Raw genomic sequence first — 57,671 nt, forward strand, 5'->3', positions numbered from 1 at the left:
TTCAACGCAGTTTGATCATCTAACCGAACGGTATTCGCTTTTTACCTTATTGCTGTTTGGCGAAGCAGTGATTGCCATCGCACAAACAGTCACTATTCATCATTTCAGACCGGAGAGCGTTTTCTATTTTGTGGTCATTGCGCTGCTTTTTACAGTCTATATCATTAACTATGAATTGGGCATTAACCGGAGAACCAAGACTGCCGGCTTGGTTTTAATTCATCTTCATTATTTTATTTTCTTAGGGATTAATTTAATGACCGCATTATTGGAACTGTTTATCCTGAAGGAACTGAATACCACTTTCTTTGTCATCATCTTTGACATCAGCGCAGTCCTTTTCATTTATTCTATGTTGGCCCTGCTGATCACTTATCCCAAGAAGAACACACACATTACCATAAAAGAATTCACAGTAATTTCCGCTTTGAGCTTAATCTGGATTGTATTAAGCGTTCTATTGAAAAATAGTGCGTTAACGTTTTTAGCTGCCTTAACACTTATTTTGATTATATTGGCTGCATACTGGTGGCGTGTCATTCTGCAGTCGGCGCACAAATGAAAAGTTCGCCCCCAAAGAATAATCAAATCAGAGATTGACAAAAGACTCTTATAGTGATTGAATAAAACCTAATCCCTTCTGAGAGGATAATCATTGATGAAACGATTGCACATGGCTCAATCATATTATTATAGCTTCTATTACTTTAGATAGCGTTCGTGTCCACTCCGGATACGAACGCAAGCTTGCGTTTAGTATCTAGAGTTGGGAAGCTATAATGATCTGACCAACTAGATGCGAAAGATTAAATCTAATTGGCTGCCATTACAAACGGGATATTGAATTTCACTCTACTAATAACTCGTAACCAGTTAGATTTAATGATCTGACTGGTTATTTTATTACACTTTTTTCGGAAAAGGAGCACGGAAAGCATGATGAAAGCGAACAGGGTCAGACTAAGTTTTGTTTTATATCTTAATTACTCAAGTTTCGGAGTTGAAAATCAGGGTTGAACCCTGATGCTATCTAGGAGGAAGGCGAATACGATCCTGAAAAAAAGAAGAAAACATCCTTCTTATCTGGTAAAATATAGGCACCACACCAACCAGAAAGGATGTTTTCTATGGCTTCTATTTTACCAGATCTTCAGGAGAAGAAACAGCTTCATTCACGCGTCTCACGATTCTTCCGTCAGGCGAAGATTGGTTCCTTCTTAAATCAGAGTCACATTTTGAAAGTGAAGGGTTTTTCACCGTTCTTTCTGATCCAGTTCTTTTTTCACTCGTGCTCCAAGGAAAAACGCTGAATACTTTGCTCCATTCCGACCGTTTACAGAACGCGCCCGCCAAAGATGCCTTTTACGATTTGCTGAAGGGGGCCACTTACAATTGGCGGTTGTTTCTGAGCCGTGTCAGTTCGTTTCTCATTGTCACTTGTTTCAAGCCATTGACTGGAGACCATCGGAATCGCGTGCTGATTTATGATGACTCCACGTATCGTCGCCATCGAAGCAAGCACGTTGAACTACTCTCACGCGTCCGCGATCATACAACGGGACACTACGTCAGGGGATTTCGTATGCCCACTCTGGGTTGGTCCGATGGCGTGACTTTCATACCGCTCGCGTTTTCACTGCTGAGTTCTCAAAAGAAAAAGAACCGATATCAAGAAATGGATGCCTCTGTTGACAAGAGAACCCTGGGCTACCGCCGTCGAAAAGAAGCCCTGATGAAAGGGACCGAGGTGCTGTTCTGTCTGCTGGATGCCATCAACCCTTTAGAGCTAGGCGCCCAAACACTGCTCTTTGACAGCTGGTTTGCTTTCCCGGGCGTCATTAAACGTGTGGTGAAAAACTATCCGCTTCAAGTGATCTGTATGCTTAAGCGGATGCCAAGAGTTTATTACACGTACGAAGGAAAACGCTATACCCTCACCCAACTTTACCATCAGATTCGGAAGAAACGCGGACGCGCTAAAATTCTTGCTTCCGCTTTTGTCGGACTGGGCGTGGATGAAGACGGCTCCGAACAGAGGGCCAAAATCGTTTTTGTTCGCGATCATCACCGATCGAAACAGTGGCTGGCCCTATTGACGACCTCTTTGGAACAGACCGATGAGGAAGTGGTTCGCGTCTATGGCAAACGCTGGGCCATCGAATGTTTTTTCAAAATGACTAAGTCTCATCTTCGTCTGGCTAAAGAATGTCAGTGCCGCAACTATGATGCCTTAATCGCGCATACGACGATTGTGTTTCTTCGCTATATCATGCTGGCGTGGAGTGCCCGGGAGGAACAGGATCCAAGAACGTTGGGCAATCTTTTTTCTCTCTGTTGTGATGAGATTGAGGATCTCCGTTTTGCGGAAGCACTCATGACCCTTCTCGAACTGCTGAGTTCTACGCTCATGCATTTTTCGCTTCATCATCCGCTTTTTCCAAGTTGCTTCTCGAACTGCTGAGTTCTACGCTCATCGAAGAAGATCTTCTGACAGATGAGCAGATTCAGCCTTTTCTAGACCAATTTTTCAACAAATTACCCGACTTTTTACGAAAACCCCTGCTGAATCAGCGTGTCGCAGTCTAATCAAAAAGGGACGAGACCACGTCTGTCAAAGGATACAGTCAACTTCTCATGTCCGAAACTTGAGTTTTTAATCTACTAAATTACACTTTTGTAATAAATTCAAGACATAAAGACATTTGCACTTGAATAATAAAGATGAAATTTGATGCCATCTTCTCCATTGTGAATAATGATGTCCTCGGACTGAATTCCAGATTGATAAGACCTGAACATGCTGATAAGAACGGAAGAAAATCCCCCTAAATATAAGCATCATGCCTTGCCTTAAAGTCAGGTTTAAGGAATATAATGAATCTAATTTATGGAAGGGGATGAATCACATCATGGCATCTTTAACCGATTATCAAACGATTTGCGGAAATTTTAACCGCAGTGTTTCTGCCAGCCTGGCATTGCCTGAAATAGCACCGGAAGGAACAAACGTATTAGTCGAAAGCGGGCCGATCAAAATTGAAATGACAGTTTCAGACGGAGAAGTTAAAAAGATCGTGATTTATTCTGCAAAAGCGCAAACGCCGGAATTTGATGAAACGTTTGAGGGCTTTGAAGGCGGGCTTCATATTTCAGATATCAAATTATTTTATGCCTATCAAGAATCTGTAAAAAATACAGCGACAACGGCGGCTGTCTCAAAGAATGTAAAAGTAACTTATATTACAAAAAGCACCGATGATCTGACCGCGATTTTTGAAGTTAAATAATCTTTGTTTTGCCAATGCAAGTTCGTATTGGCTTTTTCGTCCATTAATGGCAAAATATAATCATAGAAAAGCCGGAAAAGTCATTCAGTGGAGGTTGAAAATGTGACAGAAAAGTTACTTGGGAAGAAAGAAGTCAGCACTTTGGAATTATTTTACGATTTGATTTTTGCCTATGCCATCAGCCGGATGACCGAGGTGCTGCATCTGGTCATCAATCATACCCTGCCGCTGATTAATCTGGCCGAATATTTGATGATGATGCTTGTATTCTGGACGATCTGGACTTACCAGACGGTTTATGCCAATCGTTTCCTGAAAGGGGATCTCAGCAACTCTCTGTTTTTGATTTTCGACATGTTCTGGGTCGTGATCCTGTCACAGTCTCTGAATGAAAACTTTGCATCCACCCATTTCACATTTGCCGGATCAACGTCTGTTCTGTTATTAAGCATTGCATTTCAATACTATCTGCAATCAAGACGGGCGGATACTCCAGAACATAAAAAATTAGCGCTGCATTTCTCTGTGCTGCTTATGATCATCAGTTTGATCGGATTTGTGACCATTCTTCCTGTTCCGACACTTTATTTGCTTCGCTTTGCCGTATATACCGCCTCGATCATTGCTGTCGCTTTCTATCCACTTTTTATGAAGCAGACACTGACTGATTTCTCGACACAGTTTGATCATCTGAGCGAACGCTATTCGCTTTTTACCCTGTTACTGTTCGGCGAAGCCGTGATCGCCATAGCACAGACGATTAATATTCATCATTTAAAAATCGAGAGCGTACTCTATTTTGTAATCATTGCCTTACTTTTTACCCTCTATATGATCACTTATGAGCTGGGTATCAACCGAAGAGCCAGAACAGCGGGGCTGGTTATGATCCATCTGCATTATTTTATTTTTGTAGGTATTAATTTAATCACCGCCTTACTGGAATTGTTCATCCTTCATGAATTAAATACCACATTCTTTATCGTCATCTTTGACATCAGTGCGGTCCTTTTCATTTATTCCATGCTGGCTCTTTTGAGCACTTATCCGAAAAAGAACACACATGTGACCAGCAAAGAATTCGCGACAATTTCCCTCTTAAATTTAGTCTGGATTATTTTAAGCCTTTTGTTGAAAAGTAATCCGTTAATGTTTTTAGGTGGATTAACGCTTATTCTGATTATTCTAGCCGTATACTGGTGGCGTGTTATTCTGCAGTCAGCGCATAAGATAAAACATGAAACGATAGGGTAATTCCACTGGCTCGGAACCAAATCGCACAGTTATCAGTTAATGTCTAAACCCATCGTGATACTGTCATAAAACTTGCCGTTTACCAGCAGATCCCGTTTGATCATGCCCTCTTCAACAAAGCCGGCTGACTGGTAAAGACGTTTCGCACGGACGTTATCCATTCGAACCCGCAAATTTATTCTTCTGATGATATGGGTTCGATGTGCCCAGCTAATCAGCGTTTTCAGTAGCACTTTACCGATATGTTGCCCCCAGTATGCTTGCAGCACGCTGATCCCAAATTCGCCCGTGTGAGCCGTTCTTGATCTTGTGCCGCCGGAAAAATTCAAGCATCCTATTATATTGTCATCGACTTCCGCAACAAGAAATAAAGCGTTATCCCTGATTGAAAAGCTGTCAAGCGTGTCTTTTTCCTGTGCTATATCAAGATGAAGTTCTCTAGGTCCGAACGTTAGAAAATCAGACTCAGCCGAAATTTTTTCGAGATAGTCTAATAATTTTTCGGCATCATCCGCGACGGCTTCCCTTATCATTACGCTGTCTTCTTCCATTCGAAGCCCTTCCCTTCTCTATTGAAGAGGTACATTTCTGCTCATTATCTCTTGATTTTCTTCTTGGCGCTTATCGAATATAATAAAAGCCCTCTCAAAATGGAAACATATAATCAGGCAGCGCTCCATTCTCCTGTAGATACCGATACATTCTACGTAACGCTTCTCTCAGTTTCACACCTTTTTTCAAGGCACTATTAAATTCCCGCGACCAATGATCTTTTAACTCATATTCACGCAAAGGTTTGAGCAGGGCGTACAAGGACACCTCATCGTTCCGCTCGCTGATATTGTCGTTAAAATAATGAATCACCTCATCATAGTCATGCAATGATATATGCAGCCTGAAAATCATTTCAACCAGGTTATTCGATTTTTCCTTACGCCCATAGTCGGAGTTGTCTGAAGTCCATACTTTTTTTGGATGGCGCTGACTTTTTTTCCACGATTTCTGCCTTGAGCATCTCGCACGCCTCAATAGCCATTTCTTTAGCGTCTGCAGATTTGAGATTCTTAACCAATATTTTTATCAGAAATGAAGGTAATGTTTCTCTGTCTACCTGAGTATTAATAACCAATGTGATCGCCGATTTTATAGAATCCTGGTTAATTCCACGATCCAGTCCTGACCGCTCTTTTTTTGTGATCGAACGATTGGGTGCGTAATAATACGATTTATAGGCATTCTGAACAAATTGATCAATCTCATTTTTCAAATCAACTATACCTATTTTTTGCTCCTGATTTTTTCTGATTCTACCCGCATTGCTTACGCTATGCGGGTCTTGCAGCAGAAGATCAATCCCATTCTCCTCTCGCAGCCCCTTGGGCATAGACTTATACATTTCAGCAATGATAAGTCTTAAATCATCGTCACTATATTTTTTCAAATGCTGTCTCAGTTCTGATACCAACGTGGTGCAGTCCTCCCTTGGTTTCATTTACACTCCGTCTATTACAGCGGGATTTTCTGCTCCCTTGTCAAATTGTTTCGTGATCGGGTTATAGTAGAGGGTTTGCCGTTTCCGTTCGGATCGGAACGAAATATCGATGTCATAGTGCAGGATGGGCACAAAATAGATGATGCCGTGATCAAGTGTGATCTCAGTATGGCCGTATGATTTTTTCTTGATTTCTTCAAGCTGCTTGTCCATTTCCATGACAATCGCTTCGGATTTTGTAGCGATTTCTTTGACTTTATCTTCACTTAATCCCTTGCGCGCAGTTCTTCGATCATTCTCTTTCAACAGATCCTTGTAATAAGTCTCAATCCGATCAATATCTTTTTGCAGATGTTGATCCTGCCGCCGCTGTTTTTGTTCCATTTCCGCATCGCTTTTTACCTTATTGTAGGCGATCACAAATGCTTCATCCATATTCAGATCTGTCGGGATCGGATAGTGATACAATGGGGCAGACTGGTAAACGATGCGATTCTGCTGCTGTTTCATGAATTCCGACTTTTCGTTTGTGATCAGGTTCATCCAGATCTGGTTCGAACTCTCTTCTTTTTCATCCGAAATAAAAGTGATGTGAAATTGGAAGAGGGCCCATACGCCCATGACATGTTTTTCATCGAGGATACTGATTTTCCCTTTTTCGTCGTGCAAAAACCCCGTAATCTTCTTAAGCGGGTTGACTTTTTCCAAATTGGGATCTTCTCAGTGTTTCAGTTCTACCTTTTCCAGATTCAGCTCTACTGCCGGACTTGGGTGCAAAAAAATATCCATCAGGCATCCAATACTAGGTAAACTAGGACGATATTCCTGTTATCCGCGCACTTTGTACCATTTTGGGATGACACTCTGAAATTGGTCATAAGCGTCTAAAACTTTTTTCGACTGATCCAGCATCACATTGACTTCCGACTGTCCGAATTGAATCGCCCAGGGTATCGAGCTCAGCTGATTGACTGCAATATACAGTGCCATCAGTCTGAAAAATGAATCAGGAACACTGTCACAAAAATAGCCGTCAATCTGCCCCGTGGCGAAAATCGGGCTGATGTCCGCACTCCATGTGATTCGGTTGAATTCCTCCCATGGATCACCATAGTCGAGCCGGTCAAAGTCAACAATACTCATTTTATGATCCTCGTTGATGACCATATTGCCGCAATGGTAGTCGCCATGCTGGGCGGTTTGCGTTCTTTGATCCAGAAGATATCGGTTCACATTGATATAATCGATGATTTTATCGGCATTCCCTATCTTAATGCCGCAGTTTTTATAGGCTTTTATTTTCTGGTCCGTTTTCTGGTTGAATATTTCAGACCATGATGGGCGTTCATTTGGCACCGGATTTTGATGAATAAGCTTCAGCGTCCGCCCGGCAAAGTACCCAAGTTTATACCGTTCTTCCCTGGAAAACTTCGGCAAAACCCTTCCGGCCTCATCACCTTCAAGCCAGGTCAACAGGGTGTATACATTTCTTTCTTTATTACAAATCCCGAAATCAATCGGCTCAGGCATCGCTATGTTACTGCTGTACCATTCTTTCAAAGCCTCGTACTCACTCTGTCTTCTATCGAAATTCGAGATATCTGAGATCCGCAACAGAAACTTCCTTCGATCCAACATTTCGACATAAAACTTTTGATCATTAGACCAGCCTTTAGTGACCGGAATTACTTTTTTCCAATCATCTGAGCCGGGGATACCGGAAAAAAGACCGTTCATTCGTCTCACCTCTTCTGAGCAGCGTATATGTACTGTATCTACTTTTAAAACACGCGGCAAAGCCTCTCACCCATTTTCTCATCAGGATATCACTGTATCAAAACAGCGCCATTGAAGCTTAATTCAATGGCGCTGTTTCATGTACAAATTGGTTCGTTATTCAATCGTTAAAATTGTTGTTTTCGACATCCTTAATGAAAGTCGCCAGGTGATCGAAGTAGACCGGAGCGTTATCGATCATATGATGATGCCCGCCGTTAGGTGTAGTCGCCAGCCGGGCGTGCGGAATGGCCTGAGCCATCCGTTTGGCGGCGGCAATGGGCATGGTTTCGTGTTCGCCAAACGTAACGAGCGTGGGCACGGTGATATTTTTAAGCTGATCGCGGACGTCCCATTCCTTTAATTTTCCAGTGACGACAAATTCATTGTCGCCCTGGAAATCATTATAAACAGGAGCCGCCATAGTGCTGATCAGATGGGAAATAGCCGGCGGCTGCCTGCGGTCAACATAGCCCTCGTTGAGGATATCAACGTAGCCCTGGTAACGCGCATTATCATAGTCATTCTTTGCTTCGCATTCCTTCATAAACACAACGGCATCAGCGGGCAGTGCTTCCTCCCGAATTTTATTAATGTTAGTGACATATTCATCGATGTTGTCCGTCATGGATGAAATGATCGCACCTTTAAGATGCCGGCCATATTTCAGAGCGTACATCTGGACAAGCAAACCGCCCCAGCTTTGGCCGATCAGATAAAAGTGATCAAGGCCCAGTTTTTGGCGAACTTCCTCAACTTCACCGAGAAAATAATCATAAGTTAAATACTTCCGGGCTGTTTCGGGATCGGAGTAGTCCGGCTGGTCGGAATAAAAAGAACCTAATTGATCATACATGTGAACCTGAATGTTCAATCCCTGTTCGGCCAGCATCTGAGCGAAATTTTCATAATATTCATGTGTGCCGCCGGGTCCGCCGTGAAGGCAGAGCAAATGAATACCTCCGGTTCCCTGGGTATTGGTCCATAGGTGGTAGCCGTTATCAAGAGTTAAAATTGTTGTTCCTTGCTTCATCAATAATCACCTGATTTTTAAATGGATAGTCTTATCATATCACTAATGGGATTAAGATCTGAAAAAATTCAGGACAACGCGCATAGTTGAGGAGTCCAATTTTCATCTGAATTCTTCCTTTACCGGAGCCACATTCTTTTCAAATCGAGCACCTCCCGGATCAAAACCAATACAACCGATTCGGGCGCTATACTTCACTCATTTTTTAGTATTGAATTTAGAAAAGTTTCGATCACGTACTCCCGCTGATGATCATCACGGACATCTTTGCCTGAGTATTTTAAGAAGTCATCAGCTTTGACCATCAATACTTGTAAAAATGATATAACCTCAAAGGCAGTTAGCTTTATTTCAAATTCATTTCTTTGTCCTCCGAAGTGTTGTTCGAGAAGTGGAATAATGTAAAAGGGTAAATGAATATCTGCTTTTGTCAACTCATAAATGGTCGTTGATTTTGTCAATGAATAATACTGCATCGTTAACTGGCTCAGATGTAAGAGCATTTGCAGCAGTTTCTCATAAGGAGATTGAGCGCGATTTTCAATGTTTATCCAGTCATCAGCAGCACTTTTTATGAGTCGATTGACAGCAATATTAATCAACTCATCCTTAGAGCTGAAATAGTAATTAATCATTGCCAAATTTGTTTTTGCTTTTTCGGTGATTTGTCTCGAAGTCACTTCTTCCGACCTTCCACTTTCCCGCAACAAATCGACAGTGGTTTGAATGAGTTTCTCTTTGACATCTGTCTTTGACATAGATCCTCCAATGTTTGCTCTTATTCATTCTCAAATAGTCGTCCGATTGTCCCTCCCATGATGGAACATGCACCAAGCACTACAATAAATATAATATAACCGTATCCCATATTTAAGGTAAAGAGACCCATACATGAACCAGCAGCAATTCCGAACGATTGCGAAGCATGCGTTAATGCTAACTCATGCCGTCGCTTGCTCATAACCATCCAACCGATACCAGTAAATGCGGTAATAAATAAGAGCAGCAACGTTCCGAGTGTCACCCAACGGACATCCGCAGGCGTTTGGTAGACCCAGTTTTTATCCTGCAAATGAAAAAGAAGAAAAAGAACGCCATCAATGACCAAACCAATAAAACAGCCTAAACCGCTAAAAATTTGTATTGTTCTGGGATTTTCTGTTTTCATCGCCTTAACCACCAATCTGTTAAAATCAAACACGTATTAAACATGTTTAATTTATAACAAAGGAAAGCCTGTGTCAACAGGTTTCTATTTACAAAAAATCCTTTATGCCTTCATTACAGCCATACCCGCAGCATTTCTTTTACTTTTTCTTTGCCTGCACTGCCGTTTTTTAGAAAAACGTTTGGGAATCCCGCTCCTGAGGCGCGGACATTTTCTTCACCGAAAATATCCGCTACGCGGCGGCAGATCCCGGCAAGACTTGAATCACTCCGTGCATTCAAATAATCTCTCAGTTCCGGGCCGCACATCCACCCGTCCGGCGCCGCCGGGTCGACACCGATCACTGAACACTTAACTTTGTCATTTTCCATTCTCCGGCGTGCGGAGAGTATGCTGCGATAAACGAAGTCATCTTCCGGAAGGGAGTAACCGGCAAAAATGATATGGCGGGCGTTTTCAATGGCCACTTTCATATCACTCTGAATTTCTTGAATAAACGAAGGCTTGCGCCCTTTGAAATTCGTTTGCATGGTGATCGGCGTGTGGTGGGTTTCCGTTATCGTCCCGCAATGGGCGCATTGCACCGCGTCATATACACCTTCATCCATTGCCTTTTTTTCCTCGAATGAGCGTGGCCTTCTCGGGGAAAGTGACGGCAGAATCTGGGGCGGAAACAGACTGGTTGAACGGACATCCCATGTATCACCGAGATAGAAGGTCAGTTTCCCACACTTCGGGCACTGCCGAAAACCAAAACAGCCGTGTGGAAAATAAAATTTTCCAATTCGGACACGGCGACTGGTTACGCCATCCTGGCCATTCAAGTGTTGAACAGCCGTCTCGTTCATCGGAAACCAGGCAGCCGGTGTCTGTCCGTCCACTTTCCTGATCGCCATGAAATGCACCAAGTCATTGAACAGTTTTACGGACTGCGGCGAATGAACGGCCTTCTGGTTGACTGCCTGATGCGCGTTCAAAATGAGCCAGAGAAGGAGCGGATCCCAATTCATTGAAATGATAGCGTAGCTGAACAGGTAATAGCGCCGGTCATTCAGATTACAGGGACTTCGCAGCATCCGCCCCTGCCCCTCCTCGTTCATCAGATCCGCCAATATTTTCGCGAACTGATTATACTGATCATACGTTTCGAGCAGGTCTTGGTTATGTAAAAGTTCATGAAACCCAACGGCATGAACGAGCTGTGTCATCATATCGACGGTTCGCCTCGCCGCAATCAGCCGATCAAGTGTGATAAACTGGCGTTCCACCTCGATGCCGTTCTGTGATTTGATATGCATGTCCAGCAAATTGTATAGATCCTTAAGGCTAAATTGCTGATCGTGGTTCCGCGGGCAGCGTTCAATGACCTTCTGAACGGCCTCCCAGTCATACAATCTTTGCAGATGCTCTGCACGTCTCTCCTGAAAGCCCAGGACACGCATGGCTTCCCCTCTCTGGCTCCGATATCTTGAATCGATCAGTACAATGAGTGCTTTAAACTCTTTTTTTATTTGATCCGTCGCCTTTGGGATGGCCTCTTTAATTGCGGATTCGAGTCTCTGATCATCCGTCTGCGCCGCTCCATGATCAAACGCTTCAGCTAAAATCTGAAAAGTTCGGCCCAGTTCATGAGTTAATTTCATTTTAAGTGGCTGCGTCGCTCCCGCTCCCCAGAAAATCACGGTTTCAGGCCAATAGGGCTGGTAACGTTTCAGTTCATTCATTTTTCCACCTGTCCCCAATCGATTTTGATTTTTAAATGCTGGATTTTGCGGTACTATTCATCCTATTAAAGGCACTCGTTTTTTTAGTGTTCCATTTCAGCCATTAATTAAAAGAAAAACTGTCTGCTGAAGACAGTGTTGTGATAACCCGTGTGAGCGGTTTACTCTGCAGCCTTTCTGCTGCGAAATATTTTGGAAAAGAAATGACCTTTTGAAATGTTCTTACCGTAAACAAAAGGTACCGCAGCCGCAAACCCCGCGATACCTCGAAAAAAATTTTTAATTATCGTTCATCAATACCCATTTCTATTCAAACTTTCTCAAGGATTCGACCGGATCAAGGTTAGCGGCCTTGGAAGAAGGAGCGAGCCCGGCAATCACACTAATACCAATACTGGCGATCAGGCCGAAGAGCACGAATCCGGGGGTGATATTTAAGAGCGACACATGCATATGCGGACGGGCAAAGTAATTACCAATCGCTGCAGCAATAAAAGCGATCAAAATGCCGATGGCACCGCTGAACAGCCCGAGCAGGCTCGCTTCCGAGAAGAACAAGTGGCGAATATCCTTACGCCTGGCACCAAGAGCCCTGAGAATGCCGATTTCTTTTGTCCGTTCCGTCACACTGATATAAAGGACGACAATAATCATGATTGCTGAAACAAGTAATGAGATACCGGCTATCGCCGCCAGGACATAGGAGGCAATAGCGATATATAAGTTCAATGAATCCAGAAAAGCTCCGGCTCCGTTCGGGGTATAGCCATGTTTTTTAAAATAGTCCTGAACGCTTTTTACATTTTCAATTTTATCGATTTTAATCGTTGCCATGTTGGGCTTCAGGGTGATCTTTTGCTTGTCGTACATTTCTTGTATGGTCGCATAGTCTGCCGTAAGCAGGCCCATTTGCGCGCTGCCGTTGAAAATGGCGGATACTTTTAAATTTTTCTGCATAACGATTGGGCGCTGATTTTTATCGGTCATATTGACATAAAAAGTTAAGGTTTTGCCGATCAGGCTACTCGGCTTTTTCGTCAGCTGCATGGCAACGTCTTTGCTTAACCCGATTTCGTTTGTTCCAGGCAAATGGCTGCCACTAGCCAAATCTTTTTTCGGAATGGCGCCGTCTACGGTCTGAAAGTATTGTGGGATCGCAATCTTGCTGCCAAGCATAACCCGCGTTGAAGAAAGCCAGAGCACTTTTTCAGCTGAATTCACATGTTTGACCTTTTTCATTTTCTCAAGATCACTGTTTGAAATGACTGCCGATTTCTTGATTTGACTGCTCTCTCCATCTTGCTGAGACAGGCCTTTTTTCGTTAGCTGCACCACGGTCGGATTGACGTTATTCATAATTTCATCGTGGATATACGTTTGCACGCCACTTCCAAGTGAGAGCATAATAATCACACTAAAAATGCCGATTGCGCCGCCAAGCGTGACAAGAATGTTTCGCTTCAGATTGTGACTGATGTTATCGAGCGCCATTTTGAAGGTAGCACCTAGGCCCAGGTTTTTCGTTTTTGATCCTTCTTCATGTTCCGGTATCGGGTAACCATCCTTCAGACGGATGTCATCGGCGATGCGCCCGTCATCAATTTTAATAATACGTGTGCCGTAGTCGGCAACTTTCTGCGAATGCGTTACCGTCACGACAAGCTTGCCTTGTTTGGCGATTTGATCAAGGAGCTCCATAATCTGCTCGCTATTCTTCTTATCGAGCGCTCCAGTCGGTTCGTCAGCAAGAATGATGTCGGGATTATTCGCCAATGCCCTGGCAATCGCCACTCGCTGTTTCTGCCCACCGGACAGCTGATTCGGCCGCTTATGCAAGTGATCCGCAAGCCCGACGGTTGTCAGCAGTTCTTTGGCATGCGCCACTCGCTCTTTTTCCGACATCGTTGTCATCTTCAGTGTGACGAGCACATTATCTAAAACAGTCATGTGGTTGATCAGATTAAAGCTTTGAAAAATGAAGCCGACATTCGTCTTCCGGTAATCATCCAACTCTTTTTCTTTCATGTCATGCAGCGCCTTGCCGTTAATCAAAACATCGCCTGTGTAATCCTTATCCATGCCGCCGATGATATTCATCAGTGTTGATTTTCCGCCACCGGATTCTCCGAGTATGGAAACAAATTCACCACGCTCCAGTTTGAGATCAATGCCATGCAATACCGGAAATTTTTGTTTTCCGGAAAGCTTGTACGACTTATGGATGTCTTTTAATTCGATATAACTCACGCGATATCCCCCAGTTACCGGAATCTGTACCAAAAAGGTGGCTTGATTCCCGAATTTGTTTTTACTGTTATATTTTAACAATAAAACAGGCAAATTTAACCCGCTCCGGGAATTAAATTTCACTAAGTCTTTAGCCTTACCTTTTTGCATATTTAGATCTTACTTGGTGTCACTTCTCACTTTTTATAGGCTTTGTTAGACTAATCCTTTGATTTTCGCTCCATGTGCTCGCTTTCCGCTGGCGATCCGCGAGCCTCCTCGCTCAATACTTCACTGCGGGGGTCTCGCCGGGCTCGCTGTTCCCGCAGGAGTCTCGCACCTTCCCTCTAATCGACAGAGTGGTGAAACCGACAATGAATTTTTTTAAAAACATAGATTTGCCAGAGAAATAATAACCATAGCATAAGCAATGACCACAGGATCAGATAATTTTATTGCTGTTAATTACTTCAATCAAAAGTAAAACGCTTTAATTTTATTGTTTTTCGTTTTATCATTGATCTCGGAAGGGTTTCCAAATATCGATTAAGGACATACTGGAGGGATTATTTTGAAGCAAATTGCGATTGGACCTGAGAAAAAGCAGGCATCGGCGGTTGTTCAGGGCTGCATGCGTATCTCGGAGATGTCTGAAGACACGGTGGAAAAGCTGATCGAGACGGATCTGGAGAATGGAATCACTTTTTTCGATCACGCCGACTGTTACAGCCAGGGCGCCTGCGAAGCATTATTCGGCCGTGTACTGGCTAAACGTCCGGATCTGCGGGACAAAATCACGCTGCAGACGAAGTGTGGTATTGTCCACGGTGCGGAATATACTTTGTATGACTTTTCGAAAGAGCATTTGCTTGAAACGGTAAACGCCAGTCTGAAGCGGCTGCAGACCGATCACATCGACTACTTGCTGCTGCACCGTCCGGACGCGCTGATGGAGCCGGAAGAAGTGGCGGGTACGTTTGATGAACTGCATTCTGCCGGTAAGGTGCTCCATTTTGGCGTCAGCAACCAGAATCCATATCAGATGGAGCTACTGAAGAAGAGCGTTAAACAGCCGCTTGAAGTCAACCAGCTTCAGTTCAGTATTAAAGCGACCGGTCTGGTGGACGCTGGCATTAATGTGAACATGACGGTTGACGCCTCGAACGTCCGCGACGGCGGTATTCTCGATTACTGCCGCCTGAACAATGTCACGGTTCAGGCATGGTCCCCGTTCCAGTACGGCTTCTTTGAGGGTGTCTTTCTGGACAATCCAAAATTCCCGGAGCTCAACAAAAAAATCGATGAAATCGCAGCGAAATATGGGGTCAGCAACAATGCGATTGCCGTCGCCTGGATTCTGCGCCATCCGGCGGAGATGCAAGTGATTCTCGGCACGACAAACGTGAAGCGTGTCGCTGAGTCGGCCAAGGGCGCCGATATTACGCTGACGCGCCCTGAGTGGTACGAAATTTATCTGGCTGCAGGAAACAAGCTGCCTTAATCTAAAAAAAACGAGAGGGGTCGAAATTGTTCGGTCCCTCCTTTTTTTTGCAGCAAGAAAACAGATCAGAACTCAGTAAAATATATCGGAACCCAAGCGATTTTATCGGAACTCAGTAAAATATATCAGAACTCAAACGATTTTATCGGAACTCAGCAAATTATATCAGAACTCAAACGATTTTATCGGAACTTAGAAATTTCTAGTTAGCCTTTCGTAAGATCTTCCGCTTGCCGCTTAGCTATGGCTTGATCCTCTTAAAAGTGCAACAAATCGGTTAATCCACAGGTCGATTTTTTATTATTTCCCAGACAATAAAAAAAGACACCCAAATGTGTCGTTTCCGTAAAAATGGGTTCTTTCAAGCAAGGGGTAATGTGCTTGCCCCTTATAATATTATTTTAAACGACCGCTCATTATAAGTCTATATTTTTCAAAAATTTTATTGTAGTCTGAGAGCAACCGGCCGGGATATTTATGATGAAAGGATAACAATCATTCCGCAGCTGCATGACTTGTTGCCTTCCTTTTCAATAAGGAGTTGCTTTTAACATGCGAACATGGGATTTGAATCTGAAAGTCCGCCTGATTGGCGAGACGCTTTTTAACTTGCTCTTTTGGATGTATTATCCATTTCTCACCATCTATTTCAGTGACAGTTTTGGGCAAAGTGTTGCGGGTCTCCTGATGTCTGTCCCGCCTCTCGTCGGAATCATTGCGAACCTTCTCGGCGGCTACCTTTCGGATACGCTTGGACGCCGCCAGACGATGCTGCTCGGTTCATTGGTGCAGGTCGTCATATTTGCCTTGTTTGCTTTATCTTTGTCGGACTGGATAAATTATATCGCCTATATATTAATCAGCTTCGGCCGGACGATCTACTATCCGGCAAGCTCCGCTATGGTCGCGGATCTGACTCCTGAGAAAGACCGTCGCGAGGTCTTCGCAGTTTTTCTGACGGCATTTAATATTGGTGCCGTATTGGGTCCCATGCTTGGTTCAATTTTCTTCTTTCACTACAGGAGCGAGCTGCTTTGGTCATGCACGGCCGCGGCCTTTCTTTATTTGTATGCGATATTCTTCCTGATCCGCGAGACTATGCCCGAAGCTGAATCAGGAAAAAGATTAAGTGGATCGCTGTTATCTGTTTTAAAAGCACAGATTCGGAGCTATAAAGTGATTTTTTACGATAAGGTCTTTGCACTCTTTATTCTGGCTGGCATTGTCGTGATGACTGTCATCAGGCAGGAGAATACTTATCTGCCGATTTACATCAGTGCGCATGTCCCGGAACAGGTCCTTTTTTCATGGAATGGCTGGTCACCGAATCTCGGTGGTGTCGGCGTATTTGGTTGGATGATGGGGTTGAGCGGCATCATCTTTGTTCTGTTTTCAGTTCCTGTCGCACGAATGTTTGAAAAAATCAATGACCGGACTCTGCTGATCCTCTCCATTTGTGTCGTCGGCGCCAGCCTGTTCTTGATGGGCTGCACCACGAACGTCTGGATGCTGCTCCTTCTGATGGCAACGATGTCATTCGGAGAACTGATGCAGTCGCCCGTTTCAGACAGTTTTGTCAGCAAGTACGCACCGGCCGAAAAACGCGGCCAATATATGGGCGCCGCCACGCTGCAGAACACCATCGGCAACTTTTTTGCACCAGTCGCGATGATCCTGTCAGGATGGGTACCCTCCAATGGTGTTTTCGGATTCATCCTGATCTGCGCATTAATCGGCGCCTTGCTCTATGGGCTGTTATTTCGTATTTTGTATGGAAAAGAAGAGAACATCAATTAATGTTGAACAGTAATATTAAGGTTTATTGATAATGACTTCAAGTTCGTTATAGGTGGTTAAATGTGCAAAAAACGCTCAGTTTAGCGTGTAAAAGATATTCCAAATGAAGTTGTGGGCAGCAAACATGGACTATGATGTTCTGATTTAGCGAAAAGATACAGTATTTTTGATGATGGCTGGTAAACACAAAGGCGGAATATTTCTTGATCGGCACAAGTTTCAAACTCCCGGTTCCACTAAATCTTGATTTACCAAGATTTTGGAGCAAGATTCATGCGCTTTGGCGCTCGCTAATCCCGCAGGAGTCTTGCTCCTTTGCGTCTGCTTTCTTATAAAGAAAACTTGGCAAAGTCNGCAGGAGTCGAGTCCCTTTGCGTCTGCTTTCTTATAAAGAAAACTTGGCAAAGTCAAGCCTCTGGCGCAGGCTGAGCCTTAGTTGCGCTTATACTATAATCCGCTAAAATTTTATACTTTCTTATAGTATAAAAAAAGCGGAGTGCCTGTGGCACTCCGCTTTTTATCATTCCTTCTTAGTCAGCGTTTGTCTGAGGGACTTGATCTTTACCAAGAAATGAGCTGAAGAACCACAGCTCTTTATCCAACTTGCTCTTCGTTGCAATCAACATGTCGTTCGTGACATCGTCACCCTCTTCATCCGTCAGTTTGATCCCTTCAACGAGTTCGTCTCTCAGAGTGACAAGATCATCGATCACCGTCTGTACCATTTCGTCTTCGGTCATTGCCTTTGTGTACGGTCTTTCCTTCAATGTCGCATGTTCAAAAAATTCCTGCAGCGTTGAATAAGGCTGACCGTTATTTTGAAGGAGACGTTCGGCGATATCGTCAAGAATAAGCGTGACTTGGTCGTATAACTCTTCAAATTTTTCATGAAGCGTGAAGAAGTTATGTCCTTTTACATACCAATGAAATTGATGGAGTTTCGTATAAAACAGTCCATAATTTGCTACCTGTTGATTCAGAAATGTTTTCGTTGTTTTGCTTTGTGTCATGATCAAAAGTTCCACTCCTCATTGATTTGAATTATAATTATTACTTAACAATAATTTGATCTAGTCTCTTTGTCTACCTGAAAGCCTTATTCAAATCGATTTTGAACACTGACTCTGTCCAATGAATTACTCTGAATAAGGCGTGCCTCAACGGGACCTTTTTAATCGATGAATGAACCCTGCCCCAATCTTCACTTCGGTGATCATTGTGATACTGCTCAGGATGATCACGAGCCCGATGAAGGTTCCAAACGACAGCCGTTCACCAAGAAACAGTGCACCCCACAGAACGCCATACATGGAAACAAGAAGCGTCACACTCAGCGTTTTTGTCGGACCGACATTTTTAATCAGATAGAAAAAAAGCAGGTAGGCAAAGGACGTGCACAGGATTGCCAGGCTCAGAACAGCCGTCAAAATCCCGGTACCCATGAATGGAATGCGTCCGGAGTAAGGCAGGCTGAACGGAATAAGAACAAGCCCCGCGGCCAGCTGCTGGCCGATTGTCAGAGTCAGCGAAGGTTCACCGGTAAAGCGCCTTTTGATATAAACACCGGCAACGCCGTAGCTGAGTGAGGCGAGGAGCGAAAAGAGAACTGAGAGCAGCACCATGACCGACTGGCCCATGTGTCCCCAGCCGACGAGGATGCCAACGCCTGCAATGCCAAGCAGGATCCCGGCAACTTTTTTCAAAGACAGTCCCTCACCCAGAAAGATCCTCGCCATAATCAGGGCAAACAGCGGTGTCGTCGCGTTAAGAATGGAGGATACGGAAGCCGTGAGATAAAGCTCCGATGCGGCAATCAACGTGAAAGGGATCGCCGCGTTGATCACCCCAAGGACAATGTATTGCTTCCATTTTTTTCGGTAATCCTGAAGCTGGTGGATCGCCCATGCATAGAGTAGAAGGACAAGACCGGCAATGAGAACCCTCAGATCGATGAGAAGGAAGGGACCCAGCACCGGGGACGCGACGCGCATAAATAAAAAGGAGCAGCCCCACAAAGCAGCAAGTAAATTCAGTATCAGAAAATCTTTTATACTCATGAACAGCACCCTTTAATATGATCTCTTCTCAATCTAAACGACAATGTATGATGCGTCAATCCTTTTTACCTTCCGCAAGTCGTTTGATGGATACCAGGCGGCCCCATTGCCTGGACAAATCCTTCATTCACGCGGCAGTGACAGCCAGTTGCTCCGGAAGAACGTTATAGCGCACTTCCCGCCCGATGTGCCTTCCCGTGACCTTTCAACACATCCAGATGTTTGACCACTACCTGACGGGAGATCATGACCCGATCCGCCAGGGTCGTTGCCGTCACCTGACCTTTCACCGCTATTTCGTTTAAACTCCCGCGGTGCGCCGGATTGGCCAGCGCCACCAGAACTTTATCAACGTTACCATTCTCTCTGTCCATAGCGGAACCTACTTCGCCTGATGATTGATGAAGTCCAGCATCTGCGCCCAGCCTTGATTATTGTCGTTATAGAATTTCTGACGTTCTTTCTCGGATGCTTCAAGATGTGCAAAGCCAGTCTCAACAACGCGCAGCCGCGTCCCGCCTTTTTCCGGTGCCAAGCTGAATTCTACCAAAGTGGAGTTGCCTTCTTTTGGTTCCTCTCCCGGATAAGAGCTGGCCCAGCGGCAGGTAAGATAGGTCGGAGCATCGACTTTCTCTGTCAGCACCGGGAAATCCCCGTACTTGCATGTGGCGACCACTCGATTTCCATCAATCTCAACGTGATCCGGCCCTTCTTCGCCGACCCACCACGCCGGCCTGCTGACTAAGTCCCACACTTTCTGCAGTGGTGCTTCAATGAATAGATCCCTCTCAATCCGATTTTCAGACATTCCGATTCCTCCCTCTCCTTTATATATGCAACTAAAAGGTAGCATATATAAAATTAATGTGCGACTTGTTGGGTGCACTTTATTGGATAGTCCAATTAATTAATAGAAATATCTGAATTTATTGTTTTCTTTCAGAAAAATATGTGATATATTGGTTTCATGGTGAACAACATGATAAAAAAAATTGATCGTCAGTCTTTAAGTGAAAAAATCTATATTGAACTCAAGAAAGCGATTGTGGAAATGGTTTTTAAACCCGGCGAACGAATCAGCGATATGGAACTGGCTCAAAACTTCGGCGTCAGCCGAGCACCAGTAAGGGAAGCGATTAAACAGCTGGAGGATGATGGCCTGATTGAATCGATTCCCGGCTCACTGACACGTGTCACCCATATCAGCAGCGAAGAAGCCAAAAATGCCTTTACTGTCGTCGCCGTGCTGCACGATTGGGCATGAAGGAAGCTGAAATGGATACGATCGCCGATCTCATTGTCTCTGTCCTGAAAGATCAGCAAACAACTGACGAAATTAAGAAAAAGGTTATCGATCTGCGTACGTCCTATCAGAAGATTCATTATTGCTTTGATTAAAAAGATGAGTGAATTTAAATGAGCTGTTCACAAACAGAAGTGATTCGATTGAACTGATAGATGGCCATCCGTTCAACGATGTGAGAGTGCTTTACCATTCGATTTTGATCAGCGGCAATAAGCTGATTGTGGACAAGTCCATTAAGAGCAAGCAAGAAAACTCTGTTCCTGCGCTCGCGATCGAAATCGGAATCCATTTGAATACGGAGGAATTTGTTTGATGACATTGAGAAAAAACTCCTCTGAGGAAATAAAAGCACGATCTGCTCTCCTCTCAAAGCAGATCGTGTTTTTATAAGTTATGCCTGATTCGCCTCAATGCGCTATGATAGAAGTAATCATTTTCCGGAGGCGGTCTCCGTGAAATCATTGAATATTAATCTTGGCGATAAAAGATTAAAGTGGATGCGATTGTTATACCACCGTGAATTCGATGCTGCTTAGTTCACTGATACAGACTGTGATGTTTGGCTGTTTGGCTGTCTTATTAGAATTGGACCAACTTCATTGCCTATATTTTAATTAGCTTCAGACGTCCCACTGCGTGCAGATTGTCCGATTTGGTTAAATTCATGTCGCAGTACATCGGTATCATAATAGGAAACGCACAATAAGAAAAGCAACTCACTTCATTATTTTAACTGATGAGTTGCTCTTTTAGTAACCTCAATATCAATTTGGTTTTCTTTTAAATGATGCTTCTGTCTTTAAAAACTTCTTTTGCTACGGCCACTGCGTTTAACACCCTGGGAAAACCTACGTATGGAATACACTGGATAAACACCTCAGCGACCTCTTTCGGAGCCACACCCACATTCAATGCTCCATTAATATGCACACGCAGTTGATTTTCCGTTCCGCCTAATGAAACCAGACTGCTAAGTGTGATGCATTCACGCTGTTTTAGATCTAAAACCGGTCGGGTATAAATATCGCCAAAGGCAAATTCGATAATAAATTTCCCCAGATCCGGTGCAATATCTTTCAATGACTGTACAACCTTGTTCCCTTGTTCACCATCTACTTCCGACAATTTTTCAAAACCTGTTTCGTAACGACTTTTTCCCAAATCTTTCATCTCCCTTTTTTGGTACAATGAAAGTGTAGATGCTAGAGTGTACTCGATGTCAAATAAACGCCGGGAGTTGTTTTCATGTCGTATTCTATCGGGGACTTTTCTAATATAACTGGGTTGAGTATTTACACGCTTCGATACTATGAAGAAGAAAAGTTAATCTTTCCAGCGAGAGATGAAAATAACAGACGGAGGTATACAGACAAAGACAAGATCTGGATTGACTTTATTTTAAGGCTTAAAGAAACAGCCATGCCCATTCGGGAAATAAAGAAATATGCAAAGTTGAGGTATGCAGGCGATTCGACTTTGCGGGAAAGGTTGAAAATGCTTCAATCTCATCGCTTGTTGATGCTTGAAGAAAAAAAGAAGCTTGAAGATAATGTGGAGCATTTGGATGAAAAGATTAAAACGTATGAAAAAGCAATTTTTGTTTATGAAAAAGAAGAATGATTTTAATTGAGAAAACCTAACCTCCTTGTCGGACGCGCTGCCATCATAATTGCCATTCATCTGAATTATAGTTAAGTTTGTAGAGAAGAAATAAATGTAAGGTTAAAAACATTGAATCCAGCCGCTTCCTTTGAGGCAGGAATTAACTGATCTCCGGTTTTATTTTGATCTGAAGGCCATTATTGCCTGCTAGCCAAATCAAACATGATCTGTCTGGCTGCTTTATAATTGATATAACGATTTTACCGGAGGCGTGGTTCATGAAATCATTCGATATTATCCTCGGTGACATTACAACAGTTAAAGCAGACGCGATCGTCAATGCCGCAAATACGACGCTGCTCGGCGGAGGTGGTGTCGACGGAGCCATTCACCGCGCGGCAGGGCCGGAACTTCTGACAGAATGCTGGACATTGCACGGGTGCGCGACCGGAGAGGCGAAAATCACCAAGGGCTACCGCCTGCCCGCCAAGTATGTCATCCATACCCCCGGCCCGATCTGGCAGGGCGGCGGTCATCATGAGGCTGATTTGTTGAGAAACAGCTACGTGAATAGTCTGAAGCTGGCAGAGGAACATGGCTGCCGGACTGTCGCGTTTCCTTCAATCAGCACAGGTGTTTACCATTTTCCTTTAGACAAGGCATCTGTAATTGCCGTTCAGGCGATTCATGATTTTTTGGCACACTCTGCTCATGTCGAACAGGTACAGATGATCTGTTTTGATGAAGTGACCAAGGCGGCTTATGAAGAAGCATAAGAAAAATGATATAGAGTTTATGGATGTGCCTCTTAGATTTCATCAGCTATAATCCATAGATGAGAAAGAAGGGCGGACTTTCATTGTATATAGAAGTAGTCGATCATAGTGATGAGTGGGAGCAGCAATATATTAATGAATCGAATCAGATCATGGTGATTTTAAGAAATGAGTTAATCAATATTTTTCACATCGGGAGCACTTCTGTACCCGGTTTAAAGGCTAAACCGATTATTGATATGATGCCTGTCTTTTAAATAACTGGGGCAGGATAACAAAATTTTTCAACGATCCAATGTGCGGCATCCAACAGGGTGTTGGTCGGCCTGGCGGGCCCGCCGTATTGCTTCATTAGCTGTATTCAGAGAGAATTTACCTTGTTCGATCAAATTTTTACGCTCTCGGTTCAATTCTAACTCGATTTGGTTCAAATTCTTCTTAATTCGGTTCAGTTTTCGTTCATCTCAAACGCAGCTTCAAAATTGAAAAGCCATTACAGGGTTGTGAATATGTTAAGTGTTTAGAGCTCAAGACTTAGATGCTGTAATCTTTTCCATGTAGCTCCGCTTCCTCTCAATCAACCGAATGATTGCCTGTCTTTCTGATATGGATAACCGTTCGACTAAACGCGCCGCGGCTACCGGCGCTTCCCATTGTTGAATGTCTGTTATGGAACAGTCTGTTAATTGGATATAGCGTTTCATGTAGGCATGCCGTATCTGGCTTCGCATAAATTTCATCAATACCTTTAAAATGGCTGGGATGTCCGCTGGTAATTCAGCTAAATTCAAAAGCAATGCTGTCCTGGCAACATCGGCGCAGGAGCTTCCTTTGGTAGCAGTCATCCAGTCAATAATGAATACTTTGTCTTTCGATAGAATGATATTATCAGGATGAAAATCTCCATGACACAGGACCGATTCACTTGGAAGCTCACGGAGAAAGTCAAGCAATAGACCCTTAATGTCATCATCCAGCAAATCTGTGTGCAGAATGCGCTGACTTAAATCGTCTTTAATCAGTGGCAAATCACAATCCGTTTTTCTATGTATCTGCAGATGAAGCTCCGCCATCATCCGGCCGATTCTGCGTACCTTCCAAGGATTTCGAACGACTCTTTGCAGAAGAGGTTCCCCCACAATTCTTTCATAAATAATACCTTTACGCCCTTCATGCTCCATCAAATCATAAACTTTTGCAACGGGAAAACCTTCTTGACAAAGCGTTCTGTTAATCTGCCATTCATGTTCTGCCCACTGCAGAGGGATGGTTTTATAAAATAATTTCACAACTCTGTTGTCACCGATATCAAAGATTTCCGCTGTCTTTCCCTGCCCGATTTTATTATCTAATAACATGGTTTGCACGGCTGTATCCCCTTTTTAACTTGATATCGGCACAGCTTATTCTTTCTAAATCTATAGATTTCGTTTGCCGCTTGTAAGTGCACGCATTATGCCGGACATCAAATTTGTTTGCAGTATACCTCTATGTCATTTCCTTCACTGTCTTTAAATTCTAAGACCAGACTGTTTCCGATTTTGGTCAGCGGGAAAACGATTGGCGCTCCCAGTTCATGAATTCGTTTAACAAGCAAGTCCATATCATTCACTTGAAAACTTGGCAAACAGTTATTTCCCCAAACGTGTTTTTCATGAACCCCTGTATTATAAAAGAGACATAGCCTATTATGTTCAAAATTGAATGTGCTGAAAATCTTGTCTTTTTCACTGACTTCCTGATCTAGAAACTTTTCGTAAAAATGTATGGCTCTGTCCATGTCTTTTACACATATGTACATTGAATTTAAATTTAACTCTAGTGCCACAGAGATCCGGCCTCCTTGTGCCATTGTTCAATTTCTTCCAGTAGGATGTTACCTTGCTTCAAACAAACCTGTCGCTTTGGTGATGTGAATCCACCCACCCTGCTTCTCTTTTTCTTCCTCAAGGTATTGAATAAAATCTTCGAGCTTCGCGCCGGTCATGATTTTCTTTATTTCCGTACCTGAGGACAAAATATAATCGGCAATCGCATGCATATCATCAATTCGCAGTCCTCCGGGGAATGCTTTTAACTGTACATAACGAAAATAAGGTGCCAGCTGTTCTGCACCATTTTCGAGGCCGAACGCCGCTGCCTGAACATTCGTCAGGACATCACCAAGAGCCGGATCAAAACCTTTCAACAATATATTGAGTTCCATCATATGTTTTTCTCCAATGGTTGACGCGTAAAAAACACCTTGCGGTTTCAATACCCTGCGGACTTCCTGGATAGCCCGCTGCCTGTCCGGAACATGATAAAGCATATGATTGACGATGACAACGTCAAACTGATTATCTTCATAGGGTATATTCTGAATATCAATTTTTCTGTAACTGATGTTTGGCGCCTCGCCCATAGTCTGCTGCGTATCCGCCAGCATGCCTGAAGAAAAGTCCGATAATGTGATCATCCAGCTATCAGGTACACAGTCCCTGTTTTTTTTCCAAAACGTACCGTCCCCGCATCCCAGTTCAAGAATTCTGCTGCCCATTTCGATTTGGTACTGCTCAAAAAGCCATTCATGCCAGTCTCTTTTATTCGTGCTGTACTGTTGATGCATTCTGATCCGAATATTCAGGTTCGATGCATCCTGATATTGCTTCTTAACATCTTCCATGATATGACATCCTCTCAACTTTTATAAAAATATGACGGATGATTTAAACCTGTTGGTTCGTAAAACACATCATGTGAATAGGTAAAACCTAACTTCTGCAATACATTTCTGGAAGCTGTGTTGTCCGGATGATGGCCCGCAAACAGATTATCCGCTTCCAGTGTATCAAAAGCATAACGAATCACTGCACCGGCAGCTTCCGTTGCATAGCCTTTGCCCCAGTACCTGCTTTTCAGATGGTAGCCAATTTCATAAATTTTACTTTCAGAGTCATAGGGATGCAGGCCGCAGCACCCGATATGTTCTCCTGAATGGAGTTCGAACACCGGCCAGTATTGCACGCGATACTGTTCATCCGTAGTAATCTCCTGGATCAAACGATTTTTAATCTGTTCTTTGGAAAACCGGCCGTTTGCAGAAATAAATTTTGTCACAGTTGGTTCTCCCCAAAGAGAACCTGCCAGATCCGTGTCCTGATTCTGCCAATGCGAAAATCCGAGACGCTCAGTTTTTAAAAAATAATTTCTCATTTTAGCCAACTTCTTTCTCGCCAAGTACCTTCCGTGTCCGGTATTAGGAACCATCTATGCCGTCACAACATGTTTTCAGAATACCATAAAAAACCGGGAAAAACGCTGAAATGCAAAAAAGCAATAGTCTGACCCTGCATGCATTCGGGGACACGCCGGTCTTCGAGTCCGATTTAAAGATTGCCCAGATCTTCGCCAGCTGGTTTTTCGTATCCGTATTAATCAATAGCGGTCTGAAACAAGTCACATGCGTAATCCAAAAGGAAGATGGAAAACAGCCTGTTAAAAGCAAAAAACGGGATCCCGCCATCTCATAGTAAAGCGGATTCCCGTTTTTTGCTCTGTGGAAACGCGATTAGTTACGCGCACTGCTTTTCAAACTCTTTTTCACATCGTCAATAAGCTCGTTTACTTTTTCTTCCTTTGTTGCCCACGAAGTGACCAAGCGAATGGAAGAGTGGTCCTCATCCGCCTTCGCCCAAATAAAAAATGCGTATTTTTGTTGAAGTTCAGCGATTAGTGAATTGGGCAGGATCGGAAAAATCTGATTGGAGGTTGAGTGGGTTAGAAAACCGAATCCAGCTTCGCCGATGCCTTCTCTCAGCTTGTCCGCCATCCGATTGGCATGTGAGGCAAGGTCAAAATACAGATTATCCCGGAACAGTTCGAGAAACTGGATGCCGAGCAGTCTTCCTTTGGCAAGCATGGCGCCTTTTTGCTTCATGGCATAGCGAAAATCTTCTTTCAGCGACTGCCGGCTGATAACAAGTGCTTCACCGATCAGTGCGCCATTTTTTGTGCCACCGATATAAAACGCGTCTGTCAGCTGCGGAAGGTCCTCCAGTTTCAGATCATTTCCTTTAGCAGTAAGCGCCGAACCGAGCCGGGCTCCATCCAGATACAGGATCAGGTGATGTTCGCCGCAGAATGTTTTCAGATCTTCCAGTTCTTTTTTTGTATAATTGGCACCGACTTCCGTCGTGTCAGATATGTAGACAAGCTTGGGTTTGACCATGTGCTCGTCCTCATGGATGTCAAGTACCTTCTGAATCGCTTCCGGAGTCAGCTTTCCATCCTGGTCGGATTCAGCGACAACCACTTTGTGGCCGGTAGCTTCGATGGCGCCGGTTTCGTGCACATTGATGTGACCGGTTTTCGCTGCGACCGCGGCTTCATGCGGCCTTAGAAACGTAGCGATAGCTGTCATATTAACCTGCGTCCCGCCAGACAGAAAATGAACGTCAACATCAGTCCGCCCAATCTTTTTTTTCAGCAAATCCGCGGCTTTTAATGAATATTGGTCTTCCCCATATCCTTCTTCCTGCTCCAGGTTTGTCTCCATCAACGCCTCCAGAATTCTCGGATGCGTGCCTTCACTGTAATCATTCTTAAAGCTGTACATTCTCTTCCCCCATCTCAGCTGTTTTACCCTACCCCTTCATTTTAAAACAAAAGATTAAAAGATGTTCGGAAATTCCGGAAAAGTTGTGCCAGGCAGCGTGCAAGTACTGCGCGATTCAGATCGTTTTATCATCCTGGCCAAGTGTCGCTCCGGCCCGGTTTGTGCCAGTCCGCGCATTTTTTCAGGCGAGTTCGAAGTTCATTCCGTTCGGTTCCCGCAGCGAGGAGCGATCAATCAGCCGCCATAATAAAATCCGGTTTCTTTCATAGTCAGCGGGTCGCCTTCACGATGCACGCCGGCGTTGATCACTTCGCCGATGTAGATGAAGTGGTCGCCTTTTTCCACTTTTTCAACGACTTTGCATTCAAAAAAACTGATGGCATCCTCAAAAACAGGACAGCCGGTTTCCCCGTTTTCAAATGCGTACCCGGCAAGCGTATTTCCCTCCGGTTCCAGCGCACGGAAAAACGCGGTAACCATGTCCTTCTGGCCGGATTCAAGAACATTGACGCTGAACACGCCGCTGGCAGCGATCTGCTGCTGGGAACGCGTGCCTGCCTTAGCCGCGAGTGCAACCATCGGCGGTTCAAATGACGTTTGGGTGAGCCAGTTCCCGGCAAAGGCGTTCACGCCACTATCATCCTTGGTTCCAACGAGATACAAGCCATACGTAATGCCGCGCAGAGCTATCTTTTTTTCTTTAGCATCCATTTCTGATTCCTCTTTCCCATAATTAGTCGTTCACATATTTGCCACAAAATTATTATAGAGCATTTTTTCAGAGGAAATCCAGTCTGGAACGTCTGCACATTCATTCCGGCATTTCATCTGCCAGAAGAACGAGCTTGGTCAGCGTTTTCCAGTTGCGTACCGTTGAAGGAGCTCCAAGCTTCTGGATATTGGCCGAGAGCCTGGCATTCCGGATACTGTGATGAAATAAGAGATAGACATCGCGGCCAACAATCTGATATTGATCATCTCCCATGTCCAAAGCTTTGAGAGCATCCGCTTTCTCCGCCGATGGCTTGTCCGACATCACGGAAACATAAAGGCTCTCGCCTATAGAAGTCGTTTCTGCCGCCTCAACTTCGTCTTTTGAAAACGGACAGTTGCGGCTTATAGCCTTAAGTTCATCGGCCGTCCTCAGAATAACCGGGACAGGAAATCCAAAATCTTTTTCAATCTTCTTCTCGATAAGATCATTCAGCTTGGGTTCTGTTTCTGATGACTGAAAGAGAACATTTCCGCTCTGAATATAGGTCCGTACATGTTCAAGGCCTGATTCAGTCAGCGATTCCCTTAAATCAGCCATTTTGATTTTGTTCTTCCCGCCCACGTTGATTCCCCGCAGCAGAGCGATGTAAATGTTCATCCGTAATCCCCTTCTCTCATTCATCTATTAAAAATATACTCGTTTATAGACTGACTTCCACTATCTTTTCCAATTTCTTCATGAGTTCACCATTAAACGCTGAGTGATCAATCTTGCATTTGCTGATGCTGACAACTTTCATAGCCCTGATTTTCAAACCGGCTTCCGGCCTTCTGATAAACTTTCAGGGCTCCTCTTTCTTCAATAGATCACGAACCATTCGAACTGCAGCGGATTTTTCTGATTTCAGATTTACTTTTCTTGGTTTCAGCGGTCATAGCTGTCTGAATGCGTATACTTCTGATAGACATCCACCCGGGTTTGAGAAACTCCTCCCTTTTCTACAAGCGGACACCGTCTAAAGACGGTGGATCTAAATCCCGCTTTTGGAAATTGAACACCCTCTTTAAGGAAACATCCCGGATATTTTTATCCGAGATGTTTATTAAGATGCCTTCCATTTTTTAATCATTCTTTAAGAATTGTCCCCTAAAATAAAATTCAGTGAACCCAGGTGGGCTTGAAAGGAGAAACAAAAGTCATGCAACGTATCAATCGGATCAATTTTTGGTTAGGCGTCATTGTATCAATCGGCTTACTCATTGAATCGGCAACAGGTATTTATATGTATGTTCAGGCAGGCCAGCAGCAAAGGTCTCTCGCACAGAATATGCCAAACGGCTTTTCAGGCGTTAACAATACTTCAGGGGGCAGCAGCCAATCCCAGTTTGGCGGCAACGGCAATTTTCAAGGCGGCGGACAGCGCTTCAGGCAGTTTGGAAGTATGAGAAGAACCCGAAACTTTCAAACCACCATATACGGCCTGATCGCTAACATCGTAGCCCTGATTCTGGCCGTTGCCGGGCTAATAGCGGCTGCCATTGCCGGCAGGACAAATGCAGAAAGGAAAAAAGAGCTGGCCACACAGGAGTAATCAGGCAGTTTATCATCACGTTCTTTAACTTAACCGTAAAAAAAACGATTGTTTTTGTTTTGTATGAGAAGCTATACTATTTTTTTTAATAGTAAAGGAGCCGGAGTAAAAATATTTTCACTCCGGCTCCTTTAAGTTCGTTTTTATTCGACACAGTTGGAATAAAAAATTTGGGGTGATATTGCCCATCGAATACGGATATCTAAGTCGTTATTTTTTTAATTCCCAGTAGCAACGCTTTGGAGAAACTATCTTTTCCTCTTTTTTCAGCTTGGTCATGATTTTATTAACTTCTTTTTTATCGATGCCCGTTGCTTCCGCCACTTTGCCTGCATTAGCCGGTTCATCAGCCTTGGTGAAAAAATCAAGAACTGCGTCATAGCTTGCCATGTGTATCCTCTCCCTCTTTAATTTTCACGGTACTTTTTTCTCACATTTATTATACAAAATCACTGTCCACTTTCAAGCCGTCATATGTTAGCACTTGTACTGAATATCATGTAAGATGGCTTTGAGTCCTTTGTTCGATTGATCGGCAAACACTTGAATGATCGTTATAGCAAAGCGCTTGTTAATGAGTGGTGGACAGGTGGCGGAATAAATGAACGTAAAAATGCTGGAAAAAGAAAAAATCAAAGATTTTGTGAACTATTGTATGAAGCACCGTAGCGACGTGGACAACTCGTATCTATACGATGAAGATCTTGAAAAATTTGTGCCGGGTGACGAGAACCCGACCTGCATTCTCACGGATGGGGCGGGAAATATCAGAGGAGCGGCCTCATTGATCATGGATGACTATCACCGGGCGGGAAAGAAAATCCGTTTCAGAATATTCCATACTGAAACCAGTGACGCAGCAGATTACCGGGCCCTGCTGCAGATCGCTGCGAAACACGCTCAGGGCATGGACAATCTTTTTGTCTTTGTCCCATTGGTGAATCAAGAGATGCTGAGTATTGTGGAAAAACTGGATTTGAAAATCTGGCGTTATTCCTTCTTACTCGTCAAAGAGAATATATCAGAATATCCACTGAGTCTTCCCGAGGGTTACACGATCCGGCCGATGATCCCGGGGAAAGATGAATCCATCTGGTGCGCGGTGCGCAACGAAGCTTTTGCACATTTGCCGGGCAGTGAGACACCGATGACGGAGGAAATGATCCATGAAAGAACGCTTGCTTCCGACTATCTGGAAAACGGAGCCTTAATCCTTTATGACGGAGATCAACCGGTTGGCATCGTGCAGGGGCTGGATGACGAGTATGACAACGTGCCGATCATGTGCATTGGGCCACTGGCTATTATCCCTGAGTATCAGGGACGCGGGCTCGGCCGCATGATGCTCAGAGCTTCGATCAACTACGCGAAACAGCACGGCTATACCCGGACTGTTCTCTGCGTCAACGGTGAAAATGAACGGGCAAAAATGCTCTATAAACATGAAGGTTTTAAGGAAGTTGAGGAAGTCGCCGCGTATACGTATGATCTGAAATAGCGATTCGGGCAAAGGGGACTGGCGGGTAAAAACTGTGGCAGAAATTTTCAGAAGCTGCCGAATAGAGCGAAAAACTCTTTCCATCAAGAGAAACATGATAGCGATATCAGGTAATCATTCTTGAACCGGACAACGCATTTGAACAAGAATGGTATGAAGACCATGAATCTTTCGGCAGCCAAAACTGATGATTAAAGAAATGATTCGGAAGTCAGCGTTGCTTTTTGGTTTTAAGTGATTGATCATCACCTGATCGGTCGTTGTAACAAATAATGTTCACTTCCGAAACAACCTATGATGAACGTAAATATTACAAATTTCTGCTTTTTCTTCGATTTTGTAGTATTTTATAAGAGGCCGGAAATTAATGAATAGAAGGATGTTCATCATGAAAGAAGCGGCTGATTTCTGTCCGCCTGCAAATTTACACTTAGGATGATTTATGATGAAGCGTAAAACAGAGTTTGTCCTGTCGTTAATCGGGAATATTTTAGCGTCAATAATATGGTTCGTTATGCTCCTGCTCATGATCGTCGTGTGCCTCATTCCGGCACCGGATACCTATGGAAGTCATTTGATTCCAGTATTCCTGATCACTGTAAATATGATCACTGCTGCCGCTCTCGTTTTCACCTGGATCGGAGCATTCATGCTAAGCGGCAACCAGCTGTGGTGGGCAATCTATACAATTATGATTGGTGGCGTATTTATCTTTTCCCCCTATGTTGTACCGGGCATTCTTTTCATTATCGGAGGCTCGATTTCCGTTGCCCACTATCAGCCCGGGGATGGACGCCCTTCTTGATCAGGGGATTTTCGTTAAATCAGCCTCGTAGATTCAAGAGAGGCGTCCGTTACTTTTGTAGATCGTTCTTAGTGTTCATCAATTCTTTGATCCGTATTTTCCCATATTCTCCTCCGCCCTGAATTTCACGATTTTACTGATTAAATCCAAAGGAACAGGCTCTTCAAAAGGAAATCTCACGGTCCCTTTAGACGTTTCATAAGCGGACAGTTCTTTTTCAAAAGCTGCAATCCCGCTCGCGCCCGGATAAAATCCGATGTGCTTTTTAAACGCAGCAAAATGCACCAGATTTCTGCCATTCAAAGTGAAGGTAGGCATCTGATAACTTACCTTTTCTTTCGCACCAGGTACGATCTGTTGAATGAAGGCTCGCAAACTTTTCAATTTCTCCTGCACGTCTGCCGGGAAAGCAGCGATGTACGCGTCGATTGTGTCAGGATTTTTCTTTTTTTCCATAAAACTCACCTCCGCGGGTATGTGTTCATTCTAGTAAGACTGATTCAAATAATGTGTACGTAGACAGACAAAATAAGTCAGGATTGAGCTAATGGCTGTATGTTAATGTTATTTACGAAACGATCTACTAGTGCTTCATTAATGCGACTGTGTAAGGAAATAATTCCGCTGTCATGATTCCCTCCGCAACAGCCGGATTGGTCCGCATCAGTTCCAGCGCTTCTTTATCTGAATCAGCCTCCAGAATGACGATGCCAAAGGTTTTTTCATCAATCCCCAAGGTTTTGCCGGCTAAAATGAGCTTCCCCTCATCCTGCAGCTTCTGCAAACGTGCGAAATGCCTGTCTGCTATATCTTCTTCCCTTTTTGTCCAGTTTGACTCATCCAGTAACAATGGAATTAATCGCAAAACGTAGATAAACTGTTTCTTGTCGCCGGTCATTTGGTTTACCTCTGGAGTCTATAGTTTAATCGATCAAAAAAACGGTCTCTTATATATGGTTAAAGAACCCTATGTATGCCAAAACAATTAATCGCTCAGAAAGATGCTGCGCCGGTTTTCATTCACTGAATCACTCATCAAATGGATTAGTCCCTCCTCAATTGCGGACAGAAGGGCGATCAGACCGACAAACCAGAAAAAGGAGATACTTTTTGAAATTATAAAAACAATGGGTGCCAGGAAGATCAGGATTCCAGTGAGCTTGTTACCCCATGTATGCAGACTGACAAAGGTATGGAATTTGGCTGCCGCGATGAGGATGCTGATAATCCTCACCCCGGCAATGATAGCAATCAGGGGAATACCTGGTGCAAGCAAATCTCCCACCCAATAAAAGATCAGCATGACGATGATCCCGTACATTAACAGATCAGCAAAGGAATCGAGTCTCGCTCCAAAAGGGGTTTGGGCATGTGTCCTGCGGGCAATCAAACCGTCAAGCACGTCACTCAGCACCGCAGCCGTATACAGCACCGCAAAAATCCACGGATTTTTATAAAAGAAAAGCATCGAGATCACAAATATCATTCTGCTGATTGTGAGCATATTGGGAATGTGCTTCATGGTTTCCTCTTTTTACGATGATATGAGACCAGCTAATTCTGTTTCTTGTTTTTCTTTGATAGAGAATTTTTCTCTTTTTTTAACTTAGGAGGAAGGCTTTTTACATATGAATAGGAAATGTCCAGCCATTTATGGGTAAATGTGTAACCGGCCAGTTTACTTTCCGGGACCTCAACGTATTCTTTCATAAATCGGCCCGGCGCAGGCTCAAAGGACCTGATTTCATCACTTTCGGCCTGAATCGCGGTGCAGTCTTTTTCCGATAATCTAAGGAAGACGATCTTGCCTTTCACACCAGTCCACATGTTGCCATTCACAAAAAAGACGGCAGCCCCAAACATCATCTTCTTTTTACATGCGTAGCCCGCAACGAGCGTCTCCAAGTATTCGCCTAAATTCTGATCCGCTTTCTCCCAGTCCATATGCATGATCTCCTTTCCAAAAAACGTCAGCCTTTTATAGCGCCTATTTAAGCTGTCTGTTCACACGCTCAATGTCAAAATCACTATACCCTTGCATGCTGCCCCATTTGATCATACCTCATGCTCCGGATGTTGGGAATCAGAAATTGCTGTTAAAAATTCATCATAACCGTATCGGCCGCCGAAATCGTAGATGTATTTAATTCTCGAATATTACTTGCTCTCACTTTCCAGATTTCCAAACAAAATCCTCATACCATCACGTTTTCCATAAAAAATGTGCAAGATATAAAGCCTGTTCTGTCCATACCGATAAAAACAAACAAATAACAGCAATATGTGTGCCCACAATCCTTATCTTCCCACACTTCTTTAGATCACAGCAATTGCCCCCAATTCCGCTTGCCGTACAAAATCCTGACTACAATAACTGTTAACTCCTCTTCGTCAATAAGACAAAACACGACGTAACGGCCAGCCGGTGACTGACAAATTCCCCGGGAGAAAGGTATTGATCCGCCACGAACGCGTAACGCTCCGGCATCTCAGATAACTCCATCACGGTTTCTTTGATTTTACCAACCAGCTTCCGAGCAGTCTTCGGTTCCCTCAATTCTTTTGCGATATACTCTGAAATCTCATGTAAATCATTCACCGCAAGCTTAGTCATCAACAATTTGTATGAACTCATTCAGTCAATTCATCTTGCAGCTGCAGATGAGATGCGCCGGTCAAAACTGTTTCCCCTTTTTATGACACTATTGTGCATCTTTTTCCGTATACTGATGTGTTCACTATTCTCAGTTGTATTAACGGAAACAAATTAAATATATACTACGAGTAAAAACCGGGGGTGTCCTTGCTTTTTTTATCTATAAATGTTATAAACAAAAACTGAATGTTTTATTTGGGAGTGAAAGTTTTGGCGTTGCAGATACCGAATAATGTAAATTTATTTGATGAAATGGTGAAACAGGCTAAGTTGCATCCTAAAAAAGTGATTATTGAGGATGTAAATAGCTCGTTAACCTATAATCGGTTTTTAATTGCTGTCAATATCATGAGTAAAAAGATTCATGAAGCCGTCAAAAACGAGGAAAAGGTGGGTCTTTTTTTACCGAATGTGGTGGCGCATGTCATCGCACTGTTCTCGCTGTTTAAGAATGAACAGCAGCCGTGCATTTTAAATTTTACGATGGGAACGCAGAACATTATCGACTGTATCGAGACGGCTTCCTTGAAAACGGTGATTACATCGAGAGAATTCGTGAAGGTAGCCGATCTCGGTTATACCATCGAAGAGATGGAGAAGCAGGTTAAAATCGTTTATCTTGAGGATTTGCGGGACGGAATATCTGCCCTTCACAAAATATCCGGATTGATCGAATCGCGGGTATCGCGTTTTAAAAAAAGAGATTCATCAGAAGTGATCTTGTTCACATCCGGAACAGAATCCAAACCAAAGGGCGTTATTCTAACCCATCGGAACATTTACGCCGATATTCAGCAAGTATTTGCCCATATCGAAATCTGGGATACTGATCGGATTTTCAATCCGCTGCCACTCTTTCATTCGTTCGGTATGACGGTGGGTGCCATACTTCCGCTTGTCGGAAATGTGAAAGTATTCTTGTATCCTTCTCCGCTTCATTATAAAGAAATTCCAAAAGTGATTGAAAAAGATAAGAGCACACTTTTTGTTGCGACAAACACTTTCTTTGAGAATTACGCTAAATTTGCCACGAAAGAACAGCTCCAAACGTTAAGAATTGTCGTGGCTGGCGGAGAAAAGCTGCAGAAAGACGTTATGGAACTCTACCGGGATAAGTTTGGAATTACGATTCTTCAAGGTTACGGGGCAACGGAGACGTCGCCGATCATCTCGCTCAATACGCACGAGCATTATAAAGAGGGAACGGTGGGCAGACTGATCCCATTAATGGAAGCAAAGATTGCCAGGGTGGAAGGCGTTCAGGAAGGCGGAAATCTTCTGCTCAAAGGGCCGAACGTCATGAAGGGTTACTTAATTCACGGAAAAGGGTTTGTGCCCTGCGGGGAATGGTACAATACCGGCGATATCGCGGAAATCGATAAGGACGGATATATCCGGATCATTGGCCGTCTCAAACGGTTTGCGAAAATTGCCGGCGAAATGATCTCACTGAATAAAGTTGAGGAATTAGCACTCGAGTGCTTTGGCGAGTCCGTTTTTTACGTTGTGAGTATACCAGATACGCGAAAAGGCGAACAGATCATCATGTTTACAACAAAGTCCAAGGTTTCATCGAGAGACTTCAAAAAGTTTATCAAGAGCAAGAAAATGTCATTACTCTATATGCCCTCGGACATTAAATACGTGGAAGAAGTCCCGCTGTTAGGCAGCGGGAAACCGAATTACTGGGCATTGGAAAACCTGGCAAAGAACAACTGAATTTTTATGATTGTCCATCTGCTCATCCGTGAAAGTCCTGAACTTTCGGCGGATGGGCATTTTGTTATTCTTTTGAGTAAACGAATCAACTTATTTTATTTAATAGACGTTGTTCAAAAAGTCATCGAATGATCAGCGGCGAATCTCCCTACCCGCTTGTTTCTCAGGTCCTCGGAACTTCGTCGCCTTTTTGAACAGACTTTAATAGGGTTCATTTTTAGTAATATGATCCAGTTGTTTTTGTATGCGTTCTAAATTCAACCGATCTTCACTCTGGTGTGCGCCCATCTGTTTTCGCATGTCGAACAGTAATTCGATCAGGCTTTTGTGATAGGGTATAAATACTTGACTGTCAATCATCGAGAAAATGTCGCTTTTTGAGGTCCATCTGACTTGCTGTACTTCTTTGTATTGCAGCTTCAATCCGCTGGTATCCATATCGCCTTCCACAAGATAAAAGTCATCAAAGCCGTTTTCAAAGTTCACGGTCAGCGACGGGCGGATATTGGCCAGATCAATCTTATATCCGAGCTCTTCAAAAGCTTCCCGTTCAGCCGCGGAACAGCTCGTCTCACCGGATACGGCGCTCCCTCCGACAGTAACATCCCACATGCCCGACCATCCGCTTTTAAACGGCTGTCTCTGCTGAATCAGCAGGTCGCCGGCCGCATTAAAAATACATATGTGAACGACCAAATGATATGCCCCGTGCTCGAACGCGTCGCCCCGACGCATTGTTTTGTGGACTAAAGCTCTGTCTCGATCATAAATGTCCCAAATTTCCATCATTGGTAACCTCCCGAAATGATCATCGCCCGTCTCCTTTTTTTCAGCAAAGCAGAGCGCTGCTTCTTTAATGCCTCTAAAATTTACTTCTTTTAAAATTCAGTCAAAATTGAATATCAATGACAAATCATTTATAGTGTAAAATGGATGGGATTCAAATCACTTATGTGATGTCAGCCGTCATTTTTCGTATGTCCTGTATGGATCAACGGTTCGTGCCATATAAGCTGCCACAGGGTTTACATCGAAACAGATAAGACAATTGAGCCAGTGTGACCATTTCTCCGAAATAATACCTGCCCTGTTCCTGCTTAAGCAATTGTATGAACTTAATTGATGAACTTGGCATCCGAGCCCACTTCCACGATCTGCACTGTTCTATGGTCACTCTTGTCATTCATGAATCCACTGTCTCTGTTGTATAGGTACAGTTGTACGAAATGCATTGAATTTTATATCGTCCCGTGGCTCATTTGTTGCCCTTCATTTTTTTATTTTGAAAAAGAAAAGAGTGACAGGCATTTTGAAACTCATTGCATTGATTAATAACTTATTTGTTTTTTTGATCATCTCTATTATAAACACGATGATATCGATAAAGCTTCCCATATCCATATTCCATTATGACAGTTGGCTTTTCAGAGTGAGGAGTTGGGAAAAAAACGGACAAATTTATCAGTGGTATTTTGGTGTGAAAAAGTGGAAGAATCAATTACCGGAGCTCAGCAATTTTTTATCCTTCCTTTTTTCAAAAAAACAAATGATGCAATACAGCCCGGATTATTTAGTCAGATTTGCTTTGGAAACCTGCCGCGCTGAACTTGTCCACTGGTGCATTATTTTCAGCTCGCTGATTTTTTCAGTATGGAGCAGTATTGGCATGTCGATTCTCATGATTTTCATAGCTGCAGTATTAAATCTCCCATACATTGTGATACAGCGCTATAACCGGCCACGAATTTTGAACCTACTTGCCAATAAAAAGACAAATATAGAAAGAAAAGTCATCAATGATTTGGAAACACTCCATAGGGATATATAAAGGAGATTTTTTGCTGTGAATCGAATCCTGTTTCTTTCATCGGAACATACAGGCAGTGGGCATAAGAGCATTACAGAAGCGCTGGGCAAACAGCTCTTATTACTTTCTCCGGATATACAGTTTTCCGTTATTGATGGTTTTGATCTTGGCAGCTGGCTTCTCCGGTCTTCCAGCCGCAGTTATGACTCTTTTGCTGTAAAATTTCCTGCACTATGGGGATTCGTCTATCGACTTAGCAACCTTTTTAAGGGGCTTGTCAATTGGATTGTAGCACAAAACATCAGGAAATCTTTATTAAAACAAATCGATGCCTTTCGTCCGGATTTGATCGTATCCGTCCATAATCTTTTCGTCGGCTCTATTATAAACGTATTAGACCGTGCAGATCTGGACATCCCGGTCATCTCATTGATTGCGGATCTGGACAATGTCACTGACCTCTGGGCAGATAAGCGGGCAAAGTATATCGTTTGTCCGTCAGCCGAGACAAAACAAATCATGTTGCATGCGGGCGTTACAAACGATAAATTGTTTTTGACCGGTTTCCCAGTGCGGCGTGAATTCTGTGATTTAAATCTTCCTGAGCCTCTCCATTGGCGTGATGAAAACAAAAAATATACCTCCATCCTTTTGATGAGCGGAAGCCAGGGATCAACTCAGATTCTGAAGATAGCGCAAACACTATTAAACGATGAAATGATCCGCATAACGATTATTGCCGGTCATAACACGTCTTTAAAAAAATTTTTGGAGAAGTCTTTATCACCTTATGTCGGAAAAAAGGTCTCAATTTACGGATTCATCAGGGAAGTGGAAAAACGTATGATGGACGCAGATCTTTTGATCACGAGGGCGAGTCCCAATGTATTGATGGAGGCGATTAACCTGTGCAAACCTGTCATCATTACCGGCGCATTGAGAGGACAGGAAGCAAAGAACCCTCAGTTTGTATTAAAACACAAGTTGGGCCTTTATTGCAGAGACATCAGCAGCCTTCCGGACATAATTTCGACTTTATTAGTTAATAATGGTGAAAAATTAATACAAATCTCTAAAAGTCAATATATGTTCAGAAAGCCGGAGTCTGCACGTGTGATCGCTCAATTGCTCATTCAAACGGCTAAAGAAACACATATATCTCAAGACGAGCCCATAGTGTGAAAATTCCGCTTCCCTGTTTTACTGGTCCTGCTCTGCAATTAAAAAATAATGATAATAATCCGGAAGCCATAAAAGAGACTTTTTCTCACCTGATCCTTCCTCATCATACGTCTTCGTTTATGTATCATGTTTAATAAACAGCTAAAAGGGTTCAGCAAGGAGCAGTTGAATGTCAACAAAAATTAAAATCAAGCTACTATTAGGGATTATCATCACAATTATCGTTGTCTATTATTCATTCAAGACACTCAGAGGCTTGAATCTGGACACGCTGCTAAATTCGAATATTAACTGGTTTCTTGTCATCGTTTCGGTCATCATCAATATATATGCAAATTATGTTCGGAGTCTGGGATACACCTTGGGCATTGACCCAAATATTAACCGCATGAATGCCTTACAAATCGTTGTCATCGGGCACGCTGCAAACATGATCTTGCCTCTTCATATTGGTGACGGACTACGCTTCGCTTTTTTCCCAAGTGATTATCACGCGCTACGCCGAACCAAATTGGTTATGATACCGGCATTTGCCGATTTTATTGCAATGATAATGATCTCGCTGTTTGCTGTCCCCTTTTCGGGATTTAAAGACCACAGACTAGTTAGTGCGTTATGGATTCTTTTCTTTCTATGTATTGCACTTATCATATTGCTCCTAGCCATTCTTTATTTTGTGCCACGGTTCCGCAGTTATTTTAATGAATTTCTAAATATCCACTTGCTTAAAATGATGCTCTGGGTGACTTTTTCGTACGTGCTTTTGCTTCTTGCGACATGGGTGGGCCTTGCCGCGTGCGGATTCGGTATTGGTGCCTCCTTCCGCATGTCGCTCGCCGTATTCGCAGCGACAAACCTCGTCGGACTGGTACCCTCCTCGCCCGGTGCGATCGGACTCTTTGAAGACGGCGTCATTATCGGGCTCGCAGGACTGGGTATCTTGCAAAGTGAAGCACTGACTGCGGGACTGCTGCTTCACTTAATCCAATATGCCGCGCTTGTTCCGCTGGGAATCATCCTTTTTATCGTAGCCCTTCGTGGTGATTACAAAGAAGCGATCAAAAATATGCTGCGCCAGAAATCTTGATTGATTAAGCAGAGGAAATGATTTAAATTTGAAACTGGTTCTGCTTTTCCGGACAACTGACTTACCTTGTTCATGAATTTATATTCGAACCGATTTATAAAGCGTTCAGTATCCTTTTAGGCATTTCCTCAATGACCGTCCTGGATTTCTCCGACACTGGCGCGGAAAACGGCACGATACATCTTCATTACCCAGCCTCCATTTAATACTAATAGAACCGTTCTAATCATATGCTTTAAAAAGAAAACGATAAAAAGGAGGGTAAAGGTTAGTTGATAAAAGTCAGTTTGCGTCCTATTGTCAGTAAGCTAAATTTGCCCACTGTTTTGAAAACAACGATACTTCCGAGTGACTCATCCGAAACATTATTTGTTGCAACCCAGTTAGGAGAGATCTATTACATTAGAGACGGGTTAATAGGGAATTTTTTAGATATTCGCCTGCGAATCCTAAAACTAGGTGCTTCTGGCGGCAGATATGATGAACGTGGATTGATCGGGATGGCGTTTCATCCCAAATTTCAATACAACGGTCTGTTTTATCTTCATTATTCAGTAGCCGGAACGCAAGGCCCAGGTGCTCTTACCAAACCAGAAACCGCAAGACAAGAACCGGCTGCTCTTCCTGAATTTTTCAAGCCTGACCCGTGTGACCTCGGGACCTTAAACTTAAAGTGGATAAATAGAGAAATTGACTATGATCATATTGATACAGTTGAAGAATGGATTTTACAACCGAATGGCCAACCTCAAAAGAGACGGACATTACTTAATTTAAGACGGCCATTTTTTAATCATAATGGTGTCAATAGCTTAAACTTTTCACCTGAAACGGGAAAACTTGTTTTAACAACCGGAGATGGTGGAATGGGCTATGATCCATTTAATTTAAGCCAGGATGATATGGAGATTGCCGGTAAAATAATTGAAATTGACGTCGTTAAGAATACGTTTATCAATGATTCACCCGTTGTCACACGTTTTAATGAACTTCCCGCACCGATTCAGGAAACGCTTGCGGTAATGGCCAAAGGGGTCCGCAATATACCCGGCATTTCATTTCAAAGATTTTATAATCAGTATATCAAATATGTGGGCATTGTCGGACAGGATCTGGCAGAGTCGATTTATTCGTTCGTTCATTATCAAGCCATACCGGTTACTCAGCTTGTTCAAGCTTCTTTAATGAATTCTGGGGCTGACCAAGAAGGATTGATTAACTTTGGCTGGCGAGGATGGGAAGGTGCTTTTCCTACTTCGATTATAAGCGGCTGCTCTGCAAATTCGGCTTTAGATGAGAAAGTCATTGCCTACTACAATGATGCAGTAAAAACTTCAGTGCTGCGCATTCAGCCCCTAACCAGTTATTTTCATCAGGATCCCCGCCCTGATAAATTTGGAGGAACTGCACTCACAGGCGTTCAGGCATATATGGGTAATGGAATCCCCGATTTAACGGGAAGCGTTGTGTTTACCGATATTGCCCGGAATGAAGGATCTCACCCCCCGGTTAGAGGAGTCTTAGCCTATACTAGGGTAAGAACAGATTGTAACCTAAGCAACTTTAGTGTTATTGAAACAGATTATAACTTTGGTTCTCAATCCGCTCTTTATGTCAGTTTGGGAACGAATCTGGATCAAACCCGACTCTATTTAGGAGTTTATGGCGCTATGAATGTGAATGATTCTAACCAGGGTACTGTTTTTGAAATTGTTCCATGATTCATAACGAATTCGAGATCAATCTATTTCGATGATCGATTGAGTTGAACTATAAAACAAACTAGAAAGGGTAATCATGTTCCTCATTGTTCAGATATTTTAATAGTAAAACGCCTTGATTTCAACCTTCTATATTTGATACACCTAAGCCTGTATCGATCAGCAATGCTTTTTCAGGCGAATGGGTATGCTGCGCCACATCCCCCAGCTGGACCTTCTTTATTGATAGTCAATTCCTCTTCCGTTCACAAACCCGTCTAAGGCTATATGAATGTCCTCTTTATTGAAGGGTTGCCAGGTCTCTATGGTAATATAGTGATATCCCCTTTTTAGTATAATTTATCGGAATCTATTATTGATGATAAGGGAAGTGGACTTTTGGCTACGATAAAAGATATAGCAAAACAAGCGGGCGTTTCCATCGCAACCGTTTCCAGAATACTGAATTATGATCAAACGCTGTCGGTTACGGAGAAAACGCGAAAACGGATCTTTGAAACAGCAGAATCGCTTAATTACTCAAAGTTTAAGAACCATTCGCGAAAAAAAAAGACCTATGGAAAAATTGCGATCGTGCTTTGGGTTACCGAGCAGGAAGAATTAAACGATCTGTACTATCTGTCTATTCGAATGGGCGTTGAGAATAAACTTCAGGCTGAAAGCTATGAGACGGTACATCTTTTTCCTAATGAAAATTTAACTGACGTACATGACATTAACGGGATTATAGCGATCGGGAAGTTCAGCGAAAGTGAGATTAAAAAATTGACCTCCCTATCCAAGAGCATCGTGTTTCTGGATTTCGATACTTTTTCATTGGGGTACGACTGTGTGGTGACTGATTTCGAGCAGGCAGTCAAACAGATCGTTGATTACTTTTTTGACAAAGGTATTCACTCGATCGGCATGCTGGCAGGAAAAGAGTCGACTTACGATCAGCAGTTGACGCTAAGGGATCCGCGATTTGATTTTTTTGTCAAAGATGTTAAAACGAAATTAAATCAGGATCCCAAGTACATATTTACAGGATCGTTTTCACCCGATTCCGGCTACCATTTGATGACAGAGGCCATTGAAAAATTAGGCAATCAATTGCCGCAAGCCTTCTTCGTTGCAAGTGACGCGATGGCCATCGGTGCGATTCGGGCGCTGCATGAAAACAAGATTCAGGTGCCCGAACGCGTATCACTGATCGGATTCAACGATATTTCCATCGCTAAATATTTTTACCCGCCATTAAGCACGGTCAAAGTCTATACGGAAAGCATGGGTGAACTTGGTGTTGATTTACTCATGAATAAAATCAAAAATCCACTTGAAGTACCGCAACGTATCACGCTCGGAACGAAGCTGATCATCCGTAAGAGCAGTTTGTAGTTACCCTTACCGCTCTGTTTCACGGGCACCGCGGGTGGTGTGCATTAAAAACTTGGCAAAGCCAAGCCTCTGGCGCAGGCTGAGCCTTAGTTGTGACAGCAGCCATGGAGGGACTCATGCTGAACATGCCAGAGGACGTACTTCCGCAGGATGCGGTGACTTTGACGTTGTGCGCAGAACGTGCACGTTCTTAGTCGAAGATCCGATGTCTGTTTGGTTGCTCATACTATAATCCACTAAAATTTTATGCTTTCTTATAGTATAAAAAGACGACGAACCGCTTAAATAGGATCGTCGTTTTTTAATGTCCAGATAATTAAAATTTCAGGCTGTGAACGAATCAAACTGAATGCCAAAACTTCACCTCATGTCATCTGTCATCCGGACAAACCGCACTCATTTTAAATGCAAAATGAATGTCGCCTGCCGCATCAATATGGTAAGCCTGATGTATCGGAGCTCCCCAGCTGTCATCACCGCCGACACCCATCTGTCTGGCAGCAAGTGTCACGTTTGTGTAGTGAATTTCAGGTAGTTCATAGGCATGCTGCGCGTTCTGCAGTTCGAACGCCGTATAAGGCGAAATGCCAAGCTCAAATGGCTGATCCAACGCTTCGATATGCAGTCCTTCACCCTGATCATCCAGCACGTTCACCCATCTGACACCGGTACGGTTTCCGTTCTCCTGAGTAACGGCGTACTTCGACACGTTATCGACAACCTTCTTGTCGAAAATGCCAAGCCGGGCACCGCAATTTCGATCGATATAATTTTCCTCGGGCCCTTTTCCGTAATAGCGAAATTGATTAAAATCGGCAGCCATCCGCAATGAGATTCCAAAAATCGGCAGATCCGGAAGTCCCCGCGCCCCGTGATAATCGGCTCGTACATCAATCGTCTCATCCGGCCGAACCGTATAAGAGACGGTGACGGCCGCCTGATCGGAAATCGGTAATTGATACGTATAGACGACAGTTACCCCATTTTTCTCCTCGACAATACGTGCCTTGCTGCAGCGCTGAAACAGACTGGCCTGAAGCCACGGGCCGCTTTGATAACCAAACCCGCAGCCGTTATCATTATCAGTTAGAGCACGCCAGTAAAGGGGCACAGGCACCTGTTTCAGGTACTCGCGTCCATGATAGCGCAGAGATAACAGGCCTTTGTCTTCTCTGGAAAAGATGACACTGAAATTATCCGTCCGCACGCCGAGATTGAACGATCCGTGAATCACATCCATTATCCTGAAAGCGAACGGCTTCATTACCGCAGGCACAGCTTGCTGTTGAAAAACAAACTGACCGAAAGCGACTGGATAGCCCCGATCCGCCCAGCGGGTGCTCCTCTTCAGTTTCATTGCAACGTTGAGCATATATTCACCCGCCGGAATGGGATCGGCGAACGGCAGCCGGACAAACTGCGATTCGCCGGCCGGAACGCTGACTGATAAGCAGTGACGCAGCACTTCCCGTCCTTCGCGGTTCAATGAATACTCCAATTCGTAGCCGGACGTGTCGATAAACAGATTCTGATTATTGACCTCGACCCCGTCACGACGAACGTTCAGTTTGATATTCTGATAGAGGTACTTAATTTCCTGAACTTTCGGCGAAGGCGTGCGGTCGGCATAAACAATACCATCACCGCAGAAATCCCCGTCGTTCGGACGGTCGTCAAAATCGCCGCCGTAGGCAAAAAACGTCTTGCCATAGCGGTTCTTTGTAACGAGGAATTGATCAATATAATCCCATATGAAACCGCCCTGGTAAAGCGGGTAACGATCTTCCAATGCCGTATATTCATGAAAACCACCGCACGAATTGCCCATAGCATGCATGTACTCACAGCTGATATATGGTTTTTCCGGATCATTTTCAAGATAATGTTTAATCTCTTCGACCCGTGCGTACATCCGGCTCTCGACGTCACTCGTTGCATTATAGCTCCGATCGTGAAATATCCCCTCGTAATGGACTATCCGCGAAGGATCCGTTTTTCTGAAATACTCCGATATATCGAAAATATTTTTGCCGCCGTTGGATTCGTTGCCACAAGACCAGATTAATACGGATGGATGATTCTTATCCCGCTCGAGCAGCGAGCGTGCACGATCCAGCACACTATCGCGCCATTCTGCTTTTCCGCCGGGAAGTACGTTTTCAGGCACCGTACCGTCGGGCAGCTGCCATGTGCCGTGCGTCTCCAGATTATTCTCATCGATCAAGTAGATTCCGTACTCATCGCAAAGCTGGTACCAATAAGACTGATCGGGATAATGTGATGTACGGACAGCATTGACGTTATGCCGCTTGAGAAATTTAATATCCCACAACATGTCCTGCCGGGTAACGGATCTACCTCTCAGGCAATCAAATTCATGACGGTTAACGCCCTTGAACACAATACGTTTGCCGTTCAGGCACATTAATTTATCTTTAACTTCAAACTTGCGAAACCCGACCTGCTGCGGAACGACTTCAACTATCTGTCCTTGATCGTTGCAAACGATCAATTTAAGCAGATATAGATAAGGAGTTTCTGCACTCCAGAGCTGAACACCGCGGCAATGAAAACGAAGCTGCATATTCCCCTGGATCCCGGTTTCCGGCGTTTTTCCCACTTCATTACCGGAACGGTCATACAAAACAGCGGCAACACTCCCTTTCCTCTCTCCTTGCAGCTTCAAGTCGACCGTCAGTTCAGCATTACGATACGTATTGTCCAGATCCGTTTTCACAAACAGATCAAAAATATGGATACGCGGCGTTGTGTACAGATAGACATCGCGAAATATTCCTGAAAATCTCCAGAAATCCTGATCCTCAAGCCAGCTGCCCGTCGATCGTTGATACACTTCAACTGCAAGTTTGTTGACACCCTTAACAACCGCGTCTGAAAGGGCAAATTCGGCCGGATTAAAACTACTCTCGCTGTAACCTATAAAACGCCCGTTCAACCAGACAAAGAAAGCCGATTCAACGCCTTGAAAAGAAATATAAAGCGGACCTGTCTGCAACTCTTGGTCGACCGTAAAATATTTGATATAGCTACCGACCGGATTGTGATCCTGCGGAATTTCAGGAGAATGACCGACTTCGCTGCTCCCGTCCCATGGATATGTTAAATTGCTGTATTGCGGCCGACCATATCCTTGAAGCTGAATATGGCCCGGAACCTTAATATCCTCCCAGCTGTGGCAGTTGACATCTGTCTGATAGAAATTTTTCACCCGCGATTGCGGGTTTGGCGCGTAACTAAATTTCCAATTCCCGTTCAAGCTTTGCCGGAGATGCATCACACCCTGTCCAGCATCCGCTTCCGAAGTATAATATGAATGATCAGAATGAGCATCGATGCGATTGACTCGAAAGATAGTCGGATCTTGCAACCAGTCGATATCCGGTTTGTTTTGATTCATTGAGCTCACTGCACTATGGTTTCACCCTCTGAGTTAAATGTCTGTTCTCATGAATTTGTAAACATTCGGCCCTGAATTGCAAACTGAATCGGCTCTGCTTGCAACGGATCAGCATCGGACTGTTCCCGTCGATGTACCTTCCGCGAACCGTGCTTTGCTAAGGTGAAATGAGTAGCAGCTTCGCCTCCCTTTTTTAATGGTTTTCAATTCTCGTCGAATAAAATCGCCGACAAATCTTCACTATGGCATTTTAATATTTTTCACTGAGCCGCCCTGCACTTTAGACGCAGAGTGGTTTAGAATATATTGAGCAACTTTTTCATTTAATGACCTCTTTATGGTTAGTATCATGTTTCTGTATTGTATTAATGGACTAAAAAGAATCCGAGTTTGTAAAAACGGTGATGACAATATCACCCAATCCATTTTGAGAAATTATTTCTGGAGAGAATTTGATCAGCCGTTCTCCTCCCTTCACTTCTTTTTCCTCTGTCAAAATAGTTTCAAAGCCCTAACGGTTCCTAGTGGAACTGATCAACCCGGTGGCGGACACAGTAGCAACCGTCACTATCCAGGGGCCGGATGTCGGCTGGTAGATCAAGGCCGGTGACATTGTGCTGAAAAATAAACAAGCAACACCCGATCCCCAGAATCAGAAGACTGGTGCGCTGTTTACTTGACCACTTCGCGCGAGCTTAATTTTGAAGACGGTGCGCTTTTTTCTTTTCGATGATACTCTTTGCCTTCATGCCAAAAATAATGCCCGCCGGTATTAAGGAAATCGCATTGCAAACAAAGATAGACGGTGAATGAAAGAATATACCGTAAACAACCCAAAGTGCGAGCCCCATCAAGAACATAGAGTACGTCAAAAGAGATATGTCTGACACCTGATGGGTCTTAATTACCTTTATGGCCTGCGGGAAAAAAGAGATACTCGTAAAAATTCCCGCAATAAAGCCCGTAAGCTCCAACATTTCCAATCACTCCTCGCAGTCTTGGACCAGCCTCATGCCTGTTCAATAACCATTAGCTATAATAGACTCACACCTTTGTTTCAGAAATACAACCGAATCAGGAACCGATAGTGAACTAAGGAGCTTCTTTAATAATTCCGTTTTCTCGTTGCGTTTGAAGAACAAAAGATTGTTTGAATTCTGATTTGCGGCAAGCACAAATTGCTCTGAAGAGTCTATCACCGATCCGCTGTTTGGACTCGACCATTCCGATATTTTTAAGTCTTTTCCAGTCGTCTTTTTAATCAAGGAATTCAATGATGTCAGTCGTCCAGTAACGCCGAATATTGATTCACCCGTGCCCCTCTTCCACGCTGGCTCTGCAAAATATGGAGCTCCATTTATTTAATAATTTCTGCCACAACCTCATTATGATTGACATCATGTTTCTCTGTCGTATTAATCGATTGATAAGCATCCGAATTTGTAAAGACGGTGATGACAATATCATCAAATCCATTTTGAGAAATTATTTCCGGAGAGAATTCGATCAGCAATTCTCCTCTCTTCACTTCTTTTCCTCTGTCAAAATAAGTGACAAAGCCTTCACCTTTCAAATTAACTGTTCCTATTCCGATATGAATTAAAACAACCACTCCTGTATGAGAAACGATTCCGACTGCATGACGCGTTGAAAAAGCCATGCGAATCAAGCCGTCAAACGGCGCATATACTTTGTTGCCTTTAGGTTTAATTACAAATCCTTTGCCCATTTTCCCGCTGGCAAACACATCATCATTAACATCTGAGAGAGGGACTAACTCTCCGTCGACGGGCGCATAAATATTCAGTGCCGATTCGCCGGACGGGTTCTTGATCTGCTGATCCATTTCGACAGCGTCCTCTGATGAATCAAAGTTCTTGCCCCACTTTTTCTCCAGTTCATCGACAATTTCCGCGTGCATTTTCTCATTAAGTTTGACTTTTTTGAAGAAGATAAAAGTACCGATGATGACTAGTAAAAATGGGATACCCAGCATCATGAATTTAAAGATCAGTTTCCCCGCACTGGTCACACTGCTGGCTGATGCTCCTGTGGTCATGCCTACCCATACTGCTGTCAGACCGACAACACCGTTGGATACGGCACCTGCCAGCTTATCCAGTAAAGGACGAACCGACAGTGTCAGACTTTCGTCGCGATGCCCTTCTTTTAACTGGCCATATTCAACAGCATCCGTAATAGTCATCAGCACGACAAGAAAAATCAGAGGCTGAGGAATGAAGAACAGTACCGCAGCCGTAATAACAAACGGCAAAGAAGTATCGGCAAAACTGAACAGTAGCAGTCCAAGAACCATAATTGTGATGGAGATAAAGAATACGTTTTTTCGTTTCCACTTTTTAGCCAGCGCCGGAAAGACCGAAACCGCAAACAAACCAACGATTGTGTTTAAGATTGCCAGAATCGAAAACTTGCTGGCATCTCCCAGAATAAAAGAAAAGTAGTAGAGCTCCATGGAATTCGTTAGGGTCACGCCGATCGTGTAGAGTCCATAAGACAAGGACAGCCACATGAGTTGATCATTTTTGAATAATACTTTAAATACATCCCTAAACTTTGTCCGCTCTTTATTTTTACGGAGTGCCGAATCAATTTCTTTTGTACCAAGGCCGACAATAACAGCAGTGACAAATGAAATCGTCCCCACAATTACCGCAAACCAGAACCAGCCGCGGCTGTCGCCGGTCCCATGATTCAAGCTGATCGAAAATAACAAAACCAGCGGCATCACGACAACTCCGACAATATTTCCACCAATAGTCGAACCGATTCGAGCGAATGTAGCTGTCTTCTCTCTTTCGTGGGAATCGAACGATAATGCCGGAATCATTGACCAATAGGCTATATCCTTAAATGAATAAAACATATCCATCAAAATATAGATGATTGCAAACAAAGCAAGATACAAAACTGGATTACTTTTCGTCAGGCCGCCAAAATCCGTAAATAAGCAGATCAGTGAAATCGATCCCACTCCGCCGCCAATAACGACCCACGGTTTAAATTTTCCCCACCGGGTTTTCGTATTATCGATGACATTTCCAATTAAAGGATCGACAGCTAATTCGACAAATCGAAGCAGAAAAATAATTAAAGTAATGATTGAAATCATCTTATCATTTTGAGAAGCACTGCCCGTATTAAACAGGTGAGTCGTAACAAACATGATAAAGTACGTGCTTAAAGTAGCAAAAAACATGTCATGCCCAAAGGCACCAAGGGCATAAGATATTCGCGACGTTATAGAATGCTTTTGATCCATCATTGTAACCCCCCAATACATTATTTATTGCAATGCCTCAAAGTAACGAACGCTTGATACAAAATCCCTTTGCTGAACTGGAAAATCGTATAGACCGATGTTCATCAATTCATCACCGCCGTAAATTTCTGAAGTAGCAGGCTCTATATAGTCGCTGTCGCTTTTAAGGCCTTTTAATTTCGTTACAGATATCTCCGGTTGTGCTTCAGAGAGTATTTTAAAGTTAAAAAGCAACACTTTTTTCTGATCCTCAGAAATAAATGCCCAGGACACCGTATTATGAACAAAAGGGCTGTCTAAGCGTACAAATTTTCCAAATTGAATCAATTTCCTGTGTTTTTTATAAAATTTTATTTGCTGCCTGACACTATCTAGTTCATCTTCCGGCAATTCATCAAGATTAAGTTCATACCCGAATACACCACTCATCGCAACATCACCGCGCATATCTATTGTGGTACTCCGCCCGGTTTGCTGGTTAGGTGATTCAGACACGTGAGATGTCATGCTGGATATCGGATAGGCGAGACTTGTACCATATTGTATCTTTAACCGGGCAACTGCATCGGTGTTATCAGACGTCCATGTTTGCGGAAAATAATACAAAATACCGGCATCAAACCGTCCTCCACCCCCGGAGCAGCCTTCCCAAAGTATATTGGGATAACGTTCAACCAAGCGCTCCATTAAGTCATACAGGCCCAATATATATCTATGATAGATTTCACCTTGCCGCATCGGCGCGTACGCATTAGACCAGACTTCTGTCAAATGCCGGTTCATATCCCACTTAACATAATCAAGCGAAATATTGTCCAGAATCTTAATCATTTGTTGAAAAATATTGTTAACTACTTCCGTTCTGGAAAAATCCAATACATATTGACTTCTTGATAGTGTCATTTCTCGATCAGGCACCTGAAGAGCATAGTCAGGGTGCTGCTCAAACAAATCAGAATCCCTCGATATCATTTCCGGTTCAAACCACAAGCCAAATTTCAAACCTTTTTCATGCGCATATTGGGCAATACCGCCAAGCCCGTCCTCAAATTTATTCTTATATTCATACCAGTCACCTAACGAGGAAGTGTCGTCATCACGATGGCCAAACCACCCATCGTCTAAAACAAACATTTCAACACCGACTTCAGCAGCTTTATCGATAATTGATTTTAGTTTCCCGGTATCGAAGTCCATGAACGTTGCTTCCCAATTGTTGATAACAACCGGACGTTCAGAAAATCTGTGTTTCCCTCTGGCAACTCTTTCTCTTAAAAGATGATGAAAGGTATTGGACATATCATTTAATCCCTCATGAGAGTAAACCATAATCACCTCTGGCGTTTGGAACTCACTGTTTCCCTTTAGTTGCCATGAGAAATCATAATCGTTAATACCGACAATTAATCTTGTCTGGTCGATGTAATCCTTGCTTAAACTAAACAGGTGATTTCCTGAATAAACAAGTTGTATACCAAGCGCTTCGCCCTGAAATTCTGTAGTATCAGGATGAACCAACGCAATAAACGGGTTCATATGATGGGAAGAAGTACCCCGACGGCTTTCAAATCGATAAGTGCCATGCTTAATTTTTTGCCTTTCAATTTGCCTCTCCCTTACATGCGCCCCAGGTAAACTAATCACTTCCATATCTTGTTTTGGAAAATCAATTTGGGCACTGGCAATCTTCTCCAAATAGTAAGTAGCTGATGATTTGTTCATGAGCTTAACTGATCTTGTGATTACAGGTCGATCTGTATAAATTGTGTAAGTTAAAACTGCGTCTACTTTTAGTGCAGAATCTTCTAACGTAATATTAAGGGTTGTCGCTTCGTCATCAGATTCAACATAACTTTGCGGCAACTTCGTTAAATTGGGTTTACCTTCGATGATTTCATACCCTTTATATCTCCAATCTACAGTAACCGACCCAATATCAGACCTAATAATACTTCCTGCCTCCCGATAATCCCCCGTTTGGTTTCCAGAATATTCTTGCAGAATCATATCTTTTGAATAAGTTCTGTCCGGTTGTTCTCCCACATTAAGTGAGGGGACATTACCGGAAAAACCGCGATCTAAACCCGGATAACTTCTTTCATCATGATATTTTCGTATTTTTTTTCCAAAATATAAATGTTGTAGTAAACCATGCTGATCAACTTGCATCAAATAGCTGAGAAAATGATTTGACAGATGAAATACTTGTTTCTGCCCGTCATAGGTTATATGGGCTGCCATAAATAATTCCACCTTCCCTTCCAATTTGTACTGACCGTGAATGAAGCATCGTGAAACATTTGAAGACCTTTTTAAGAGCTGTTTCTCCATTTTTTGATGATCAAAGAAAGTAAATAGTCGGGAGCAATTTAGTAACCGCTTTCATAATGATCTTATACACCCCATCGCTAACTGTCAAGATTTTTTTAGTAAAATATTATTTTCTGCCCCTATAGAATTTTTTCAAAAAGCTATGCATAAATTATATGTTTAATCAATAATATTCTAGTTTATTAAGGCAACTAAGGGATTTAAGCTAACGCAGTAAAATAACAAAATTGTTTTGAAAGGGCTTGCATAGTGCCGGATGATAAAGTATGATTTAGGTGTTAATTTTAGTAAAAAAGGTGGTTATCGATATGGATTTAACTAAACTCAGACAGTCGTACATCAATCTCTTCGGTGACGATCATCCGTCGGCTTACTTCGCTCCAGGACGTATTAACCTGATCGGCGAGCATACCGATTATAACGGCGGCCACGTTTTTCCTTGTGCGATTACGCTTGGAACATATGGCATCGCGCAGAAACGAAGCGACACGACAATCAACGTGTTCTCAGAGAACTTCAGAGATTTGGGAATTATTTCTTTTGATCTCAACGATTTGTCCTACGATAAGAAAGACAATTGGGCAAACTTTCCGAAAGGTATGTTCCATTTTCTCAAAGAGAAGGGCTACTCGATTGACAAAGGGATAAATATTTATATCTACGGCAACATTCCGAATGGTGCCGGACTCTCCTCTTCCGCATCGATTGAACTACTCACCGGTGTCATCGCCGATAATTTATTCCATTTGAATTGCGACCGCATCGAACTGGTGAAAACAGGGAAGCAGGTTGAAAATAACTTTATTGGTGTAAATTCAGGCATTATGGATCAGTTCGCCGTCGGGATGGGTCAAGCCGATCACGCGATTTTGCTCGATACCAATACACTGAAATACGATCTGATCCCCGTCAAACTGAACGATCATGTCATTATCATCATGAATACAAACAAGCGGCGCGAACTTGCCGACTCCAAGTACAACGAGCGGCGCAGCGAATGCGAAGAAGCACTGGCTGCGCTACAGACCCGGCTGGATATCCATTCACTCGGCGCTTTGGATAACGATGCATTCGACCAGAATACGTATTTAATCAATAAAGAAAATCTGCTTAAGCGCGCGCGCCATGCAGTGTCTGAGAACCAGCGGACACTCAAGGCTAAAGAAGCGCTGATCCATAATGATCTGTTAACATTCGGCAAATTGATCAATGCCTCGCATGTATCTTTGAAGTACGATTATGAAGTGACTGGAAAGGAACTGGATACACTTGTTGAAACGGCATGGCAGGAAGAAGGCGTCCTCGGTGCACGCATGACGGGTGCCGGTTTCGGTGGATGCGCCATCGCGCTTGTCGAAAAATCACATGTCGATGCATTCACCAAACACGTCGGGCAAGTCTATGAAGAGAAAATCGGATATGCTCCATCGTTCTACATCGCCGAGATTGCCGACGGCGCTAAAAGATTAGCAGAATAGGAGGAAGTGTCTATGTCCATTTTAGTTGTAGGTGGAGCCGGCTACATCGGCTCTCATACAGTCGACCGTCTGATTGAAAAAGGGTATTCGGTGGTTGTGGTCGATAATCTGGTGACCGGCCACCGTACCGCAGTTCATCCACAAGCTACTTTTTACAAGGGCGACATTCGTGATAAAAAATTCCTTGCCGGCGTTTTCGACAAGGAATCGATCGATACCGTCATCCATTTTGCCGCCTTCTCACTCGTCGGCGAATCAATGGAAAAGCCGTTGAAATACTTCGATAATAATATCGGCGGTATGATCACACTTCTGGAAGTGATGAAGCAGTTCGGCGTCAAGCGAATCGTCTTCTCCTCCACCGCGGCCACCTACGGAACACCGAAAAAAGTGCCGATTCAGGAATCGGATCCGCAAGTGCCGATCAATCCATACGGCGAAAGCAAACTGGTAATGGAAAAAATGATTCACTGGGCAGACCTCGCTTACGGCATTCATTTTGTTGCCTTGCGTTATTTTAATGTTGCCGGAGCCAAAGCGGACGGAAGCATCGGTGAGGATCATCACCCGGAAACTCATTTAATTCCCGTTGTTCTGCAGGTTGCGGTCGGCAAGCGTCCGAAACTGATCATGTTCGGCGATGATTACAATACACCGGACGGAACGAATGTCCGCGACTATGTACACGTGGTTGATCTGGCCGATGCGCATATCCTAGCCGCCGGCTATCTGAAAAATGGCGGTCAAAGCGACTGCTTCAACTTAGGCTCTGCCACCGGTTTTTCTAATAATCAGATTCTTGAGGCCGCCCGCGAAGTAACTGGCAGGGAAATTCGGGCAGAGATCGGACCGAGGCGTCCCGGTGATCCGGACACCCTGATTGCCGCGAGCGATAAGGCACGTGAAATCCTGCATTGGAAACCTCAATACGACAATATTCATGAAATCATCCGCACCGCCTGGACCTGGCACGCGAAACATCCGGACGGCTATAAGGAATAGGAGCTATTCCAATGAACTATAAAGAAGAAATGATCCATTTTGTTGACCAAGTGATTGCACAAAGTAATTATGAACGTATGGATCAGCGCTATTTACTCAATCAAATTCTTGGACTCGTCGGCGAGGGCAATGCGGACAAAACAGCCAAAGCAAGCAATGATAATCTGATTTCAATGAAAGACGACCTGATCGAACTGGCCATTCAGAATCAGCAGATTGACGATAGCCAGGGGACACGCGACGTGCTCGGTGCCCGGCTCATGGATTTCATCACACCTCCGCCGTCGGAGGTCAACCGAACGTTTTGGCAGCATTATGATGCCAAAGGGCCAGAAGTGGCTACCGACTATTTTTACCGTTTGTGCAAGGATAACGACTATATTAAAACCAAAGCGATTGCGAAAAACATTATCTTCACGTCGCCTACGACGTATGGCGATCTGGAAATCACGATTAATCTTTCCAAGCCGGAAAAAGATCCGAAACAGATTGCGTTGGCAAAAAAAATGCCGGACAGCGGTTATCCGCTTTGCCAATTGTGTATGGAAAACGAAGGTTATATCGGTCGGGTTAATTATCCGGCACGCAGCAATCACCGCATCATTCGCCTGAATTTAACTGATGAGGAATGGGGATTCCAATATTCCCCTTACGCTTATTTTAACGAACATTGCATTTTCCTTGATCACAGGCATGAGCCAATGACGATTAACCGCAAAACATTTATCCGGCTGCTCGCAATTATCGACCGCTTCCCGCATTATTTCGTGGGGAGCAATGCTGACTTGCCGATCGTGGGCGGATCGATTTTGTCTCACGAGCATTATCAGGGTGGCCGCCATGACTTCCCGATGGCCAAAGCGCCGATTGAAAAACCGGTATCTTTTCAACATTTTGAGAAAATCAAAGCCGGTATCGTTAAATGGCCGATGTCGGTCATCCGATTGACCGGAGCAGACAAAGAAAAACTGATTGATCTGTCAGAGAAAATTCTTGATAAATGGCGCCATTATTCTGATGAATCGGTCGGTGTCCGTGCGGAAACTAATGGCGAGCCGCATCATACAATTACCCCGATCGCCCGCCGGCGTGGACAGCTCTATGAATTTGATCTCGTGCTGCGCGACAATCAGACATCGGAAAAATATCCGCTCGGAATCTTTCATCCTCATCCGGATGTCCAGCATATTAAGAAAGAAAATATCGGCTTGATCGAAGTGATGGGACGGGCGATTCTGCCACCGCGGCTCAAGCCGGAACTGAAGGAAGTTGTCGCTTATGTGCTTGGAAAGGAAAATCAGATGAAGGACTACCATAAAGACTGGGCGGATCGGATCAAGCAACACCATCCGGAGCTGAATGTGGGCAATGCAGAACAGATCGTGAACCAGGAAGTCGGCAAAGTCTTCGGCCGTGTTCTTGAAGATGCCGGGGTTTATAAACGTGACGAAAAGGGGCAAACAGCCTTCATGCGATTTCTTCAGTCGATTTGAAAAAGGGGGGGTGTCTCAATATGGAAGTCTCGAAGATTGAGTTCGGTTTGTTTCACAATCAAACCATCTGGCAATACACACTGACTAACGACAACAGGATGAAACTGAAAGTGATGAACTATGGAGCGACGCTTACCAACATCGAGGCACCGGATAAGCAAGGTAATACCACCCGTGTTGTCATCGGATCCGATCATTTTCACGATTATCTGCAAGAGGACGCCTATTTCGGAGCGACGGTTGGCCGAGTAGCCGGTCGAATCACCGCAGGCAGGTTTTCGATTGACGGAACGAACTATCAGCTGCCTCTGAATGACGGCAAAAATACAAATCACGGTGGACCGGATAGTTTTGAACACCTGATCTGGGACAGCCACCCTTTCAGCAAAGCGGATCAAGTCGGTGTTCGCTTCGATCTGTTCAGTCCTAACGGAACGAATGGTTTTCCCGGAAATCTCAATATATCTGTTTTCTATAGTCTGAATCAGAAAAATGAATGGCATCTGCACTACGAGGCGACGACGGATAAGCCCACTCTGCTCAATCCGACCAATCACGTCTACTTTAACCTGGCCGGCGATCCTGACCGGACGGTCGACAGTCACCTGCTGAAGTTGGCAAGTCACCGATTTGGCGAGATAAAAAAAGACGGTACGCCGACAGGCAGGTTGATCGATGTTGCGGATACGCCGTTTGACTTCACAAAAAGTGCGGCGCTTAAGCAAGGGTTTGACTCTGATTACCCGCAAAACAAATTGGTTAACGGCTACGATCATCCTTTCTTTCTTGATAAGAGCGGGGAAGGACCCGATGCGGTACTGGAAGAACCGTTGAGCGGCAGACAAGTCTCCATGACAACGACGAACAACGCGGTCGTTGTCTACTCCGGAAATGCGCTTTCCAGCCAGATTG

The 57,671-nt window shown here is 43.8% G+C and carries 63 protein-coding genes (2 of these 63 running past the window's edge); 26 read left to right on the plus strand and 37 right to left on the minus strand.

The genetic code is table 11. The features are described from left to right. From COP04_RS17075 to COP04_RS17090, 5 genes are all read left to right on the plus strand, one after another. Positions 1-562: the 3' portion of a low temperature requirement protein A gene (locus COP04_RS17075; RefSeq protein ID WP_100489123.1), read on the plus strand. The gene continues 494 nt to the left of window position 1, outside the view; 562 of the gene's 1,056 nt are visible here — the last part of the coding sequence; the start codon falls outside the window, past its left edge; it ends in the stop codon at positions 560-562. Positions 563-1,127: 565 nt separating this feature from the next. Then, a complete protein-coding gene (locus tag COP04_RS20355) occupies positions 1,128-1,310 on the plus strand; it encodes a hypothetical protein (protein WP_239984924.1) in 183 nt (60 codons plus the stop codon). Beyond that, on the plus strand, positions 1,289-2,461 hold the full coding sequence (locus COP04_RS17080) for an IS4 family transposase (RefSeq protein WP_420852768.1): 1,173 nt from the start codon (positions 1,289-1,291) through the stop codon (positions 2,459-2,461). The genes COP04_RS20355 and COP04_RS17080 overlap by 22 nt, the downstream gene beginning before the upstream one ends. Positions 2,462-2,909: 448 nt before the next feature. Beyond that, complete coding sequence (locus COP04_RS17085) at positions 2,910-3,287, plus strand: hypothetical protein (RefSeq protein WP_100489124.1); 378 nt, start codon at positions 2,910-2,912, stop codon at positions 3,285-3,287. A 102-nt stretch (positions 3,288-3,389) separates the two neighbouring features. Then, on the plus strand, positions 3,390-4,541 hold the full coding sequence (locus COP04_RS17090) for a low temperature requirement protein A (RefSeq protein WP_157800360.1): 1,152 nt from the start codon (positions 3,390-3,392) through the stop codon (positions 4,539-4,541). 32 nt (positions 4,542-4,573) lie between these two features. Here the strand turns inward: COP04_RS17090 and COP04_RS17095 are convergent, their stop codons facing one another. The 10 genes from COP04_RS17095 to COP04_RS17140 form a co-directional block, all read right to left on the minus strand. Next, the gene (locus COP04_RS17095; protein WP_100489126.1) at positions 4,574-5,092 is read right to left on the minus strand and encodes a GNAT family N-acetyltransferase; all 519 of its coding nucleotides are present in this window, start codon (positions 5,090-5,092) and stop codon (positions 4,574-4,576) included. A 94-nt stretch (positions 5,093-5,186) separates the two neighbouring features. Beyond that, positions 5,187-5,423 carry a hypothetical protein gene (locus COP04_RS17100; protein WP_100489127.1) on the minus strand — a complete coding sequence of 79 codons (237 nt, stop codon included), beginning with the start codon at positions 5,421-5,423 and terminating at the stop codon, positions 5,187-5,189. Between the two features lie 49 nt (positions 5,424-5,472). Continuing rightward, positions 5,473-6,006, minus strand: a complete 534-nt coding sequence (locus COP04_RS17105; RefSeq protein WP_100489128.1) for a hypothetical protein — start codon at positions 6,004-6,006, stop codon at positions 5,473-5,475. Between the two features lie 27 nt (positions 6,007-6,033). After that, the gene (locus COP04_RS17110; RefSeq protein WP_100489129.1) at positions 6,034-6,741 is read right to left on the minus strand and encodes a hypothetical protein; all 708 of its coding nucleotides are present in this window, start codon (positions 6,739-6,741) and stop codon (positions 6,034-6,036) included. 120 nt (positions 6,742-6,861) lie between these two features. After that, on the minus strand, positions 6,862-7,770 hold the full coding sequence (locus COP04_RS17115; protein ID WP_100489130.1) for an aminoglycoside phosphotransferase family protein: 909 nt from the start codon (positions 7,768-7,770) through the stop codon (positions 6,862-6,864). A gap of 160 nt (positions 7,771-7,930) precedes the next feature. Then, positions 7,931-8,842, minus strand: a complete 912-nt coding sequence (locus tag COP04_RS17120) for a proline-specific peptidase family protein (RefSeq protein ID WP_100489131.1) — start codon at positions 8,840-8,842, stop codon at positions 7,931-7,933. 194 nt (positions 8,843-9,036) lie between these two features. Then, complete coding sequence (locus tag COP04_RS17125) at positions 9,037-9,600, minus strand: TetR/AcrR family transcriptional regulator (protein ID WP_100489132.1); 564 nt, start codon at positions 9,598-9,600, stop codon at positions 9,037-9,039. A 20-nt stretch (positions 9,601-9,620) separates the two neighbouring features. After that, positions 9,621-10,010 carry a hypothetical protein gene (locus COP04_RS17130; RefSeq protein WP_100489133.1) on the minus strand — a complete coding sequence of 130 codons (390 nt, stop codon included), beginning with the start codon at positions 10,008-10,010 and terminating at the stop codon, positions 9,621-9,623. 113 nt (positions 10,011-10,123) lie between these two features. After that, positions 10,124-11,734, minus strand: a complete 1,611-nt coding sequence (locus COP04_RS17135) for a hypothetical protein (RefSeq protein ID WP_100489134.1) — start codon at positions 11,732-11,734, stop codon at positions 10,124-10,126. Positions 11,735-12,040: 306 nt separating this feature from the next. Beyond that, entirely contained in the window at positions 12,041-13,981 is a 1,941-nt protein-coding gene (locus tag COP04_RS17140; protein ID WP_100489135.1) for an ABC transporter ATP-binding protein/permease, read from the minus strand. Between the two features lie 550 nt (positions 13,982-14,531). On the opposite strand from COP04_RS17140, the gene COP04_RS17145 reads away from it, so the two are divergent. After that, positions 14,532-15,461: an aldo/keto reductase gene (locus COP04_RS17145; RefSeq protein ID WP_100489136.1), complete on the plus strand. Its 930-nt coding sequence runs from the start codon at positions 14,532-14,534 to the stop codon at positions 15,459-15,461. Between the two features lie 552 nt (positions 15,462-16,013). Then, complete coding sequence (locus COP04_RS17150) at positions 16,014-17,258, plus strand: MDR family MFS transporter (protein ID WP_100489137.1); 1,245 nt, start codon at positions 16,014-16,016, stop codon at positions 17,256-17,258. A 530-nt stretch (positions 17,259-17,788) separates the two neighbouring features. Here COP04_RS17150 and COP04_RS17155 read toward each other — a convergent pair. The 4 genes from COP04_RS17155 to COP04_RS17170 form a co-directional block, all read right to left on the minus strand. Then, entirely contained in the window at positions 17,789-18,268 is a 480-nt protein-coding gene (locus COP04_RS17155; protein ID WP_100489740.1) for a Dps family protein, read from the minus strand. A gap of 147 nt (positions 18,269-18,415) precedes the next feature. Beyond that, positions 18,416-19,315, minus strand: coding sequence for a DMT family transporter (locus COP04_RS17160; protein ID WP_100489138.1), 900 nt, complete (start codon positions 19,313-19,315; stop codon positions 18,416-18,418). A 164-nt stretch (positions 19,316-19,479) separates the two neighbouring features. Next, the gene (locus COP04_RS17165; protein WP_204988050.1) at positions 19,480-19,689 is read right to left on the minus strand and encodes a winged helix-turn-helix domain-containing protein; all 210 of its coding nucleotides are present in this window, start codon (positions 19,687-19,689) and stop codon (positions 19,480-19,482) included. An 8-nt stretch (positions 19,690-19,697) separates the two neighbouring features. Next, positions 19,698-20,123, minus strand: coding sequence for an SRPBCC domain-containing protein (locus COP04_RS17170; protein ID WP_100489139.1), 426 nt, complete (start codon positions 20,121-20,123; stop codon positions 19,698-19,700). 171 nt (positions 20,124-20,294) lie between these two features. On the opposite strand from COP04_RS17170, the gene COP04_RS17175 reads away from it, so the two are divergent. After that, positions 20,295-20,579: a GntR family transcriptional regulator gene (locus COP04_RS17175; protein ID WP_239984926.1), complete on the plus strand. Its 285-nt coding sequence runs from the start codon at positions 20,295-20,297 to the stop codon at positions 20,577-20,579. An 11-nt stretch (positions 20,580-20,590) separates the two neighbouring features. Then, a complete protein-coding gene (locus COP04_RS20555) occupies positions 20,591-20,713 on the plus strand; it encodes a hypothetical protein (RefSeq protein ID WP_275656867.1) in 123 nt (40 codons plus the stop codon). 14 nt (positions 20,714-20,727) lie between these two features. Here COP04_RS20555 and COP04_RS20000 read toward each other — a convergent pair whose 3' ends face one another. Both COP04_RS20000 and COP04_RS17185 read right to left on the minus strand, forming a co-directional pair. After that, entirely contained in the window at positions 20,728-20,940 is a 213-nt protein-coding gene (locus COP04_RS20000) for a hypothetical protein (RefSeq protein ID WP_162297121.1), read from the minus strand. Between the two features lie 461 nt (positions 20,941-21,401). Next, positions 21,402-21,782 carry a carboxymuconolactone decarboxylase family protein gene (locus tag COP04_RS17185; protein WP_204988051.1) on the minus strand — a complete coding sequence of 127 codons (381 nt, stop codon included), beginning with the start codon at positions 21,780-21,782 and terminating at the stop codon, positions 21,402-21,404. Positions 21,783-21,866: 84 nt separating this feature from the next. On the opposite strand from COP04_RS17185, the gene COP04_RS17190 reads away from it, so the two are divergent. The 3 genes from COP04_RS17190 to COP04_RS17200 all read left to right on the plus strand — a co-directional run bounded on the left by COP04_RS17190 (position 21,867) and on the right by COP04_RS17200 (position 23,256). Continuing rightward, positions 21,867-22,241: a MerR family transcriptional regulator gene (locus COP04_RS17190; protein ID WP_100489143.1), complete on the plus strand. Its 375-nt coding sequence runs from the start codon at positions 21,867-21,869 to the stop codon at positions 22,239-22,241. A gap of 260 nt (positions 22,242-22,501) precedes the next feature. Then, the gene (locus tag COP04_RS17195) at positions 22,502-22,999 is read left to right on the plus strand and encodes an O-acetyl-ADP-ribose deacetylase (RefSeq protein WP_100489144.1); all 498 of its coding nucleotides are present in this window, start codon (positions 22,502-22,504) and stop codon (positions 22,997-22,999) included. An 83-nt stretch (positions 23,000-23,082) separates the two neighbouring features. Beyond that, entirely contained in the window at positions 23,083-23,256 is a 174-nt protein-coding gene (locus tag COP04_RS17200) for a GrpB family protein (RefSeq protein WP_162297122.1), read from the plus strand. Positions 23,257-23,526: 270 nt separating this feature from the next. Here COP04_RS17200 and COP04_RS17205 read toward each other — a convergent pair whose 3' ends face one another. The 5 genes from COP04_RS17205 to COP04_RS17230 form a co-directional block, all read right to left on the minus strand. After that, a complete protein-coding gene (locus tag COP04_RS17205; RefSeq protein ID WP_239985011.1) occupies positions 23,527-24,357 on the minus strand; it encodes a phosphotransferase family protein in 831 nt (276 codons plus the stop codon). A gap of 107 nt (positions 24,358-24,464) precedes the next feature. After that, entirely contained in the window at positions 24,465-24,827 is a 363-nt protein-coding gene (locus COP04_RS17210; RefSeq protein ID WP_100489147.1) for a VOC family protein, read from the minus strand. Positions 24,828-24,875: 48 nt separating this feature from the next. Then, positions 24,876-25,664 (minus strand): class I SAM-dependent methyltransferase, encoded by a 789-nt coding sequence (locus tag COP04_RS17215; protein WP_100489148.1) that lies wholly within the window; start codon positions 25,662-25,664, stop codon positions 24,876-24,878. 14 nt (positions 25,665-25,678) lie between these two features. After that, on the minus strand, positions 25,679-26,194 hold the full coding sequence (locus tag COP04_RS17220; RefSeq protein WP_100489149.1) for a GNAT family N-acetyltransferase: 516 nt from the start codon (positions 26,192-26,194) through the stop codon (positions 25,679-25,681). A 355-nt stretch (positions 26,195-26,549) separates the two neighbouring features. Next, on the minus strand, positions 26,550-27,596 hold the full coding sequence (locus COP04_RS17230) for a threonine aldolase family protein (RefSeq protein ID WP_100489151.1): 1,047 nt from the start codon (positions 27,594-27,596) through the stop codon (positions 26,550-26,552). Between the two features lie 61 nt (positions 27,597-27,657). Between COP04_RS17230 and COP04_RS17235 the strand changes: the two genes are divergently transcribed. Then, complete coding sequence (locus COP04_RS17235) at positions 27,658-27,843, plus strand: hypothetical protein (RefSeq protein ID WP_100489152.1); 186 nt, start codon at positions 27,658-27,660, stop codon at positions 27,841-27,843. Here COP04_RS17235 and COP04_RS17240 read toward each other — a convergent pair. Together COP04_RS17240 and COP04_RS17245 are read right to left on the minus strand one after the other, a co-directional pair. Further along, positions 27,831-28,307, minus strand: a complete 477-nt coding sequence (locus COP04_RS17240; RefSeq protein ID WP_100489153.1) for a flavin reductase family protein — start codon at positions 28,305-28,307, stop codon at positions 27,831-27,833. The two genes, COP04_RS17235 and COP04_RS17240, sit on opposite strands and share 13 nt — an antisense overlap. Positions 28,308-28,407: 100 nt before the next feature. Next, positions 28,408-28,968 carry a DUF1697 domain-containing protein gene (locus tag COP04_RS17245; protein ID WP_100489154.1) on the minus strand — a complete coding sequence of 187 codons (561 nt, stop codon included), beginning with the start codon at positions 28,966-28,968 and terminating at the stop codon, positions 28,408-28,410. Between the two features lie 541 nt (positions 28,969-29,509). Here COP04_RS17245 and COP04_RS17250 point away from each other — a divergent pair. After that, a complete protein-coding gene (locus COP04_RS17250) occupies positions 29,510-29,902 on the plus strand; it encodes a hypothetical protein (protein WP_100489155.1) in 393 nt (130 codons plus the stop codon). Positions 29,903-30,112: 210 nt separating this feature from the next. Here COP04_RS17250 and COP04_RS17255 read toward each other — a convergent pair whose 3' ends face one another. Next, on the minus strand, positions 30,113-30,292 hold the full coding sequence (locus COP04_RS17255; RefSeq protein WP_100489156.1) for a MarR family transcriptional regulator: 180 nt from the start codon (positions 30,290-30,292) through the stop codon (positions 30,113-30,115). Positions 30,293-30,503: 211 nt separating this feature from the next. Here COP04_RS17255 and COP04_RS17260 point away from each other — a divergent pair, with 211 nt between their 5' ends. Next, positions 30,504-31,400, plus strand: a complete 897-nt coding sequence (locus COP04_RS17260) for a GNAT family N-acetyltransferase (protein WP_100489157.1) — start codon at positions 30,504-30,506, stop codon at positions 31,398-31,400. Positions 31,401-31,845: 445 nt separating this feature from the next. Beyond that, positions 31,846-32,205 (plus strand): hypothetical protein, encoded by a 360-nt coding sequence (locus COP04_RS17265; protein ID WP_100489158.1) that lies wholly within the window; start codon positions 31,846-31,848, stop codon positions 32,203-32,205. A 78-nt stretch (positions 32,206-32,283) separates the two neighbouring features. On the opposite strand, the gene COP04_RS17270 is transcribed toward COP04_RS17265, so the two are convergent. The 6 genes from COP04_RS17270 to COP04_RS17290 form a co-directional block, all read right to left on the minus strand. Next, a complete protein-coding gene (locus tag COP04_RS17270; RefSeq protein ID WP_100489159.1) occupies positions 32,284-32,661 on the minus strand; it encodes an iron chaperone in 378 nt (125 codons plus the stop codon). Positions 32,662-32,788: 127 nt separating this feature from the next. Next, positions 32,789-33,103 carry a YciI family protein gene (locus COP04_RS17275; protein ID WP_100489160.1) on the minus strand — a complete coding sequence of 105 codons (315 nt, stop codon included), beginning with the start codon at positions 33,101-33,103 and terminating at the stop codon, positions 32,789-32,791. Between the two features lie 87 nt (positions 33,104-33,190). Then, positions 33,191-33,727, minus strand: coding sequence for a CDP-alcohol phosphatidyltransferase family protein (locus COP04_RS17280; RefSeq protein WP_100489161.1), 537 nt, complete (start codon positions 33,725-33,727; stop codon positions 33,191-33,193). Between the two features lie 32 nt (positions 33,728-33,759). Beyond that, entirely contained in the window at positions 33,760-34,149 is a 390-nt protein-coding gene (locus COP04_RS17285; protein WP_157800362.1) for a TfoX/Sxy family protein, read from the minus strand. 377 nt (positions 34,150-34,526) lie between these two features. Beyond that, entirely contained in the window at positions 34,527-34,613 is an 87-nt protein-coding gene (locus COP04_RS20835) for a hypothetical protein (protein WP_420852797.1), read from the minus strand. Then, positions 34,583-34,840, minus strand: coding sequence for a type II toxin-antitoxin system RelE/ParE family toxin (locus COP04_RS17290; protein ID WP_157800363.1), 258 nt, complete (start codon positions 34,838-34,840; stop codon positions 34,583-34,585). The genes COP04_RS20835 and COP04_RS17290 overlap by 31 nt, the downstream gene beginning before the upstream one ends. A gap of 222 nt (positions 34,841-35,062) precedes the next feature. Between COP04_RS17290 and COP04_RS17295 the strand changes: the two genes are divergently transcribed. Beyond that, positions 35,063-36,580, plus strand: a complete 1,518-nt coding sequence (locus COP04_RS17295) for an AMP-binding protein (RefSeq protein ID WP_239985012.1) — start codon at positions 35,063-35,065, stop codon at positions 36,578-36,580. Between the two features lie 201 nt (positions 36,581-36,781). Here the strand turns inward: COP04_RS17295 and COP04_RS17300 are convergent, their stop codons facing one another. Next, on the minus strand, positions 36,782-37,369 hold the full coding sequence (locus COP04_RS17300) for an NUDIX domain-containing protein (protein ID WP_100489164.1): 588 nt from the start codon (positions 37,367-37,369) through the stop codon (positions 36,782-36,784). Between the two features lie 583 nt (positions 37,370-37,952). Here COP04_RS17300 and COP04_RS17305 point away from each other — a divergent pair. The 5 genes from COP04_RS17305 to COP04_RS17325 all read left to right on the plus strand — a co-directional run bounded on the left by COP04_RS17305 (position 37,953) and on the right by COP04_RS17325 (position 43,754). Beyond that, positions 37,953-38,408, plus strand: coding sequence for a glycosyl-4,4'-diaponeurosporenoate acyltransferase CrtO family protein (locus COP04_RS17305; protein WP_100489741.1), 456 nt, complete (start codon positions 37,953-37,955; stop codon positions 38,406-38,408). A 15-nt stretch (positions 38,409-38,423) separates the two neighbouring features. Beyond that, positions 38,424-39,569 carry an MGDG synthase family glycosyltransferase gene (locus COP04_RS17310; RefSeq protein WP_100489165.1) on the plus strand — a complete coding sequence of 382 codons (1,146 nt, stop codon included), beginning with the start codon at positions 38,424-38,426 and terminating at the stop codon, positions 39,567-39,569. A 169-nt stretch (positions 39,570-39,738) separates the two neighbouring features. Then, a complete protein-coding gene (locus tag COP04_RS17315; protein WP_100489166.1) occupies positions 39,739-40,656 on the plus strand; it encodes a lysylphosphatidylglycerol synthase domain-containing protein in 918 nt (305 codons plus the stop codon). A gap of 272 nt (positions 40,657-40,928) precedes the next feature. Next, complete coding sequence (locus COP04_RS17320) at positions 40,929-42,377, plus strand: PQQ-dependent sugar dehydrogenase (protein ID WP_100489167.1); 1,449 nt, start codon at positions 40,929-40,931, stop codon at positions 42,375-42,377. A 378-nt stretch (positions 42,378-42,755) separates the two neighbouring features. Continuing rightward, the gene (locus COP04_RS17325; RefSeq protein ID WP_100489168.1) at positions 42,756-43,754 is read left to right on the plus strand and encodes a LacI family DNA-binding transcriptional regulator; all 999 of its coding nucleotides are present in this window, start codon (positions 42,756-42,758) and stop codon (positions 43,752-43,754) included. A 370-nt stretch (positions 43,755-44,124) separates the two neighbouring features. Here COP04_RS17325 and lacZ read toward each other — a convergent pair whose 3' ends face one another. From lacZ to COP04_RS17355, 6 genes are all read right to left on the minus strand, one after another. Further along, positions 44,125-47,172: a beta-galactosidase, LacZ type gene (gene lacZ / locus COP04_RS17330; protein ID WP_100489169.1), complete on the minus strand. Its 3,048-nt coding sequence runs from the start codon at positions 47,170-47,172 to the stop codon at positions 44,125-44,127. A 373-nt stretch (positions 47,173-47,545) separates the two neighbouring features. Beyond that, entirely contained in the window at positions 47,546-47,671 is a 126-nt protein-coding gene (locus COP04_RS20840; protein WP_100489170.1) for a hypothetical protein, read from the minus strand. A 196-nt stretch (positions 47,672-47,867) separates the two neighbouring features. Then, positions 47,868-48,149, minus strand: a complete 282-nt coding sequence (locus tag COP04_RS17345; protein ID WP_100489171.1) for a SemiSWEET transporter — start codon at positions 48,147-48,149, stop codon at positions 47,868-47,870. 42 nt (positions 48,150-48,191) lie between these two features. Further along, positions 48,192-48,371, minus strand: a complete 180-nt coding sequence (locus tag COP04_RS20850) for a beta-propeller fold lactonase family protein (RefSeq protein WP_420852798.1) — start codon at positions 48,369-48,371, stop codon at positions 48,192-48,194. Positions 48,372-48,529: 158 nt separating this feature from the next. Further along, positions 48,530-50,455, minus strand: coding sequence for a sugar MFS transporter (locus COP04_RS17350; protein WP_204988052.1), 1,926 nt, complete (start codon positions 50,453-50,455; stop codon positions 48,530-48,532). A 24-nt stretch (positions 50,456-50,479) separates the two neighbouring features. Beyond that, a complete protein-coding gene (locus COP04_RS17355) occupies positions 50,480-52,696 on the minus strand; it encodes an alpha-galactosidase (RefSeq protein ID WP_100489173.1) in 2,217 nt (738 codons plus the stop codon). Between the two features lie 398 nt (positions 52,697-53,094). On the opposite strand from COP04_RS17355, the gene COP04_RS17360 reads away from it, so the two are divergent. The 4 genes in view from COP04_RS17360 to COP04_RS17375 are tightly spaced (at most 20 nt apart) and all read left to right on the plus strand, a layout consistent with a single transcriptional unit that may run on beyond the window. Further along, a complete protein-coding gene (locus tag COP04_RS17360; protein WP_100489174.1) occupies positions 53,095-54,264 on the plus strand; it encodes a galactokinase in 1,170 nt (389 codons plus the stop codon). Positions 54,265-54,276: 12 nt separating this feature from the next. Further along, on the plus strand, positions 54,277-55,266 hold the full coding sequence (gene galE, locus COP04_RS17365) for a UDP-glucose 4-epimerase GalE (protein ID WP_100489175.1): 990 nt from the start codon (positions 54,277-54,279) through the stop codon (positions 55,264-55,266). Between the two features lie 11 nt (positions 55,267-55,277). Next, positions 55,278-56,759 carry a UDP-glucose--hexose-1-phosphate uridylyltransferase gene (locus COP04_RS17370; protein WP_100489176.1) on the plus strand — a complete coding sequence of 494 codons (1,482 nt, stop codon included), beginning with the start codon at positions 55,278-55,280 and terminating at the stop codon, positions 56,757-56,759. Positions 56,760-56,779: 20 nt separating this feature from the next. Next, positions 56,780-57,671, plus strand: partial view of an aldose epimerase family protein gene (locus tag COP04_RS17375; RefSeq protein WP_100489177.1) — the 5' portion only. The gene runs 155 nt beyond the window's last position; only the first 892 of its 1,047 coding nucleotides appear in the window; the start codon lies at positions 56,780-56,782; its stop codon lies beyond the right edge, outside the window.

The sequence above is a fragment of the Sporolactobacillus pectinivorans genome, from assembly GCF_002802965.1.
Classification (GTDB): domain Bacteria; phylum Bacillota; class Bacilli; order Bacillales; family Sporolactobacillaceae; genus Sporolactobacillus; species Sporolactobacillus pectinivorans.

Bases quoted from the DNA above. Each gene is read 5' to 3' on its own strand.
- COP04_RS17215 (WP_100489148.1), bottom strand. From the start codon at position 25,664: ATGGAAGATGTTAAGAAGCAATATCAGGATGCATCGAACCTGAATATT.
- COP04_RS17305 (WP_100489741.1), top strand. From the start codon at position 37,953: ATGATATCGATAAAGCTTCCCATATCCATATTCCATTATGACAGTTGG.
- COP04_RS17300 (WP_100489164.1), bottom strand. From the start codon at position 37,369: ATGATGGAAATTTGGGACATTTATGATCGAGACAGAGCTTTAGTCCAC.
- COP04_RS17130 (WP_100489133.1), bottom strand. From the start codon at position 10,010: ATGAAAACAGAAAATCCCAGAACAATACAAATTTTTAGCGGTTTAGGC.
- COP04_RS17270 (WP_100489159.1), bottom strand. From the start codon at position 32,661: ATGGAAAAAAAGAAAAATCCTGACACAATCGACGCGTACATCGCTGCT.
- COP04_RS20555 (WP_275656867.1), top strand. From the start codon at position 20,591: ATGGATACGATCGCCGATCTCATTGTCTCTGTCCTGAAAGATCAGCAA.
- COP04_RS17255 (WP_100489156.1), bottom strand. From the start codon at position 30,292: ATGGCAAGCTATGACGCAGTTCTTGATTTTTTCACCAAGGCTGATGAA.
- galE (WP_100489175.1), top strand. From the start codon at position 54,277: ATGTCCATTTTAGTTGTAGGTGGAGCCGGCTACATCGGCTCTCATACA.
- COP04_RS17370 (WP_100489176.1), top strand. From the start codon at position 55,278: ATGAACTATAAAGAAGAAATGATCCATTTTGTTGACCAAGTGATTGCA.
- COP04_RS17125 (WP_100489132.1), bottom strand. From the start codon at position 9,600: ATGTCAAAGACAGATGTCAAAGAGAAACTCATTCAAACCACTGTCGAT.
- COP04_RS17285 (WP_157800362.1), bottom strand. From the start codon at position 34,149: ATGGACTGGGAGAAAGCGGATCAGAATTTAGGCGAATACTTGGAGACG.
- COP04_RS20355 (WP_239984924.1), top strand. From the start codon at position 1,128: ATGGCTTCTATTTTACCAGATCTTCAGGAGAAGAAACAGCTTCATTCA.
- COP04_RS17165 (WP_204988050.1), bottom strand. From the start codon at position 19,689: ATGGACAGAGAGAATGGTAACGTTGATAAAGTTCTGGTGGCGCTGGCC.
- COP04_RS17240 (WP_100489153.1), bottom strand. From the start codon at position 28,307: ATGGATGCTAAAGAAAAAAAGATAGCTCTGCGCGGCATTACGTATGGC.
- COP04_RS17360 (WP_100489174.1), top strand. From the start codon at position 53,095: ATGGATTTAACTAAACTCAGACAGTCGTACATCAATCTCTTCGGTGAC.
- COP04_RS17260 (WP_100489157.1), top strand. From the start codon at position 30,504: ATGAACGTAAAAATGCTGGAAAAAGAAAAAATCAAAGATTTTGTGAAC.
- COP04_RS17155 (WP_100489740.1), bottom strand. From the start codon at position 18,268: ATGACACAAAGCAAAACAACGAAAACATTTCTGAATCAACAGGTAGCA.
- COP04_RS17230 (WP_100489151.1), bottom strand. From the start codon at position 27,596: ATGTACAGCTTTAAGAATGATTACAGTGAAGGCACGCATCCGAGAATT.
- COP04_RS17195 (WP_100489144.1), top strand. From the start codon at position 22,502: ATGAAATCATTCGATATTATCCTCGGTGACATTACAACAGTTAAAGCA.
- COP04_RS17250 (WP_100489155.1), top strand. From the start codon at position 29,510: ATGCAACGTATCAATCGGATCAATTTTTGGTTAGGCGTCATTGTATCA.
- COP04_RS17175 (WP_239984926.1), top strand. From the start codon at position 20,295: ATGATAAAAAAAATTGATCGTCAGTCTTTAAGTGAAAAAATCTATATT.
- COP04_RS17135 (WP_100489134.1), bottom strand. From the start codon at position 11,734: ATGAATGAACTGAAACGTTACCAGCCCTATTGGCCTGAAACCGTGATT.
- COP04_RS17350 (WP_204988052.1), bottom strand. From the start codon at position 50,455: ATGGATCAAAAGCATTCTATAACGTCGCGAATATCTTATGCCCTTGGT.
- COP04_RS17205 (WP_239985011.1), bottom strand. From the start codon at position 24,357: ATGTTATTAGATAATAAAATCGGGCAGGGAAAGACAGCGGAAATCTTT.
- COP04_RS17190 (WP_100489143.1), top strand. From the start codon at position 21,867: ATGTCGTATTCTATCGGGGACTTTTCTAATATAACTGGGTTGAGTATT.
- COP04_RS17275 (WP_100489160.1), bottom strand. From the start codon at position 33,103: ATGACCGGCGACAAGAAACAGTTTATCTACGTTTTGCGATTAATTCCA.
- COP04_RS17315 (WP_100489166.1), top strand. From the start codon at position 39,739: ATGTCAACAAAAATTAAAATCAAGCTACTATTAGGGATTATCATCACA.
- COP04_RS17235 (WP_100489152.1), top strand. From the start codon at position 27,658: ATGTTCGGAAATTCCGGAAAAGTTGTGCCAGGCAGCGTGCAAGTACTG.
- COP04_RS17265 (WP_100489158.1), top strand. From the start codon at position 31,846: ATGAAGCGTAAAACAGAGTTTGTCCTGTCGTTAATCGGGAATATTTTA.
- COP04_RS17290 (WP_157800363.1), bottom strand. From the start codon at position 34,840: ATGAGTTCATACAAATTGTTGATGACTAAGCTTGCGGTGAATGATTTA.
- lacZ (WP_100489169.1), bottom strand. From the start codon at position 47,172: ATGAATCAAAACAAACCGGATATCGACTGGTTGCAAGATCCGACTATC.
- COP04_RS17170 (WP_100489139.1), bottom strand. From the start codon at position 20,123: ATGTCTGAAAATCGGATTGAGAGGGATCTATTCATTGAAGCACCACTG.
- COP04_RS17355 (WP_100489173.1), bottom strand. From the start codon at position 52,696: ATGGCAGCCCATATAACCTATGACGGGCAGAAACAAGTATTTCATCTG.
- COP04_RS17115 (WP_100489130.1), bottom strand. From the start codon at position 7,770: ATGAACGGTCTTTTTTCCGGTATCCCCGGCTCAGATGATTGGAAAAAA.
- COP04_RS17095 (WP_100489126.1), bottom strand. From the start codon at position 5,092: ATGGAAGAAGACAGCGTAATGATAAGGGAAGCCGTCGCGGATGATGCC.
- COP04_RS17345 (WP_100489171.1), bottom strand. From the start codon at position 48,149: ATGTTGGAGCTTACGGGCTTTATTGCGGGAATTTTTACGAGTATCTCT.
- COP04_RS20000 (WP_162297121.1), bottom strand. From the start codon at position 20,940: ATGTCATCAAACAAATTCCTCCGTATTCAAATGGATTCCGATTTCGAT.
- COP04_RS17160 (WP_100489138.1), bottom strand. From the start codon at position 19,315: ATGAGTATAAAAGATTTTCTGATACTGAATTTACTTGCTGCTTTGTGG.
- COP04_RS17245 (WP_100489154.1), bottom strand. From the start codon at position 28,968: ATGAACATTTACATCGCTCTGCTGCGGGGAATCAACGTGGGCGGGAAG.
- COP04_RS17085 (WP_100489124.1), top strand. From the start codon at position 2,910: ATGGCATCTTTAACCGATTATCAAACGATTTGCGGAAATTTTAACCGC.
- COP04_RS17150 (WP_100489137.1), top strand. From the start codon at position 16,014: ATGCGAACATGGGATTTGAATCTGAAAGTCCGCCTGATTGGCGAGACG.
- COP04_RS17280 (WP_100489161.1), bottom strand. From the start codon at position 33,727: ATGAAGCACATTCCCAATATGCTCACAATCAGCAGAATGATATTTGTG.
- COP04_RS17120 (WP_100489131.1), bottom strand. From the start codon at position 8,842: ATGAAGCAAGGAACAACAATTTTAACTCTTGATAACGGCTACCACCTA.
- COP04_RS17220 (WP_100489149.1), bottom strand. From the start codon at position 26,194: ATGAGAAATTATTTTTTAAAAACTGAGCGTCTCGGATTTTCGCATTGG.